Source organism: Amycolatopsis sp. NBC_01488 (genome assembly GCF_036227105.1).
Taxonomy (GTDB): Bacteria; Actinomycetota; Actinomycetes; order Mycobacteriales; family Pseudonocardiaceae; genus Amycolatopsis.
The window spans coordinates 5,780,009-5,836,525 of sequence record NZ_CP109434.1; the positions used below are offsets into that span (position 1 = coordinate 5,780,009).

55 protein-coding genes (2 of these 55 only partly in view) are annotated in these 56,517 nt (G+C 71.4%); 25 read left to right on the forward strand and 30 right to left on the reverse strand.

Annotated features, from left to right (window positions below; translation table 11 throughout):
* Positions 1–84, forward strand: the end of a protein-coding gene (locus OG738_RS27445; protein WP_329045155.1) for a type II toxin-antitoxin system VapB family antitoxin. 192 nt of this gene lie to the left of the window's left edge; 84 of the gene's 276 nt are visible here — the last part of the coding sequence; the start codon falls outside the window, past its left edge; its stop codon occupies positions 82–84.
* Positions 81–479, forward strand: coding sequence for a type II toxin-antitoxin system VapC family toxin (locus OG738_RS27450; RefSeq protein WP_329045157.1), 399 nt, complete (start codon positions 81–83; stop codon positions 477–479). The genes OG738_RS27445 and OG738_RS27450 overlap by 4 nt, the downstream gene beginning before the upstream one ends.
* A gap of 19 nt (positions 480–498) precedes the next feature.
* On the opposite strand, the gene OG738_RS27455 is transcribed toward OG738_RS27450, so the two are convergent.
* Together OG738_RS27455 and OG738_RS27460 are read right to left on the reverse strand one after the other, a co-directional pair.
* Positions 499–888 carry a VOC family protein gene (locus OG738_RS27455; RefSeq protein WP_329045159.1) on the reverse strand — a complete coding sequence of 130 codons (390 nt, stop codon included), beginning with the start codon at positions 886–888 and terminating at the stop codon, positions 499–501.
* Between the two features lie 60 nt (positions 889–948).
* Positions 949–2,343, reverse strand: a complete 1,395-nt coding sequence (locus OG738_RS27460) for a S28 family serine protease (RefSeq protein WP_329045161.1) — start codon at positions 2,341–2,343, stop codon at positions 949–951.
* Between the two features lie 226 nt (positions 2,344–2,569).
* On the opposite strand from OG738_RS27460, the gene OG738_RS27465 reads away from it, so the two are divergent.
* Positions 2,570–3,073 (forward strand): SRPBCC family protein, encoded by a 504-nt coding sequence (locus OG738_RS27465; RefSeq protein WP_329045163.1) that lies wholly within the window; start codon positions 2,570–2,572, stop codon positions 3,071–3,073.
* Here the strand turns inward: OG738_RS27465 and OG738_RS27470 are convergent.
* Genes OG738_RS27470 through OG738_RS27480 form a run of 3 tightly spaced genes read right to left on the reverse strand, consistent with a single transcriptional unit; the run spans position 3,070 to position 7,611 of the window.
* Complete coding sequence (locus OG738_RS27470) at positions 3,070–3,810, reverse strand: enoyl-CoA hydratase/isomerase family protein (protein ID WP_329045165.1); 741 nt, start codon at positions 3,808–3,810, stop codon at positions 3,070–3,072. The genes OG738_RS27465 and OG738_RS27470 overlap by 4 nt on opposite strands.
* A 19-nt stretch (positions 3,811–3,829) precedes the next feature.
* Positions 3,830–4,753: an ABC transporter permease gene (locus OG738_RS27475; RefSeq protein ID WP_329045166.1), complete on the reverse strand. Its 924-nt coding sequence runs from the start codon at positions 4,751–4,753 to the stop codon at positions 3,830–3,832.
* Entirely contained in the window at positions 4,750–7,611 is a 2,862-nt protein-coding gene (locus OG738_RS27480) for an alpha/beta fold hydrolase (RefSeq protein ID WP_329045168.1), read from the reverse strand. Before OG738_RS27480 ends, OG738_RS27475 begins: the two co-directional genes overlap by 4 nt.
* Before the next feature lie 302 nt (positions 7,612–7,913).
* Here OG738_RS27480 and OG738_RS27485 point away from each other — a divergent pair, with 302 nt between their 5' ends.
* Both OG738_RS27485 and OG738_RS27490 read left to right on the forward strand, forming a co-directional pair.
* Positions 7,914–8,876 (forward strand): TerC family protein, encoded by a 963-nt coding sequence (locus OG738_RS27485; protein WP_329045170.1) that lies wholly within the window; start codon positions 7,914–7,916, stop codon positions 8,874–8,876.
* A gap of 52 nt (positions 8,877–8,928) precedes the next feature.
* Positions 8,929–10,872, forward strand: a complete 1,944-nt coding sequence (locus tag OG738_RS27490) for a S9 family peptidase (RefSeq protein WP_329045172.1) — start codon at positions 8,929–8,931, stop codon at positions 10,870–10,872.
* A 42-nt stretch (positions 10,873–10,914) separates the two neighbouring features.
* Here the strand turns inward: OG738_RS27490 and OG738_RS27495 are convergent, their stop codons facing one another.
* From OG738_RS27495 to OG738_RS27510, 4 genes are all read right to left on the reverse strand, one after another.
* Positions 10,915–11,571 carry an RES family NAD+ phosphorylase gene (locus tag OG738_RS27495; protein ID WP_329045173.1) on the reverse strand — a complete coding sequence of 219 codons (657 nt, stop codon included), beginning with the start codon at positions 11,569–11,571 and terminating at the stop codon, positions 10,915–10,917.
* A gap of 52 nt (positions 11,572–11,623) precedes the next feature.
* Entirely contained in the window at positions 11,624–12,205 is a 582-nt protein-coding gene (locus OG738_RS27500; RefSeq protein WP_329045175.1) for a DNA-binding protein, read from the reverse strand.
* A 544-nt stretch (positions 12,206–12,749) separates the two neighbouring features.
* Positions 12,750–13,727: a LacI family DNA-binding transcriptional regulator gene (locus OG738_RS27505; RefSeq protein WP_329045177.1), complete on the reverse strand. Its 978-nt coding sequence runs from the start codon at positions 13,725–13,727 to the stop codon at positions 12,750–12,752.
* Between the two features lie 105 nt (positions 13,728–13,832).
* Complete coding sequence (locus tag OG738_RS27510) at positions 13,833–14,615, reverse strand: helix-turn-helix domain-containing protein (RefSeq protein WP_329045179.1); 783 nt, start codon at positions 14,613–14,615, stop codon at positions 13,833–13,835.
* Positions 14,616–14,624: 9 nt separating this feature from the next.
* Between OG738_RS27510 and OG738_RS27515 the strand changes: the two genes are divergently transcribed.
* The 3 genes from OG738_RS27515 (at position 14,625) to OG738_RS27525 (ending at position 16,401) form a co-directional block, all read left to right on the forward strand.
* Positions 14,625–15,062: an NUDIX hydrolase gene (locus OG738_RS27515; RefSeq protein ID WP_329045181.1), complete on the forward strand. Its 438-nt coding sequence runs from the start codon at positions 14,625–14,627 to the stop codon at positions 15,060–15,062.
* A 120-nt stretch (positions 15,063–15,182) separates the two neighbouring features.
* Positions 15,183–15,632, forward strand: a complete 450-nt coding sequence (locus OG738_RS27520; protein ID WP_329045183.1) for an MmpS family transport accessory protein — start codon at positions 15,183–15,185, stop codon at positions 15,630–15,632.
* Between the two features lie 22 nt (positions 15,633–15,654).
* Complete coding sequence (locus tag OG738_RS27525; RefSeq protein ID WP_329045185.1) at positions 15,655–16,401, forward strand: ABC transporter permease; 747 nt, start codon at positions 15,655–15,657, stop codon at positions 16,399–16,401.
* On the opposite strand, the gene OG738_RS27530 is transcribed toward OG738_RS27525, so the two are convergent.
* Positions 16,385–17,071, reverse strand: coding sequence for a histidine phosphatase family protein (locus tag OG738_RS27530; protein WP_329045186.1), 687 nt, complete (start codon positions 17,069–17,071; stop codon positions 16,385–16,387). The genes OG738_RS27525 and OG738_RS27530 overlap by 17 nt on opposite strands.
* A gap of 10 nt (positions 17,072–17,081) precedes the next feature.
* Complete coding sequence (locus OG738_RS27535; protein WP_329045188.1) at positions 17,082–18,965, reverse strand: Na+/H+ antiporter; 1,884 nt, start codon at positions 18,963–18,965, stop codon at positions 17,082–17,084.
* Positions 18,966–19,220: 255 nt separating this feature from the next.
* Here OG738_RS27535 and OG738_RS27540 point away from each other — a divergent pair, with 255 nt between their 5' ends.
* Positions 19,221–20,612, forward strand: a complete 1,392-nt coding sequence (locus OG738_RS27540) for a carboxylesterase/lipase family protein (RefSeq protein WP_329045190.1) — start codon at positions 19,221–19,223, stop codon at positions 20,610–20,612.
* Positions 20,613–20,665: 53 nt separating this feature from the next.
* On the opposite strand, the gene OG738_RS27545 is transcribed toward OG738_RS27540, so the two are convergent.
* The 5 genes from OG738_RS27545 to rnhA form a co-directional block, all read right to left on the reverse strand.
* Positions 20,666–23,737, reverse strand: coding sequence for a glycosyl hydrolase 2 galactose-binding domain-containing protein (locus OG738_RS27545; protein ID WP_329045192.1), 3,072 nt, complete (start codon positions 23,735–23,737; stop codon positions 20,666–20,668).
* A gap of 118 nt (positions 23,738–23,855) precedes the next feature.
* The gene (locus tag OG738_RS27550) at positions 23,856–24,062 is read right to left on the reverse strand and encodes a hypothetical protein (protein ID WP_329045193.1); all 207 of its coding nucleotides are present in this window, start codon (positions 24,060–24,062) and stop codon (positions 23,856–23,858) included.
* Between the two features lie 99 nt (positions 24,063–24,161).
* Positions 24,162–24,581: a hypothetical protein gene (locus OG738_RS27555; RefSeq protein WP_329045194.1), complete on the reverse strand. Its 420-nt coding sequence runs from the start codon at positions 24,579–24,581 to the stop codon at positions 24,162–24,164.
* Positions 24,581–24,961, reverse strand: a complete 381-nt coding sequence (locus tag OG738_RS27560; protein ID WP_329045196.1) for a YchJ family protein — start codon at positions 24,959–24,961, stop codon at positions 24,581–24,583. The genes OG738_RS27555 and OG738_RS27560 overlap by 1 nt, the downstream gene beginning before the upstream one ends.
* A 41-nt stretch (positions 24,962–25,002) precedes the next feature.
* Entirely contained in the window at positions 25,003–25,464 is a 462-nt protein-coding gene (gene rnhA, locus OG738_RS27565; RefSeq protein WP_329045197.1) for a ribonuclease HI, read from the reverse strand.
* A 74-nt stretch (positions 25,465–25,538) separates the two neighbouring features.
* Here rnhA and OG738_RS27570 point away from each other — a divergent pair, with 74 nt between their 5' ends.
* The 4 genes from OG738_RS27570 to OG738_RS27585 all read left to right on the forward strand — a co-directional run bounded on the left by OG738_RS27570 (position 25,539) and on the right by OG738_RS27585 (position 29,073).
* The gene (locus OG738_RS27570) at positions 25,539–26,246 is read left to right on the forward strand and encodes a Crp/Fnr family transcriptional regulator (RefSeq protein ID WP_329045198.1); all 708 of its coding nucleotides are present in this window, start codon (positions 25,539–25,541) and stop codon (positions 26,244–26,246) included.
* Between the two features lie 445 nt (positions 26,247–26,691).
* Positions 26,692–27,657 (forward strand): hypothetical protein, encoded by a 966-nt coding sequence (locus OG738_RS27575; RefSeq protein ID WP_329045199.1) that lies wholly within the window; start codon positions 26,692–26,694, stop codon positions 27,655–27,657.
* A gap of 7 nt (positions 27,658–27,664) precedes the next feature.
* Positions 27,665–28,270, forward strand: coding sequence for a hypothetical protein (locus OG738_RS27580; RefSeq protein ID WP_329045200.1), 606 nt, complete (start codon positions 27,665–27,667; stop codon positions 28,268–28,270).
* Between the two features lie 20 nt (positions 28,271–28,290).
* Positions 28,291–29,073: a DUF1684 domain-containing protein gene (locus tag OG738_RS27585; RefSeq protein ID WP_329045201.1), complete on the forward strand. Its 783-nt coding sequence runs from the start codon at positions 28,291–28,293 to the stop codon at positions 29,071–29,073.
* Positions 29,074–29,094: 21 nt separating this feature from the next.
* Here OG738_RS27585 and OG738_RS27590 read toward each other — a convergent pair whose 3' ends face one another.
* The gene (locus tag OG738_RS27590) at positions 29,095–29,580 is read right to left on the reverse strand and encodes an AMIN-like domain-containing (lipo)protein (protein ID WP_329045202.1); all 486 of its coding nucleotides are present in this window, start codon (positions 29,578–29,580) and stop codon (positions 29,095–29,097) included.
* A gap of 154 nt (positions 29,581–29,734) precedes the next feature.
* A complete protein-coding gene (locus OG738_RS27595; RefSeq protein ID WP_329045203.1) occupies positions 29,735–30,412 on the reverse strand; it encodes an MBL fold metallo-hydrolase in 678 nt (225 codons plus the stop codon).
* Between the two features lie 108 nt (positions 30,413–30,520).
* Here OG738_RS27595 and OG738_RS27600 point away from each other — a divergent pair, with 108 nt between their 5' ends.
* Together OG738_RS27600 and uvrA are read left to right on the forward strand one after the other, a co-directional pair.
* Entirely contained in the window at positions 30,521–31,726 is a 1,206-nt protein-coding gene (locus OG738_RS27600; protein ID WP_329045205.1) for an acyltransferase family protein, read from the forward strand.
* A gap of 75 nt (positions 31,727–31,801) precedes the next feature.
* Complete coding sequence (gene uvrA / locus OG738_RS27605) at positions 31,802–34,663, forward strand: excinuclease ABC subunit UvrA (RefSeq protein ID WP_329045206.1); 2,862 nt, start codon at positions 31,802–31,804, stop codon at positions 34,661–34,663.
* Between the two features lie 4 nt (positions 34,664–34,667).
* Here uvrA and OG738_RS27610 read toward each other — a convergent pair whose 3' ends face one another.
* On the reverse strand, positions 34,668–35,210 hold the full coding sequence (locus OG738_RS27610; protein WP_329045208.1) for a fibronectin type III domain-containing protein: 543 nt from the start codon (positions 35,208–35,210) through the stop codon (positions 34,668–34,670).
* Between the two features lie 221 nt (positions 35,211–35,431).
* Between OG738_RS27610 and OG738_RS27615 the strand changes: the two genes are divergently transcribed.
* The 4 genes from OG738_RS27615 to OG738_RS27630 all read left to right on the forward strand — a co-directional run bounded on the left by OG738_RS27615 (position 35,432) and on the right by OG738_RS27630 (position 37,790).
* Positions 35,432–35,938 (forward strand): COG4315 family predicted lipoprotein, encoded by a 507-nt coding sequence (locus OG738_RS27615; RefSeq protein ID WP_329045210.1) that lies wholly within the window; start codon positions 35,432–35,434, stop codon positions 35,936–35,938.
* 145 nt (positions 35,939–36,083) lie between these two features.
* A complete protein-coding gene (locus OG738_RS27620) occupies positions 36,084–36,635 on the forward strand; it encodes a sigma-70 family RNA polymerase sigma factor (protein ID WP_329056855.1) in 552 nt (183 codons plus the stop codon).
* The gene (locus OG738_RS27625; RefSeq protein WP_329045211.1) at positions 36,632–37,345 is read left to right on the forward strand and encodes an anti-sigma factor family protein; all 714 of its coding nucleotides are present in this window, start codon (positions 36,632–36,634) and stop codon (positions 37,343–37,345) included. Before OG738_RS27620 ends, OG738_RS27625 begins: the two co-directional genes overlap by 4 nt.
* A 1-nt stretch (position 37,346) precedes the next feature.
* Positions 37,347–37,790: an SRPBCC family protein gene (locus OG738_RS27630; RefSeq protein WP_329045212.1), complete on the forward strand. Its 444-nt coding sequence runs from the start codon at positions 37,347–37,349 to the stop codon at positions 37,788–37,790.
* Positions 37,791–37,906: 116 nt separating this feature from the next.
* Here OG738_RS27630 and OG738_RS27635 read toward each other — a convergent pair whose 3' ends face one another.
* Positions 37,907–39,316 (reverse strand): MFS transporter, encoded by a 1,410-nt coding sequence (locus OG738_RS27635; RefSeq protein WP_329045213.1) that lies wholly within the window; start codon positions 39,314–39,316, stop codon positions 37,907–37,909.
* A 104-nt stretch (positions 39,317–39,420) separates the two neighbouring features.
* On the opposite strand from OG738_RS27635, the gene OG738_RS27640 reads away from it, so the two are divergent.
* Positions 39,421–39,813: a winged helix-turn-helix transcriptional regulator gene (locus tag OG738_RS27640; RefSeq protein ID WP_329045214.1), complete on the forward strand. Its 393-nt coding sequence runs from the start codon at positions 39,421–39,423 to the stop codon at positions 39,811–39,813.
* A gap of 98 nt (positions 39,814–39,911) precedes the next feature.
* Here the strand turns inward: OG738_RS27640 and OG738_RS27645 are convergent, their stop codons facing one another.
* Positions 39,912–41,270 carry a cation:dicarboxylate symporter family transporter gene (locus tag OG738_RS27645; protein ID WP_329045215.1) on the reverse strand — a complete coding sequence of 453 codons (1,359 nt, stop codon included), beginning with the start codon at positions 41,268–41,270 and terminating at the stop codon, positions 39,912–39,914.
* A 146-nt stretch (positions 41,271–41,416) separates the two neighbouring features.
* Between OG738_RS27645 and OG738_RS27650 the strand changes: the two genes are divergently transcribed.
* Positions 41,417–43,000, forward strand: a complete 1,584-nt coding sequence (locus OG738_RS27650) for a sensor histidine kinase (RefSeq protein ID WP_329045216.1) — start codon at positions 41,417–41,419, stop codon at positions 42,998–43,000.
* On the forward strand, positions 42,997–43,665 hold the full coding sequence (locus tag OG738_RS27655; RefSeq protein ID WP_329045218.1) for a response regulator: 669 nt from the start codon (positions 42,997–42,999) through the stop codon (positions 43,663–43,665). Before OG738_RS27650 ends, OG738_RS27655 begins: the two co-directional genes overlap by 4 nt.
* Before the next feature lie 281 nt (positions 43,666–43,946).
* Here the strand turns inward: OG738_RS27655 and OG738_RS27660 are convergent, their stop codons facing one another.
* The 8 genes from OG738_RS27660 to OG738_RS27695 form a co-directional block, all read right to left on the reverse strand.
* Positions 43,947–45,317 (reverse strand): beta-N-acetylhexosaminidase, encoded by a 1,371-nt coding sequence (locus OG738_RS27660; protein WP_329045220.1) that lies wholly within the window; start codon positions 45,315–45,317, stop codon positions 43,947–43,949.
* Position 45,318: 1 nt separating this feature from the next.
* Positions 45,319–46,167: a carbohydrate ABC transporter permease gene (locus OG738_RS27665; protein ID WP_329045221.1), complete on the reverse strand. Its 849-nt coding sequence runs from the start codon at positions 46,165–46,167 to the stop codon at positions 45,319–45,321.
* The gene (locus OG738_RS27670) at positions 46,158–47,105 is read right to left on the reverse strand and encodes a carbohydrate ABC transporter permease (RefSeq protein WP_442875813.1); all 948 of its coding nucleotides are present in this window, start codon (positions 47,103–47,105) and stop codon (positions 46,158–46,160) included. The genes OG738_RS27665 and OG738_RS27670 overlap by 10 nt, the downstream gene beginning before the upstream one ends.
* Positions 47,105–48,388: an extracellular solute-binding protein gene (locus OG738_RS27675; protein ID WP_329045224.1), complete on the reverse strand. Its 1,284-nt coding sequence runs from the start codon at positions 48,386–48,388 to the stop codon at positions 47,105–47,107. Before OG738_RS27675 ends, OG738_RS27670 begins: the two co-directional genes overlap by 1 nt.
* 76 nt (positions 48,389–48,464) lie before the next feature.
* Complete coding sequence (locus OG738_RS27680; protein ID WP_442875814.1) at positions 48,465–49,598, reverse strand: lactonase family protein; 1,134 nt, start codon at positions 49,596–49,598, stop codon at positions 48,465–48,467.
* A 43-nt stretch (positions 49,599–49,641) separates the two neighbouring features.
* Positions 49,642–51,030, reverse strand: a complete 1,389-nt coding sequence (locus tag OG738_RS27685; RefSeq protein ID WP_329045227.1) for a GntP family permease — start codon at positions 51,028–51,030, stop codon at positions 49,642–49,644.
* A complete protein-coding gene (locus OG738_RS27690; protein ID WP_329045228.1) occupies positions 51,027–52,622 on the reverse strand; it encodes an N-acyl-D-amino-acid deacylase family protein in 1,596 nt (531 codons plus the stop codon). Before OG738_RS27690 ends, OG738_RS27685 begins: the two co-directional genes overlap by 4 nt.
* Positions 52,622–53,920 carry an amino acid deaminase gene (locus OG738_RS27695; protein ID WP_329045230.1) on the reverse strand — a complete coding sequence of 433 codons (1,299 nt, stop codon included), beginning with the start codon at positions 53,918–53,920 and terminating at the stop codon, positions 52,622–52,624. Before OG738_RS27695 ends, OG738_RS27690 begins: the two co-directional genes overlap by 1 nt.
* A 113-nt stretch (positions 53,921–54,033) precedes the next feature.
* On the opposite strand from OG738_RS27695, the gene OG738_RS27700 reads away from it, so the two are divergent.
* Genes OG738_RS27700 through OG738_RS27710 form a run of 3 tightly spaced genes read left to right on the forward strand, consistent with a single transcriptional unit; the run spans position 54,034 to position 56,146 of the window.
* A complete protein-coding gene (locus tag OG738_RS27700; protein WP_329045231.1) occupies positions 54,034–55,008 on the forward strand; it encodes a sugar kinase in 975 nt (324 codons plus the stop codon).
* The gene (locus OG738_RS27705) at positions 55,005–55,763 is read left to right on the forward strand and encodes an IclR family transcriptional regulator (protein WP_329045232.1); all 759 of its coding nucleotides are present in this window, start codon (positions 55,005–55,007) and stop codon (positions 55,761–55,763) included. The genes OG738_RS27700 and OG738_RS27705 overlap by 4 nt, the downstream gene beginning before the upstream one ends.
* Positions 55,763–56,146, forward strand: a complete 384-nt coding sequence (locus OG738_RS27710; protein ID WP_329045234.1) for a RidA family protein — start codon at positions 55,763–55,765, stop codon at positions 56,144–56,146. Before OG738_RS27705 ends, OG738_RS27710 begins: the two co-directional genes overlap by 1 nt.
* A gap of 36 nt (positions 56,147–56,182) precedes the next feature.
* Here the strand turns inward: OG738_RS27710 and OG738_RS27715 are convergent, their stop codons facing one another.
* Positions 56,183–56,517: the 3' end of a 1-aminocyclopropane-1-carboxylate deaminase gene (locus tag OG738_RS27715; protein ID WP_329045236.1), read on the reverse strand. Its footprint extends 661 nt past the window's final position; the window shows 335 of its 996 coding nt (coding positions 662–996); its start codon lies beyond the right edge, outside the window — the gene reads right to left on this strand; the stop codon is at positions 56,183–56,185.

Below are 56,517 nucleotides of genomic sequence, written 5' to 3' on the forward strand. Positions count from 1 at the left end.
CAGCTGCCGGCGGACCAGCTGGGAGTACCGATCACCAAGGAAGAGCAGGAAGAGATCCTCGGCTTTGGACCGGAGGGCGTGTGATCATCGATTCGTCGGCCATCATCGCGATGATCAACCATGAGCCGGAAAGCATGGCACTGGAGCGGGCACTGGTCGCGGACCTGGAGCCCAAGATCGGCGCACCGACCAGGGCGGAGGCGGGGATCGTCCTGCAGGCCAAGTTCGGGATGCTGGGCCGGAGTCTGTTCGAACGGTTCCTGCAGGAGTGGGAAGTGGTCACGATTCCGTTCGACCACCGCCATGCCGAAGTCGCCATCGAGGCGTTCCAGCGGTTCGGGAAGGGCAGGCACTCGGCGAAGCTGAACCTGGGTGACTGCCACTGCTATGCCACAGCCAAGCTCGCGCGTGAACCGTTGCTGTGCATCGGGAAAGACTTCCCGCAGACCGACCTCGATCTGGTGAAGCTCGAGTCGTGAACTCGAAGCGGCCCCCGACTCACTCCGGGGCCGGCGCGTTCTCGTCCGGTTGCAGCATGCCGAAGATGTTGCCTTCGGTGTCCTTGCAGTACGCCAGCCACCCGACGCCCGGCACCGGGTTCTTGGGGAAGGCCAGTGTCCCGCCGGCCCGGTTGACTTCGCCGAGGGCGTGGTCGAGGTCTGCGACGTCGATCGTGTTGACGAAGCCGTGGACGGGCGCGGACGCCTCGGGCGCCGGGCCCTGGCGGGGAACGAGCCCACCGTCGATCCCGTCGCCCTCGCCCGTGGAAATCACCCAGTAGGGCGCCTCACCCCAGCGTTCGAACTTCCAGCCGAACACCGTCGTGTAGAAGGCCGCCGCGCGTTCGGGGTCACCCGCGTGGATCTCGAAGTGGACGGGACGAGGCATGCGTGCCTCCTCAGGCCGGACCGTCAAGGTGCCGTGAGACTACGCCCAGCCCGGGGAATGTCACAGCCGTGGCCGCGCCGAAAGCGTCAGGTCCGCGTCGAAGTCCGGGAACCCGGCCGGGGCGCTGCGCGCCGTCAACGCGGCCGAAGCAGGCAGCCCCGCCCAGCGCCGGACCGTCGCGGTCGCCGCGGCGGCGTCGGCCGCGGGCAGCTGCGCGATCTTCGACCCGTGGTTGCCGCCCGGTACGTAGTAGCGGTACGAGTCGCGGCTGCCGAAGCCCAGCTCGAACGGCTCGGCGCCCCACGGGTCGTTCGAGCCGTACACGAACAGCAGCCGGCTGCCGCGCGACTTCACCCAGAAGTCGATGTCCGGCATCGCCAGGTAGTCGAACCGCGGCAGCCGGATCGACGAAGGCACGAACGTCTTCGGCTGGTCGGCGCCGGGGTAGCGCAGCAGGTCGCGCAGGTAGCTGTCGTACGCCTCGGGCGAGCCCAGCTGGACCGCCGCCTGGTAGTAGTACGGGATGAACGGCGCCAGGTCCTGGTCCGAGTAGGTGTTGAGGCTCTCGACCTTTTCGTACCAGGCGTAGACGTCGGCCGCGGGCGCTCCCGGGGCCGGCACGGTCGCGCAGTCCGCCTGCTTCTGGTACTGCCAGAAGGCGAAGTACGAGTCGATCACCGAGATCTCGAGGGACTTGTCGGCCGAGCCGACGATCGAGAACGTCAGCCCACGGCGAGCCGCGTCCGCCGCCGCGATCACGCCCAGCTCGGCACGCCGTTTGAGCGCGTCACGCTGGATCGCCTTCAGTGCGGCCCGGCAGCCCGGGTCGTCGCCGACGCGCGAAAGGAAGCGGTTGTAGACGTCGACCGGGTCGATCACGTCGTTGGGCGCGACGTACGGCACCGTCCCGTCGACGTCGTCGGGGAAGAAGCGCCGGAAGTACGTCGCGGTCATGCCGCCCTTGCTGCCGCCGGTGGCCAGCCACTTGCCCGGGTAGATCGCCTTGAACGCCTGCACCGCGCGGTGCTCGTCCGCCGCGGCCTGCCAGATCGTCAGCTGCTGCGCCCAGTTCTCCGGCTGGGGCCGTGACGGCGTGAAGTACCGGTACTCCATCGAAAGCTGGTTGCCGTCGACGATCTGCGTCGGCTCCGACCGGTTCGGCGCGGTGCTGACGTTGTAGCCGCTGGTGAAGGCGACCGTCGGCGCGGCGAAGTCGCGGTGCAGCAGGGTGAACCGCTGCTGGAACGTGCCCGCGCCCGGGTGGCGGTGGTCGGCGGGCTGGGTGAAGGTCAGCTCGAAGAACCGGAAGCCGGCCGGCGCCGGGGCCTCCTTGACGATCGTCAGGCCGGGGATCGTCCGCAGGGCGGCCTCGATGTCGGTCGCCGCGCCCGCCGTGGGCGCGAGCCCCACCAGGGCCAGCAGAGCCGCCGCGACGGCGGTGAACAGTCTGCGCATGGAAGCACCCTCCCCGGCTTCGGAACCCACCGTGGGACCTTCACAGAACCGGCCGCGGTCGGCAATCGGCTGTCCGGGCGCAGAATCGGTCAGGTTCCGACTTTCGGCGGGTGGCGCGCGCGTCCTCCGCCGTGCGCACCCGCGGGCATTGTGCGAGTTGTCCGGGTGATCAGCGCCACGTTACCGTCCGAAGCCGTAGGCACCGGCATCGAGCGAGGGGTCCGCCATGAAGGTTTCCGACTGCCCTACGACGCAGGTCGAAGTCCGCATCGCCGCGCGGCCGGCCGAGGTCTGGTCCTGGCTGCTGGACGTCGACCTGCCGGCCCGGTTCTCGACCGAGTTCCAGGGCGGCGGCTGGGTCGACGGGACCGAGCCCGGCCTGGGCGCGCGGTTCCGCGGCCGCAACTCCCACCCGGTCGCCGGGGAGTGGGAGACGGTCTCGACCGTGACCGGCTACGAGCCGGAGCGGCTGTTCGCGTGGGCCGTGATGGACGTGACGAACCCGGCCGCGTCGTGGCGCTTCGAGCTCGTCCCCGACGGCGACGGCACGATCCTGCGCCAGTGGGCCCAGATCGGCCCGGGCCCGTCCAACCTGACGACGATCATCGGCTCGATGCCCGAGCACGAGGAGGAGATCGTCGCGATGCGGCTCGGCGAGCTGCAGGGCAACATGCAGAAGACGGTCGAAGGCATCAAGGCCCTCGCCGAAAGCGGCGTCCACGCCGCCTAGCGGAGTACCTCGTCCACATAGGACTTGACGGCGGCGAGCGCCGCGGGGGACCGCCACAGACGTTCGACCTCCGGGTCGTCGGTGTGGCGGTGCTCGGCGATCCGCTCGTGGAACGGCTGGCGGATCTGGGCTTTCGTGTGCGCGAACGGCTCGGCGGGCAGCTCGGCGAGCCGGGTCGCGGCGGCCAGCGCGTGTTCGAACACCTCGGCCGGCGGCGCCAGTTCGTCGACCAGACCGCGGGCGAGGGCCTCCTCACCGCCGTACGTCGAACCCGAGTAGGTGAGCGATGGCAGCGGCGTCGTGCCGTACGCGCAGCGCAGGATCTCCAGCGCCGACAGCGGGAACGGCACCCCGACCAGCAGCTCGGTCACGCCGAGGGTGCCCGCCCCCAGCACGCGGTGGTCGCACGCGGCGGCGAGCACGGCGCCACCGGCGATGGCGTGCCCGTTCAGCGCGGCGACCACCGGACGCGGGAAGCCGAACACGGCCAGCAGCGCGTCCGAGAGCAGCGGCAGGAACTCCGACACGTAGGCCGCGCCGCCGTCGTGGATCCGCTTGAGGTCGACGCCCGCGGAGAAGATGCGCCCGGTGCCGGTGAGCACCACCGCGCGGGCGTCCGCGACCTCCTCGAGCCGGATTACCAGTTCGCGGCAGGAATCGGTGTCCAGCGTGTTGCCGCGGCCGTGGTCGATCCGCAGCACGGCGATGTCGTGGTGGCTTTCCAGCGTGATCGGCACGCGCCCGACCGTACCGGGTTCAGCTGGTGATGTCCTTGCGTGCGAACCGCCGCCCGGCGTAGAGGAAGAACACCGTGCCGTAGATGACCGCCGAGAGCAGGCCACTGGCCAGGTTCGTCCAGTCCACGTCCGTCGAGATCAGGTCCATCCACGAGAACGCGTAGTGCGTCGGCAGGTAGTTGCGGAGGCCCTCCAGCGCCGTGATCTGGTCCAGGATCTGCGACAGGATCGCCACCAGCACCGCGCCGCCGACCGCGCCGAGCGGGGCGTCGGTCGACACGCTCAGCGCGAGCGCCAGCCCGGCCACCCAGGCCAGCTGCAGGATGATGTACACAGTGGACAGTGCGATGGCCAGCATGCTGTCGCCGAAGGACACCGCGTCGCCCGTCGGGCTGATCGCGTCGCCCGCGCCGTACCAGATCAGCCCGACGACCAGCGACATCACCGGCAGCAGGACGAGTGCGAAAGCCGACAGCAGCCCGGAGACGATCGCCTTCTGCCGCAGCACCCGCTGCCGCGGCACCGGGACCGCCAGCAGGTACTTCAGGCTCGACCACGACGCCTCGCTCGCGATCGTGTCGCCGAAGAACAGCGCGACGATCATCGGCAGCAGGAACGTCCCGGACACGAACAGCGCCAGCACGACGAAGTTCGGCGCGGACGCCGTCGCCAGGTCGACGAACCCGCCGCTGCGCCGGTTCGGGTTGGACTGACCCAGCTCGAACGCGATCACCAGGATGAACGGCAGGATCGCGACGAACCCGAGCAGGAACTGCGTGCGCCGCCGCTTGAGCTGGCGCCGCAGCTCGACGCCGAGCCGCAGCGTCCGCCGGGCGCTGTAGCCCTCGACGGCGCCGTCCGGCCCGACGCCGGCGTGCTCGTGCGACGCGACGTCGCTCAGCTCGTCGAGCGCGTGCGGATCGGTGTGGACACCCTCACTCACGACTCTTCTCCGACCAGTTGCAGGAACGCGTCTTCCAGCCGGCGCCGAGGCCCGGCCTGCTCGACCGCGACGCCGGCGCGGACCAGGGCCGCGACCGCCTCGGCGCGCGGCAGCCCGTCGAGGCTGGCGTGCACGAGGTCGCCGTCGACGTCGACCGCGGTGACCCCGCCGACGGCCTTCAGCGCCGCCGCGGCCGCCGCCGGGTCGTCGACCCGGAACGTCGCCTCGCCGCCCGCCGCGGCCAGCTCGCCGACTTCGCCCGAGGCGACCAGCGAGCCGCGGTGCATGACCACGACGTGCGTGCAGGTCTGCTCGACCTCGGCCAGCAGGTGGCTGGACACCACCACCGTGCGGCCGGTCGCGGCGTACCGCTTCAGCACCTCGCGCATCTGGTGGATCTGCGGCGGGTCGAGCCCGTTGGTCGGTTCGTCGAGCACCATCAGCTCCGGGAGGCCGAGCATCGCCTGCGCGATCGCCAGCCGCTGCCGCATGCCCTGGCTGTAGGTCCGCACGCGCCGATCGATCGCCGTGCCGAGCCCGGCGATCTCCAGCGCCTCCGCGAAGTGCGCCTTCTCGGCCGGACGCCCGGTCGCGGCCCAGTACAGCTCGAGGTTCGCCCGGCCGGACAGGTGCGGCAGGAACCCGGACCCCTCGACGAACGAGCCGATCCGCGAGAGCACCGGAGCGCCGGGGGTGATCTTGTGGCCGAAGACCCGGATGGTGCCTTCGGTCGGGGTGATCAGGCCCATCAGCATCCGGAGCGTGGTCGTCTTGCCCGCGCCGTTCGGCCCGAGCAGGCCGAGCACCTGGCCCGGCTCGACGCGGAAGGAGAGGTCCTTCACCGCGACGAAGCCGCCCGGGTACTGCTTGCGCAGCCCCTCGATGACCAGCGGCGTGGGGCCCAGCTCCGGGTCGACGTCGGTGGCGCGGCGGCGCCGCAGCGCCGCGAACAGCACCGCCACGATGCCGATCGCCAGCGTCACGCCGATGCCGACCAGCTGCCCGACCGGGGCCGGCGAGCCGACGGAGGTCCCGGGTACGACCGGCACGGCCAAAGCTGTGCCGCCGGCCAGCGCGACCCGGAACACCGCGGGCGCGGCCGGCGTCGCGAACGCCTGGTCGGTGGTGCCGACGACCAGCCGCAGCGAGTGGCCGCCCTCGATCGGCCGGACGATGCCGGGCAGCGTCACGGTGACCTCGACCGGCGTGCCGTCGGCGGGCAACCCGCTCACGCGGAACGGCGCGATCGCGTTGGCCGGCAGCACCCGGGAGCCGTCCTGGCCGACGTCGTAGAGCTTCGCGAACAGGACCGCGTCCGGCTGCGGGTGCGCCGGGTCCGCGGCGACCTGCAGCCGCACGGTCGAAGCGCCGCTGACGACGACCTGCGCGTCCACCGGCGCGGTGGTGAACTGCGCGGCCTGGCCCGGCGGGTCGTTGCTGAACAGCGCGCCCAGCCGCGACGTGCTGCTCGCGACGCCGTTGAGGCCGGGGATCCCGCTCACCGCCGAGGGGTTCGCGCCCGCCGGGCGGACGATCGCCTGCGCGGGACCGCTCATCGCGAGCAGCCGCCGTTCGGTGGCCGGGCCGGTGAGCCCGGGGTAGGCGGCCGCGGTGACCGTGCGGACCGAGGGCGTCCCGTTGGCGCGCAACGTGCCCTGGACGTCGTAGCTGAACCCGGTGCCCGGGTCGCCGCCGTCGACCGCCGTCCAGAGGAAGTCGGCGATCTTCGCGCGCAGCTGCGGTCCCGGCTTGCCGCCGTCGTGGCCGCCGGTGTACCAGATCGTCCGCACCTTGCCGCCCGCCGCGGTGATCTGCCGCGCGGTGGCGTCGGACTGGTCGAGGCTGAAGAGGGTGTCGCTTTCGCCCTGGACGAGCAGGGTCGGCACGGTGATCTTGCTCGTCACCGACACGGGGGAGACGCGGCGCAGCAGGTCGACGCTCGCCTGGCTCGCCTGCCCGGTGGTGCCCAGCTCGGTGTAGGCGCGGCAGACGGCGGCGGTGAACCGGCCGCACGGGTCGGCCGGCCCGCTCTGGCGGCCACCACCGGCGCCCTGCGGTGTGGGAACGGCTGCCGCCGCACCCCCGGTGGCGCCGGCGGACCCCGCGTCCGTCTCCTGCCCGGCTTCCGGCGCCTCGGCCGACGGCGAGCCGCTCGCCGCGGCGCCCGACCCGGCCGAGAAGAAGATGCCGGCCCAGCTCTTCTTGAACACGCCGTCGGTCGCGAAGGCCCCGGCGGCCGGTGTGCCGGAGGCCTGCAGGCCGGGCGTGGCCGCGTTCGGGACCAGGCCCTGCGCGAGGTCGTTGTAGGTGATCACCGGCGCGACCGCGTCGACGCGCTTGTCCGTGCCGGCCAGCAGCAGCGAGAGCGCGCCGCCGTAGGAGGCGCCGGTGACGGCGACCTTCGGGTCGCCCTTGGCGTCGGTCGTCACCTGGTGCTGCGCGACGAGCCGGTCGATCAGGCGGCTCGCGTCGGCGACCTCGCCGTCCGGGTCGTTGAGCCCGATCTTGCCGGTGCTCTTGCCGAACCCGCGCGCGGACCACGTCATGACGACGAAGCCCTTCCGCGCGAGCTCCCGGGCGTCGTCGGCGACGCTGGTCTTGTCGCCGCCGAAGCCGTGCGCGAGCAGCACCGCGGGGGCGGGCACGGTGGCGGGCAGGTAGGTGGTCGTGTCGATCTGGACCTGCTGCGCCGAGCCGGGGGCGGCGGGCATGGCGATCATCGCGTCCTGCGTGGACACCGGCGCGGGCGCGGCGGGCCGGGTGATCCAGAAGACCGCGCCGGCGGCCAGGACCACGACGACGGCAGTGAGCGCGGTGAGGCGGGCTCCGCGGGTGCGCGGGAGCGGGAGTCGGGGCACGAGACGAACCTATTTGAGGCTTGCTGAGAATGCCGCCCGGGCCTCACAGCGATCACACCCCAGAGACCACCTGGTGGACCGAGGTGACCGAAATTACAGGACCAACCCGGTGACGTGGGCGATTCCGGCTGGCGCTCGGCCGGGGAGAACCGGCAAACTGGACGCGCTGTGAGGGGAGTATTCCTTCGCGGCGGTGTCGTCAGCACGGGGTCAGCGCCCCCGGCACCGTCGGCCGGTGGTGCCACCGGCGGAAGAGACCTCCGGTTAGTTGCTCATGCGCACTATCCGGAGGTTCTGGTTCCATGACTGTCCCCCTGTGGCTGTGGATCGCCACGATCGGTGGCCTGCTCGCGCTCATCGCGCTGGATCTGGTCATCGTCGACCGCAAGCCGCACGAAGTGACCACGGGGGAAGCCGCCCGCTGGGTGATCTTCTACGTCTCGTGCGCGGTGCTCTTCGGCGCCGGCGTGTGGTTCTTCGCCGGGCACGACCCGGGCGTCGAGTTCTTCACCGGGTACATCACCGAGTACTCGCTGAGCGTCGACAACCTGTTCATCTTCATGATCGTCATGACGTCGTTCAAGGTGCCCGCCATCCACCAGCACCGGGTGCTGCTCGTCGGCATCCTGCTCGCACTGGCCATGCGCAGCGTCTTCATCGCGGTCGGCGCCGCGCTCATCGAGCAGTTCGTCTGGGTGTTCTTCCTCTTCGGCGCGGTGCTCGTGTGGACCGCGATCAGCATGCTGCGCGGCAAGGGCGGCGACGAGGAGTACCACGAGAACGCCCTCACCCGGCAGGTCCGGAAGGTCGCCCCGGTGACCGACGACTACCACGGACACCACTACACGGTGAAGCTGAACGGCAAGCGGATGATCACGCCGATGCTGCTGGTGATCGTGGCCATCGGCTCGGCGGACCTGCTCTTCGCGGTCGACTCGATCCCGGCGATCTTCGGCATCACGCAGGAGGCGTTCCTCGTCTTCACCGCCAACGCGTTCGCGCTGATGGGCCTGCGGCAGCTGTATTTCCTGCTCGGCGGGCTGGTGACGAAGCTGGTCTACCTCACCTACGGCCTCGCGGTGATCCTCGCCTTCATCGGCGCGAAGCTGTTCCTGCACGCGCTGCACGAGTACCACGTCGTGCCGGACTGGCTGGACATCTGCAACTGGATCTCCCTGGGCGTGATCGTCGTCGTGCTGACCATCACCACGGTGGCCAGCCTGGCGAAGGCGCGGCGCGACGAGCGCAAGCGGGTCGCGGCGTGAGTTCCGCCGAAGGTCGTTCGCAGGGCTAAGGATTTCCGGTACCGTCGAGGACGTGCGTCCTGCCGACATCGAAGCCCTCGTCGTCCCCGGCCGTCCCGCGTTGCGCGGGAACCTGCTGCTCACCGCGCTGAAGAAGCCTGACCTGGAGACGAACGCCGCGCACTGTTCGCTGCGGCGCGTCTCGCTCGAGGGCGGCGAGAGCGCGTGGACGCACGGTCCGCGCGACTCGGCGCCCGCGATCTCCCCGGACGGGCGCTGGGTCGCGTTCCTCCGCGCCGGGGACGGCAAGGGCGCCGACGGCAGCCCGCAGCTGCACGTCATGCCGGCCGACGGCGGTGAGGCGCGCCGGCTGACGTCGCTGCACCTCGGCGCCGGCGAGCCGGTGTGGGCGCCGGACTCCCGGCGGATCGCCTTCACCGCGCGCGTCCCCGACGCCGGCCGGTACGGCACGCCGGACGCCGACGACGAGACGCCGGAGCCGGCCGCGGAGGCCCCGCGCCGGATCACGCGCATGGACTACCGGATCGACGAAATCGGGTTCCTGCGCGACCGGATGCAGCGGCTGTTCGTCGTCGACGCCCTCGAGGAAAGCCCTTCCGAGCCCGAGCCACTGACCGGCGACGGCTTCGACGCGACGCACCCGGTCTGGACGCCGGACGGCACCCGCGTGGTCTTCACCGCGCCGCCGGACTGGGGCGCGGCCGAGAGCGACCACCGCGACGTCTGCGCGATCTCCGCCGAGGGCGGCGAACCCGAGGTCCTCGTGCGGGGCGAGGGCTTCTGCGAGCGTCCGGCGTTCGCCGCCGACGGCACGTTGTTCTACTTCGGACAGTCCTTCGCCGAGCACCGCGAAGCCGCGATGACCGGCCTGTACGCGGCGATGCCCGAGTTCGGCGCCGGCCCGGTGAAGGCGCGCCGCCTCACCGACATCGAAACCGTGGACTGCGAGGCGTCGGCGGGCCCGCCGGCCCCGCGCGGCGGCGACGTGCTCGTGGCCGTCCGCAACCGCGGCGCGGTGGAGCTGCGTGCGGTCGCCGTCGACGCCGCGGACGCCCCGCTCGCCGACCTGCCGGTGGTCTACGCGGACCGCGCGGCGCTCCGGTCGTTCACGCTGGACGGCTCGGTGCTGGCCGCGGTGATCGCCACGCCGTCCAGCTCGGGCGACGTCGTGGTGCTCGACGGCGGCGGCGCGCGGGAGCTGACGGACTACTCGAAGCCGTTGCGGGACAAGGGCATCCGGCCGATGGTCGAGCTGGAGACCACGGCCCCGGACGGCTACCCGGTGCACGGCTGGCTGGTGCTGCCCGAGGGCGACGGCCCGCACCCGGTGCTGCGCGTGGTGCACGGCGGTCCGTTCACCCAGCAGGACTGGGCGGTGTTCGACGAGGCGCAGGTGTACGCCGCGGCGGGCTACGCGGTGGTGCTCGGCAACCCGCGCGGGTCGGCGGGCTACGGCCAGACCCACGGCCACGCGATCACCGAGGCCTTCGGCACGGTCGACGTCGACGACGTCCTGGCGCTGCTGGACAAGGCGCTGGAGCGGCCGGACCTCGACGCCTCGCGCGTCGGCATCATGGGCGGGTCGTACGGCGGGTTCATGACGAGCTGGCTGGCGGCCCACCACGGCGACCGGTTCAAGGCGGCGTGGAGCGAGCGCGCGGTCAACGCGTGGGACTCGATGGTCGGCAGCTCCGACATCGGCTACTTCTTCGTCGACGCCTACATCGGCTCGTCGCCGGAGGTGCAGCGCGATCGTTCGCCGCTCACGTATGCGGCGCAGATCAAGATCCCGTTCGCGGTGGTGCATTCGGAGCAGGATTGGCGCTGTCCGCTGGAGCAGGCGCAGCGGATGTTCGTCGCGCTGCGGCGGGCGGGCGCGCCGGCGGAGTTCCTGCTGTTTCCCGGCGAGGGGCACGAGCTGTCCCGCTCGGGCCGCCCGCGGCACCGCGTCCAGCGCTTCGAAGCGATCCTCGAATGGTGGGGGCGGCACCTGTAGCTCGCTTCGCCGCGGGGCGCCCGCACCCACCCGTCCTGAGGCTCAGTTCAGCAGCGTGTAGTTCAGCTCTTCGCACACGCGGCCCAGCGGGACGTCCAGGCCCGGGTGGTCCAGCGGCAGCAGCACGTCCGGCGCGATCGGCAGCGCCGCGCCCGCCGGCGGGTCCCACAGGCAGATCGCCGGGTCACCCGAGTCCATCGAGGAGCGGTACCAGAGGCCGTCGAGGTCGCTGAACGCGCCGCGGATCGCGCGGGCCCACGCCTGCGTCAGCTTCTTCGGCCCGCTCGAGATCTCCTGCGACGCCCCCACCCGCGTCGGCCACAGGCCGGTCAGGTCGAGCAGGCGCAGCGTGCGCGTCGGGCGGACGACGACCAGGCGCGGCCCACGCGTGCGGCGGTCGACCGACGAGCTGGTCTGGAAGACCTCGGCGATCGACGTGCGCACCGTGAGGCCGAAGTAGAGGACCCCGTTCGCGGGGTCGGTGACCGGCGCGCCGCCGCGGCCGGGCGACTGCTGGTCGAACCGGCCGTGCGGGAGCGGGCCGGTGTAGCGGAACGAGTTCCACTGCTGGGGGTGGTTGCCGTGCGCGGTGAAGATCCGGACGAGCCTGGTCGCGGGCTGGACCGTCACCACGTCGCTGGCGCGGTTCAGCTGCCGGACCAGGACGGATCGGGCGGGCGGCAGCGGGAGCCGGGCCATGGGTCGGGGGTGGTCCGTCCTTGTCGGTGATCTTGCTCGGGGACGCTCCAGCCTAGAACGGCGAGCCGAGCGTGGCGATGAGGCGGGCGATGTGGTCCGGGTCACCCCCGGACAGGAGCCACTGCCGCGGAGTCGCGGGGTGCTCGTTGATGACCAGGTCGGCCTGCGGCGTGCTCATGAACGCGGCGACGACCAGCGCGGGCTGGTCGTCGGGCAGGGCCTTGAGCACGACTTCGAGGCCGGGTAGCACGCCCGAGCCGGCGAACTGCCACGCCGGGAGCCGCCAGCCGCCGTCCTTCCAGCCGGTCAGCCTGCCTTCCTTGAGGCGGTGGCGGATCCGGCTGTCGTCGACCCCGAGGGCCTTGGCCGCCTCGTTGACGCTGAGCGCGCCCTCCGCGAGGACGGCGTGGGCGGCGACGGTCCGCGCCCGGAAGTCCGGCTCACCCTCTTGCCGAGGGGAGAGATCGAGGCCGACGTCGGTGAGCGCGGCGCGCTGGTCGGCGGAGAAGTAGTGCGAGGGATCGGGGTTCGGTGGCGACAGTCTGCGCGCCGCGTCTTCGACGAGCGTGAGGAACTCGTTCGCGTCGACCTTCAGGCCCGCCTTGGCGAGGATGTTCTCCAGCGCTACAGACATGAGGCTCAGGTTAACCCGAAACAGCGCGCGTGTGCGGGTTCGTGCGGTTTCTTGCCCTGACTGTGGGTGAATTCACCAGAGATCGACACTTACCGCACATCACTCAACACGTTGAGTAGGCAACTTCCGCTAAGTTTCCCCGCATCGGACGAGGTTGTCCAGGCTTGACAGTGCGCTTCCCCGGCTTTACGTTCCGGGAGAGTAAACGATTTCCGCTCCGTGCTCACAGGATCCGGCGGGTTGGCGCCGGCCATGGGGGACACAGGGGGTGGGGCGTGCCTGGGGGCCTGGCACGAGCCGGCCCCCCAGGCACGTCGCTCCGCTCGAGTCGACCCTCCGGATACGCGATCCGACCCTCCCGGTACCCGAGCCGACCCTTCGGACACGCGAGTTGACTTTCCCGGTACGTGAGTCGACCCCTTTGAGCACGCGAGTCGACCTTTCAGTCACGCGAGCCGACCCTTTGAGCACGCGAGTCGACCTTTCCAGCACGTGTCGACCTTCCGATCGCGCGAGTCGACCCTCCAGTCAAGCGTGCGGACCGTCAGCGGCGGGAGCTTTTCCGCTCGATCAGCCGGGCTTCCAACGTCGTGGTCGTCGCTTCGCGGGTGCTGTCGGAAATGCGGGCCAGCAGGAGCTGCGCCGCCACACGGCCGACCTCGTACGCCGGCTGGGCGACCACCGTCAGGGGCGGCTCGATGAGCGTCGTCCACGGGGCGTCGTCGAACGAGACGATGCCGACGTCGCGGCCCGAGCGCAGGCCGCGCGACGACAGCGCCTCCAGCACGCCGATCGCCATCGTGCTGTTCGCGACCAGCAGCGCGTCCGGTGGCGACGGCTCGTCCAGCAGCTCCAGTGCGGCCAGCCGTGCGCCCTCGGCGCGGTATTCCGCCCGCCGGGACACGACGTTCGCTTCGCCGACGACGTCGGCGTATCCGGCCAGGCGGTCGTCGGCGGTGCGGACCCCGGCGGGTCCGGTCAGGCAGCAGATCCGGCGGTAGCCGCCCGCCAGCAGATGCCGCGTGGCTTCGGCGGCCGCGTGGCGCGTGTCGACCAGGACCTGGTCGCCTGCGTCGGCGGGCAATGGGCGGTCCACCGCCACCAGCGGCGTGCCCTGGCGGCGCAGGCCCTCGACGTTCGTCGACCGCCCGGTCGGCGACAGCACCACCCCGGCGACCCGCTCCTGCAGCGCGACTTCGATGTAGCGGCGCTCCTTGTCCTCGTTCTCGTCGGAATTGCAGAGCACCACCGAGTAACCCGACCGCTGCGCGAGGTCCTCGACGCCGCGCGCGATGGCCGTGAAGAACGGGTTTTCGACGTCGGAGATGATGAGCGCGAGTACCGCGGTCTCCTGGCGGCGCAGGTTCCGCGCCAGCCCGTTCGGGTGATAGCCGAGCTCGGTGGCGGCCTCCTGGACGCGCGCGGCGAGCATCGGGTCCACTGTGGACTTGCCGTTGAGCGCGCGCGACACGGTCGCCGTGGAGACGCCGGCCCTCGCCGCGACGTCGCTGATGGTGGCCACACGCCCTCCCTGATCACTCGTCGAAGGGAGGATAGCGCTCCTGGTAGTCGTTTACCGTCCGCTTACCCTGCCGGGGGATGACCCACTTCCGGTTGCCCGCAGGGGTTACGCCGAACGGAGTCGATCACGCACCGTCTCGTCCACAGTGGAGGGTCCGCGGAAGTAGGCACGCGGGGTGAGCCCGGTGAGGGCCCGGCAGTCCCGGCTGAGGTGCGCCTGGTCGGCGTACCCGGCGGCGGCGGCCAGCGCGGCCAGCCCGGGGACCCGCGGAGCCAGGGCGACGGCCCGCTGGAAACGGGTGACACGCAGGTAGGTGGCCGGCCCGTACCCGACGGCTTGCACGAACCGCCGCCGCAGCCGCCGCTCGCTCACCGCGAAGAGATCCTCGACCCGCGCGGCGGCGACCCCCGGCGCGGCCCGGGACGCACCCGGCCGTGTCACCGCCTCGGCGACCCGCGCCGCCCCTGCGTCCAGTCTTGCGATCAACGCCGCCACCGCCGGATCCGGGGGCGGTGCCTCCGCGAGCCGGGACGCAACCGCTTGCGCCGGCGACAGCTCGCCCGACAGCAGCCGCTCCGCCAGCTCCTCCCCGGGCCGCCCCCACAGCTCACGCAACGACACCCGGCGATCGCGCAGCTCGTCGGCCGCCAGCCCGAGCACCGCCGGTGCTCGGCCCGGCGCGAACCGGACACCTCGCAGCTCGACTCCCGGCCGGGTCGCCGACGACCACGCCGCCGTGTCCGGGCCCGCGACGAACACCCCGCCGTCGCCGACCACCAGGTCGAGGCAGCCGTCGGGGACGATGCGCTTCGGTCCTTCCGACGCCGACCGCCACACGCAGCGCGCCACGCCCGCCAGTGGCCCGGGTGGTGCCGCCTCTTCGTACATACTCCGATCATGCACCCGGGGTCCGACAAAACCGCCGAGAAAGCCGCCGACGCAACCATCGACTCGCTCGCCTGGATCCACGTCCGCGACCGCCGCCTGCTGTCCGTGCGCACCACCGGGAAGACGAAGTTCTACCTCCCCGGTGGCAAGCGCGAGCTGGGCGAAGGCGACGTCGCCGGGCTGTGCCGGGAGATCCGCGAGGAGCTCGGGGTCGAGCTCGACCCGCTCAGCTTCCGCTTCTTCGCCGCCCTCGAAGAGCAGGCCGACGGGTTCGCCGACGGCCGGCTCGTGCGGATGACCTGCTACACCGCCGGTCACCGGGGCGAGCCGGTGCCGTCGCGGGAGATCGCGGAGGCCGCGTGGCTCACCTCGGCCGAGGCGGCGGCCTGCCCACCCGCCGGCCGGCGGGTGCTGCGGATGCTCGCCGAAGCCGGGCTCGTCGACTGAGGCACCCGTTTGGGTGAAAGTTGGACATCTCGCGAATCACGGCTAACGCGCAGTGAGGTCACGGCGAGATAGAGGTCGACGCACTCGGCGGAAGTGCGCGCGACGAGAGAAGACCTCTCCATGGGTGTTCCCCCCGCGATCCGGGCCAGGTCGGCCGGCAGCTTCGTGGTCGTCCTGGGCGTGCTCGCCGCCGCCTTCGTGGTGACGTCGCTCGTCGTGCCGCGGTCCACGCGCGGTCCGGCCAAGGACCAGCCGGTCGCCGCGCCCGTCGTTCCGGCCGCGGTCGCCACCGCCAGCCACGCCGTCGTCTACGAGCTGCTCGGCGCCCACGGCGCCCAGGACGTCACCTACTCCGCCGCGGGCTCGGCGCTCATCCAGCGCGCCGAGGTGACGACGCCGTGGTCGGCGGCGTTCACCCGGGTCGGCCCGGCCGGGCGCACCGAGTTCTACAGCATCGCCGCCCGCAACCCCGGGCCCGGCGAGCTGCGCTGCCGGATCGTCGTGGACGGCGTCGTCGTCGCCGACAAGACCGTCGCCGAGCCGGGGCGCCAGTTCAGCTGCGCCGTCTGAGTTCTGCGGCAGGATCGGCGGCGTGAGCAACTCCGCGATCACCTTCGGGCCCGCCCTCGTGGCGGTGCTGGTCCTGCTGGCCGTCCTCGGCGCCGCGGTCGTCCAGGCGGGCGGGCTCGGCCGCGGCCGCGACGTGCTGATCGCCGCCGTCCGGGCGGTCGCGCAGCTGGCCCTCGTGTCGCTGGTGATCACCGCCGTCCTGCGCTCGGCCCCGCTCACCGGGCTGTTCGTGCTGCTCATGTTCGGCATCGCCGCGGTGACGTCGGCGCGGCGCGCGGGCACCTGGTCGAACCTGCCGTGGACGGCGCTGGCGATCGCGGCCGGCGTCGCGCCGGTGCTCGCGCTGGTCCTGGGCACCGGCGTGGTCCCGCTCGTGCCGATCGCGGTCGTGCCGATCGCCGGCATCGTCATCGGCGGCGCGATGACCGCGACGTCGCAGGCCGCCCGCCGGGCGCTCGACGAGCTGAAGGCCCGCCACGGCGAGTACGAAGCCGCCCTCGCCCTGGGGTTCATGCCGCGGCCGGCCGCGCTGGAGATCTGCCGTCCGTCGGCTGGGCACGCGCTGATCCCGGCGCTGGACCAGACCCGCACCGTCGGCCTGGTGACGCTCCCGGGCGCCTACGTCGGCGTGCTGCTGGGCGGCGCCGGGCCGCTCCAAGCCGGGATGACGCAGGTGCTGGTGCTGATCGGGCTGCTCGCCGCCGAAGCCGTCTCGATCCTGGTGACCGTGCAGTTCGTCGCGATCGGGAAGCTCAGCCGAGCGGCGTAGCCAGGTGCCCGGTGTCGTTGAAGCGCCGGATGATCCAGTGATCGCCGTGCAGCACCAGGTGCGAGATCGAGCCGTTGTCGGCGCCGAGGAACGCGAACCGCTCGACCGACCGCCCGGCCTGGGCGAACACCTCGCCGATCACGCCGCCGTGGGTGAACACGGCGACCCGCTGGTCCGGGTGGGCGGCGGCGATCCGCTTCAGCGCGGCGCGCAGCCGGGCGCCGAACCGCTCGTCGGACTCCGCGCCGGGGATGACGTCCCAGCGCTGCTCGCTCCACAGCCGCTCGACGATCGGGTGGCCTTCGGCCGTGTACTTCCGGAAGAGGCCGTTCTCCCAGTCGCCGAGGTGGATCTCGCGCAGGTCCGGCTCGACGACCGGGGTCAGCCCGAGCTTCTCCGCCAGTGGCGCGGCGGTCTGCGCCGTGCGCCGCAGGGTCGTCACGTAGATCGCGTCGATCCGCTCGCCCGCCAGCCGGACGCCGACGCGCTGGGCGTGGTCGCGGCCCTCCGGCGCGAGGTCGGGGTCGGCCTGGCCGTCGACCAGGACGAAGGGGTTGTCCCCGCGGGCCGGGGCCGATTCGCCGTGCCGGACCAGGAAGATCTCGGTCGCACCCGGTGGCGGGCTGAAGCGGTGCTGGCGGTACTCGATCTCCTGCTCGGGCGTGCTCATGGCCCCGAGATTAGCCGAGTTGCTTGTCCACGAAACACCATCGCCAGGTCTCGCCCGGCTCGAAGCTGCGCATCACCGGGTGGCGCGACTCGTGGAAGTGCCGGGTGGCGTGCCGGCGCGGCGACGAGTCGCAGCACGCGACGTTGCCGCACTTCAGGCACATCCGCAGGTGCACCCACGTCGTCCCTTCCTCGATGCAGGCGGCGCAGGTGTCCTTCGAGCTGGGCTCCTTCTCGGTCCACTCGTGGGCCAGGTGCTTGCACGAACCCGCCGTCGCCGCCGGCGTGCGCAGTTCGCGGCCTTCGATGCCGGGTTCTTCCTCGTCCCGGTCCAGCATGGACTCTTCGATGTCGAGCCGCTCCAGGACCTTGCGCAGGACGTCGTCGTCGGCGCTGCCGGTGTCGCGGGCCTTGAGGAACTGGCGGCGCTCGACGTCGAGCAGCTCGAGCCGCAGGCGGCGATAGGCGTCGCTCGGCGTCTCGGCCAGCGCGCTCTGCCTGCCGAGCCGCTCCCACGCCGAGTCGGCGCGGTGCTGCAGCCGCTCGCGCAGGCGCTGGATGATCTCCGGCGGGTCGTCGGGCTGCCGGATCTCCTCGAGCTTGGCCAGCGCCGCGCGGGTCATGTCGTGCAGGACGGCCGCCTCCTGCAGCGCGTCCTCCGCCGGGTCCGGCCGCGGCAGGCGCAGGCGCCGGATCAGCGGGGGCAGCGTCATGCCCTGCACGGCCAGCGTGCCGGCCACGACGACGAACGCCGCGAGCACCAGCACGGCCCGCTGCGGGGTGTCCGCGGGCAGCACGAACGCCGCGGCGAGCGTGACCACCCCGCGCATGCCGGCCCAGGAGATCACCGCCGAGTAGCGCCACGGCCAGATCTTCTTCCGGGGCTTCGACGGCCGCAGACGCCGCTTCAGGCGCTTCACCGTGCCGATCCCGATCATCCACAGCACGCGGGTGAGGATCGTCGCGGCGAGCACGGCGACGCAGATCCAGGCGAGCATCGGCAGCGACACGCCGCTCTCGCCGACTTCGGCGAGGATCCGCCGCAACTGCAGGCCGATCAGCAGGAAGACCATGTTCTCCAGCAGGAACTGGATGGTCTGCCAGTTCAGCCTCGACGCCAGGCGCGTGGAGCCGGAGAGGATCTGCGGGGCCTTGTGCCCGAGGATGAGCCCGGCGATGACGACCGCGAGCACGCCGGAGCCGTGGATCGCCTCGGCCGGGATGTAGGCGATGAACGGCACGGCGAACGACAGCGCGGTGTCGAGCACCGGCTCGTTCAGCCGGGCACGGACGAACGCGGCGGCGAACCCGACGACGAGCCCGACCACGGCCCCGCCGATGGCCGCGCGGAAGAAGTCGGCGCCGACCTGCCACAGGCTGACCGACCCGGCCAGCGCCGCGATGGCCGTGCGCAGGGCGACCAGCGCGGCGGCGTCGTTGAACAGGCTCTCGCCTTCGAGCAGCCGGATCAGCTTGCGCGGCATGCCGACCCGGCGGGCGACGACGCTGGCGGCGACGGCGTCCGGCGGCGCGACGACGGCGCCGAGCGCGAGGCCGCCGGCCAGCGGGAGGCCCGGGATCACGGCCCACGCGACCAAGCCGACGCCGAGCGTGGTGAACACCACCAGTCCGACCGACATCAGCCCGATCGCCCCGCGGTTCTTCCGGAAGTCGACCAGCGACGTCTGGATGGCCGCCGAGTACAGCAGCGGTGGGAGCAGGCCGAGCAGCACGACCTCGGGGTCGAGGTGGTATTCCGGCACGCCGGGGACGTACGACGCGCCGACGCCGACGACGATCAGGCACAGCGGGGCGGGCCAGTCCAGCCGCCGCGCCACGGCGCTGACGACGAGGACCGTCACGACCAGCGCCACTATCTCTGCCGCTATGTGCACGGGGTAATCATTACCCGTCCGCCGCCGCGCGTGTCACCTGGCCGCCTCGGCGAGCACCTCGGCGACCAGGTACTCGGTGATCTCGCGGATCCGGCCGTCTTCGACGCGGAAGACGAAGCAGTACCGGTTGTCGTAGCGTGCCCCGGCCTTCGTGGCGACGCTGCCCCGCGTCTCGACCGCCCGAGCAGGTCGCGGCGGACCGAGTCCTTGCCGCGGAAGCTGCCGGACTTTCGGACGCGCTCCTAGGCTGGGTTCGTGACGACGGTGGAGACCGCGGCCGGCGCCCTGCGCGGGTCCGAACGCGACGGAGTCCGGACGTTCCTGGGCGTGCCCTACGCCGAACCGCCGGTGGGGGAGCTGCGGTTCCGCGCGCCCCGCCCGGCGCCGCCGTGGTCCGGCGTGCGCGACGCGACGAGGTGGGCGGCCCGGGCGCCGCAGCCGGAGCTGACCGGCCGCGGCTTCACCGGCGACGAGGACTGCCTCTACCTGAACGTGTACGCCCCGGCCACGCCCGGCTCGTACCCCGTGCTGGTCTGGATCCACGGCGGGGGCGGCGTGCTGGGCGCGCCGCACCAGTTCGACGCGTCGGCGTACGCCCGGCGAGGCGTCGTCGTGGTGGCCGTCGCCTACCGGCTCGGCGTGCTCGGCATGCTGCACCTGCCCGGCGTCGCCGACTCCAACCTGTCCCTGCGCGACCAGGTCGCCGCGCTGGAGTGGGTGCGGGACAACGCCGCCGCGTTCGGCGGCGACCCGGGCCGCGTGACGCTGGCCGGGCAGTCCAACGGCGGCCGCACGGTCGGGACGCTGCTGGCCGTGCCCGCCACGCGTGGGCTCGTCCACCAGGCGATCGTGCAGAGCGGCACCGGCGTCGGCTCGGTCGTGCACACCCCGGCCGAGGGTTCGGCGATCGCTTCGGCGGTCCTTTCCGAACTGGACGCTGCCCCGAGTGACCTCGCCACCCTGCCGGTGAAGAAGATTCTTCAAGCGCAGCAACGGGTTTCGGCGGTCTCCGGGACCAAGGTGACTTATCGCGTGGTCGTCGGCGACGAGCTGCTGCCGTCGCGCCCGCTGGACAGCGTCCGTGACGTGCCGCTGCTCATCGGGACTACGGCCGACGAGGAAGACCTGTTCAGCTGGCTGCAGTCGGGCGGCGCGAAGCTCCTCGGCGTCGGTTCGACGATGCTGGACGCGTCCGCGGTGGACAAAGCCGTCGCGGCCTACGCCGAGCTGCTGCCGGACTGGCCGGAGGACCAGGTTCGCAACCGGGCGCTGACCGCGGGGGACTGGTGGATCCCGGCGATCCGCTTCGCCGAGAGGCAGCCGGACGCCTGGATGTACCGGCTGGACTGGCGGATCGCCCCGCGCGGCACGGGCCTGGGTGCCCCGCACGGGCTCGACCTGCCGCTGGTGTTCGACGACATCCGCAACAAGAACTGGCGGTTCCTCTTCGCCGGGCGGACGTTCCCGGCCGAGCGGCTGCAGTCGGTCGCGACGGAGATGATCGGCGCGTGGGTCCGCTTCATCGCGACCGGCGACCCGGGCTGGCCGCGCTACACGACGGCCGACCGCGTCACGCGGATCTTCGACGACGTCTCCACGACCGTCTCGGATCCGGACCGCGCCCAGCGCCTCCTCTGGATGTCATGAGGGGCACCTTCATGGCTGTCAAAGCCATGAAGGTGCCCCCTCGTGGACTTGGGCTAGACGGTGATCTTGTCGACGTTCGGGCCGCCGTTGGCGGTCGTCGCGGTCGCCTTGATCCGGTTCGCCCCGGCGGTCAGGGTCACCGGGATCGTGACCGTCTGCCAGGTGTCCCAGCTCCCCGTGCCGCCGAACGCCACCGCGGACGCCACCTTCGTGCCGTTCACCGTGATGTCCATCGGCCGGTTCACCGTGGTGCCGTTGGCGAACCGCAGGACGACGTTCGCCGGGCCCGCGGCCGCCGCGGGCACGGTCCACTCCACCGCGCTGCCGGTCGCGTTCGTGTAGTCCACGAACCCGGTGCCGGTGAACCCGGCGTGGTTCGACGCCGTGGCCGCGTTCGTCAGCGCCGCGTCCTCGGCCTGGTAGTCGGCCGGGGCACCCGGGCCGGTAGTGCCGTCCGCCGGGATCGTCTTCGTCCCGGTGTTCCAGCCCGCGACCCGCACGGACGGCTTGGCGCCCTTGAGGTCCGCGGTCCGGTACGTCGCCGTCAGCGTCGTCGACTCGCCCGGCCAGAGGGTGACCTGGTTGTCGGTCCACTGGACCGGCAGCACCGGCGCGCCCGCCGCGCCGAGCACGTGCGCGTCGACGAAGAACGCCGGCACCTTGTTCGCCGAGCCGTTCGTCAGCGTCACCTTGGTCGTCGTGGTGCCGTCGCCGTTCGTGGTCGAGTTCGCGGTCGAGCCGAGCGTCACCTGAGCCAGGCTGTTGAGCCCGGACAGGTCGGCGTACGACGTCGTCGGCGTGTAGTACCAGTCGCTGTTGCCCCAGTCGAGCGTGTCGGCCTTGGTGGACAGCCAGTAGACGTTGCGGCTGACCTCCTTGCCCGACGCGTCGCTCAGGACCAGCTTCGCCAGGTACGTCGTCGACAGCCCGCTCACCGAGCCAATGGTCAGCGCGGTCGTCTTCGCGCCGTCACCGCCCATCGAAACGGTCTTGGACTGGTCGAACTTCGAAGTGCCGTCGAGGTTGAACAGCTGCACGCGGGCGGTGAGGTTCGACGCCGCGTCGTGGTTGTGGTTGACCACCACCACGGACTTGGTGTCGTACGAGTACTGGATGTGCAGCGGCTCGTTCGCCTTCTTGGCCCCGAAGTACGAGCCGTTCTGGTCGAGGTAGGTGTCGAACAGCTGCCAGTGCAGCGACGTCCAGCCGCTGTTGAGCATCCAGTAGATGATCCCGGTCGACGGGTTCGAGCTGTCGCTGAAGTTCCGCGAGTGCGACTCGAACTCGGCGCGGACGTTCTCGTACTGCGCCAGCTGCGCCTTGCGGACGAAGTCGTCGAGGCTCGCCGGCTTGCCGTAGCGGCCGGCCAGCGCGTCGCCGAAGAGCTTCAGGTTGGCGAACGTCGAGGACGACGACCGGTGGTACTGCGCGGTCGACGGGCTCTTCCACAGCGTGTCCAGCTCGCTCGAGGACATCATCCGCTTCAGCGTGTCCATCGTCGGGATGTCCGGCCCGGCGCTGGTCTCGGAGTTGAAGCCCCACGCGCCGCCGAGGTCGCTGTGCGCCTTGTCGTACCAGTAGTTCGGCGGGACGTAGTCGTACGGGCCGTTCATCTTCATGCCGGACGCCCCGAGCTGCGGCGACGACTTCGCCGACGCGGCCGGAACCACCGGGGTGGACCAGTCCGCGGCCTTGAGCGCGTCGAGGTAGTTCTTCTCGATCGTCGCGTCGGGCGCGAAGTCGCTGCCGATGAGGAAGGAGATGACGCTCGGGTGGTCGCGCAGCCGCTCGGCCTCCGCGGTCATCGACGCCTTCGCGATCGGATAGTCCGCGGCCGTCCACGAGTCGCCCGGCTCGCTGCCGTTGACCTGGCCCTCCCATTTGTCGCAGCACTCCCAGCCGGGCAGCGTCAGCACGCCCATCCGGTCGGCGAGGTCGAAGAACTCGTCCGGCTCGAGGTGCCCCTCCAGGCGCACGGTGTTGAGGCCGAGGTCCTTGACGTAGGCGAGCTTGTCCGCCGCGTACTGCTCGTTCCAGCGCAGGAACAGGTCCGGCGAGTAGCCGCCGCCCTTGATCAGCAGCGGGCGCCCGTTGATCGTGTAGGATCGGCCGCCGCTGGAGTTGACCGGCGCCTTGACCTCGCGCACGCCGAAGGTGGAGTGCGAGGTGTCCGACGCCGTCCCGCCGGCGCTCGCGGTCAGGTCGAGGTCGTAGAGCGGCTGCCCGCCCATCCCGGCCGGCCACCAGACCTGCGGGTCGTCGATCCCGACGACCGGGAACGTGACGGTCTTCTTCTCCTTCGCGGCCAGGGAAACGGTCTGGCTGATCGGCCTGCCGGCGACCGTGCCGGAGACCGTCGCCGAGACCGCCGCCGCCGAGTCGTTGCGGACGTCGGCCTTCACGGTCAGGTCGGCGTGGGTGAGGCCGGTCAGCTTCGTGACGACGTGCCCGCCGCGCAGCGCCACCGGGCCGCTGCGCCGCACGAGGACGTCCCGCACGATGCCCATGTTCTGGTCCGGCGGGGTCTGGGCCCAGTCGATCCAGCCCATCGACAGGTCCTTGTTCGGGTCGTTGGGGTAGACCTTGAACGCGACGCTGTTGGTGCCCGCCTTGACCTGTGCGGTGATGTCCAGGTCCTGGCGCTGGTAGGCGCCGTTGACCTGCGTCTTGTCCGCGATCTTCGTGCCGTTGACCCAGACGTCGGCCTTGGACAGCACGCCGCTGAAGTCGAGGTAGGTGCGCTGGGTGGGGTCGGCGACGGTGACGTCGGTCCGGTACCACCACGGGACCTTGAAGTCCGCGGTCGGCACGTTCTTCATGTTCGTCGAATAGAAGGGGTCGGCGTACTTGCCGTTGGCCAGCAGGCCGGCGTAGACGGTCGAGCGCGGGCCGACCGGGTACCAGCCGGCGGTGTCGTAGCCGGGCTTCGACACCGCCGAATCGTCGCTGACCTGCGCCGACGTCTGGATCAGGAAGCCGGGGACGGCGGTGGCCGGGCCCGCGGCCACGACCGTTGCGCTGGCCGGTTCCTGCCCGGTGGCCGCCGGGACGGTCACTCCGGTCACCGCGACGGCCACCGCGGCCGCCGCGAGGAGGATCCGGGTTCTTCTTTGCCGATAGCTCACTAGCGCGCCTCCTAGGCACCACGGCGGCGGGGGGACAGCGGACCATCGTTAGGGAACTTTCCTAACAATTGCGGACGATCGTAGCGGTCCGGTCACCGGGAGAACAGGGGCGTTCCGGTCAGACCTCCGCGGCCTGCCACGCCGCGGCGGCGCGCAGGGCCAGCAAGAGCGGCAGCGAACCGTCCTCCCAGATCCGCGGGGGAAGTGCTTCGCTCAGCGGGACGCCGCCGGTCAGCGCGGCCCCGATCGCGGGGACGTCGACGTCGAAGAGTGTCAGCCCGGCGCTGTAGAGGCGTTCCCCGCTGACCGGGCGGCGCGCGGCCACTCCCGCGCGCCGAGGAAGCCGAGGTAGTCCGCCTTCGCGCGGGCGCGGCGCGTCGGTTTTCCCATCGCCGCACTGTCTTAGCACGGGCGAGAGGGCTCGTTACGCCGTTATTCCGAGATCGGCTTTGAAGAGCGCGAGCACCTCCAGCCGCTGCCGGTCGACGGCGGCGACGGCGGTCCCCTCGGCTCCCTCGCCGGACGCGATCTTCGAGTGCGTCTCGATCACCGTGTTCGCGAGATCCCGGGCGGGCCCGGCGACCTCCCGGCCTGCCAGCACTTCGATCTCGGCCGTGGCGGCGTGCAGGCGGGCGTCCTCGGTGCGGGTCCGCGCGCCGGCCATCGCCTGGCCGTAGCTCGCGCTGATCGAGCGCAGGTACTCGGCGTACACGGCCTGCTTGAGCTTGCCGAGCGCGTCTTCCCGCTGCCACCGCCGGCTGCGCGCGGCGAGCAGGTGCTGGAGGAAGCCGCCGACCAGGACACCGAGGAGGGCGCCCGCGACGCCGACGACGGCGGTGCCCATCAGGCTTCCGCGTCGAGGTAGGCCCACTGGCCGTCGGCGCGGCGGAAGCGGCTGTTCTCCTCCTGGAAGCCGTCTTGCCCGCGGCGGCGGTAGTGGGCGCGGAACTCGACCGTGCCTTCGGCGTGCAGCAGCCCGCCGCCGGTGCGGCCGAGGATCTCCAGCCGCGTCCACTCCTGGCGCGGGTCGAGGCTCAGGTGGCGCGGGCGGGTGTCCGGGTGCCAGGTGCGCAGCAGGTAGGCGGTGTCCCCGACGGCGAACGCGCTGAACCGCGAGCGCATCAGCAGCTCGGCCGTGGGCGCCGCGAGGGAGCCGTCGTGGAACCGGCCGCAGCAGGCGGCGTAGGACTCGGTCAGGCCGCACGGGCACGAAGCGGGAGGCATCCGGGAATTGTGCCACGGGCGGTCCGAACGTCCATTGAGGACTATTCGGCGTTGACCGGCTTCCCGCTCTCCCGCGCTTCCTGCGCCCCGCGCACGGCGAGCCGGTCCGCTCGCTCGTTCTCCGGGTGCCCCGCGTGGCCCTTGACCCACAGCCACTCGACCTCGTGACCGCCGACCGCCGCGTCCAGGCGCTGCCACAGGTCCGCGTTCTTCACCGGTGCGCGCGCCGCCGTCTGCCAGCCGTTCTTCTTCCAGCGCGGCAGCCACTGCATGATCCCGTTGCGGACGTACGTGCTGTCCGTGTACACGCGGACCTGCGACGGCCGGGTCAGGCTCTCCAGCGCGCGGATCGGCGCGGTCAGCTCCATCCGGTTGTTCGTCGTCGGGGTGGCTTCGCCGCCGTACAGCTCGCGCTCGTGCCGCCCGTAGCGGAGCACCGCGCCCCAGCCACCCGGTCCCGGGTTCCCGCTGCACGCGCCGTCGGTGTAGATCTCCACGTCCACGCGGCGACCCTACCGGTCGCGGCCCTCGCCGAGAGTCGCCACGCCGGGTTACGGTGAACCTCCGGAGGGGAACGATGAGCGGGCACGACGACACGGGCGAGGGCGCACTTCTGGCTTACCTCGCCGACGCCGACCGCGAGTACCTGCTCGGCCGGGGCACCCGCCGCCGGTTCCGGGCCAACGACGTCGTGCTCATGGAGGGCGACCCGTCCGACCACGTCCACGTGCTGGTTTCCGGCTGGGTGCGCGTTTCCACGATCGTCGAAGACGGCCGCGAGGTGCTCTTCGGCCTGCGCGGCCCCGGCGAGGTGCTCGGCGATCTCGCCGCCGTGACCGGGCGGCCGCGATCGGCGTCGGTGCGCGCGATCGAGCCCTGCACCGTCTTCCAGCTGACCGGCGCGGAGTTCGTCGACGTCCTGCACACCCGGCCGGAGATCGCCATCGCGACGATCAAGACGGTCGCGGCGCGCCTGCGCAACGCCGAATCGGCCCGGGTCGACTCCGCCGCCTTCGACGTCAGCCGCCGCGTCGCGGTGGTCCTGGTCCGGCTGGCCGAGGAGCACGGCAGGCGCGTCCCGGAAGGCGTGCTCATCGAGGCCGCGTTCTCGCAGGAGGACATCGGCGCACAGATCGGGGCGGCCCGGCGTACCGTCGCCCGGGCGTTGCGCGTGCTGCGGGAGCGGGGGATCGTCGAGACCGGCCGCCGCCGGATCCTCATCCGCGAGCCGCGCGTCCTGCGGGCCTTCGCCCGTTCTGAGCCAAACGGCACACACCGCCCGTGACAACGGGCCTCTGAGCGGACCCCGCTCCCGCGCGATCCTGGGTCCGGCCGGAAAAAGAAACAGATGCCGACCGGCCGGATTCTCATTTCGAGCGAGATCGGGAGTGCTTTGCCCGTGAAATCGGCCTTCGCCGCGTTCATGGCCGGTGCCCTGCCGGATTTCCGGCGGCCACCGCAAACGCGGAGAGGCCGGGGCACGCGGCTTCACCTCGTACCCCGCTTCGGCCTGGGCGCAGCGATGAGGAGGTGTGTGTGATGGAGAGCCATTCGATCTGGGCGCTGATCTTCGGCGCGAACTGACCCGCGGCGGCCCGGCCGGCCGGCACGTGGGGGGCCGGCCGGCCGGGTATTCCGTGAATGCCGGTGTCCGGGATCTGTCATACCTCGGGGGAACCGTTCTTGGTAATGTGGCCGGCATTTCCGCCGCGGCTCCGGAAGGGGGTGGGATGCGGCCCGGGAACTCCTTCCCGTTCGTGCGGGAGCTGAACGAGCTGCGCCGCGGCCGCGGGCTCGACGCGGCCGATCTGCACCAGCGGATCGGCCCCTGCCTGCGTGAGGCGTGCGGGATCACCGGCGCCGACCAGCCCGTGCCCGCCCGCGAGAAGCTCGTGCTGCGGCTCACCGAGTTGTGCGGCCGGCTGCCCGACGACCTGCGGCTGGCCGCGCTCGCGGCGTTCGGCCTGCACGAAGAGGCCGCGGGGGAGTTCCTCGACCGGCGGATCTCGTGGCTGGCCAGCGTCCTGGACCGCGACCCGCGCACCGCGCGCCGCCGGATCGACCTCGCGTTCCGCCGGCTCGACGAGCTGCTCGGCGCGCCCCCGGCCGAAGGGGACCGGCACCCGCTGGCCGGCTGGTACGTCGAGTCGATGAAGGCGATGCTCCACCTCGACCGCGACCCGCCGGACCTGCAGGAGGAACGCCGGATCGTCGCGGAGGTCGACGAGCTCGACGAGCTCGTGCTCTCCTTCAGCGTCCCGGCCGAGCCCGGCAGCGATCCGGTCCCGGACATCACCGCCGAGGTCCTGTTCGGCGGCGAGATCGTCGAAGCGCGCCAGGTTTCGGCGAGCCACGCGCAGTTCGTCATGCGGCTCCCCAGCCCGTTGCGGCTCGGCCAGCGGCACGAGTACGGGATCCGCTTCGCGCCCCGGCGCACGTCGCTGCGGCCGTACTACGTGATGACGCCGCTGCGGCGCTGCGAGCAGTTCTCGGTGCGCGTCCGGTTCGACCGCGCGGGCCCGCCGTCCCGCGTCTGGCGCCTCAACGGCGTGCCGAGCCGGGTGATCGACGACGGCGTCGACTCGGGGGACGCGCTGACGGTGGACCGGGTCGGCGAGGTGGGCCTCGAGTTCCACGAGCTGCACCAGGGGCTGAGCTACGGCCTGCAGTGGTCCTTCGACCCCCGGGAGGACTGAGGAGGTCATGCGCACCGTCCCGGTGGCCGCGACCGTCGTCCGGATCGGGATCGCCGTCCCGAGCCGCGGCGGCACCGCACGCGCGGTGCACCTCGGCGCCACCCTCGACGGCGTGCTGGACGAGGCGTTCGACCACGTCCCGGTGCCGTACCGCACGCCGACCTGGTACCGGCGGCAGGACGGGGACAGCACGACGCTCGTCATCCCGCCGTCCGTGCCGCTCCGGTGGGTCGCGACGGAGTTCGCCGGCGGGCTGGCCGAGGCGCTGCGGCGGCGCAACCGCCACCTCAACGACTTCGGCAGGCTGCGCCTGAGGCTCGCCGCCGACCACGGCGACGTCGTGCTGCGCCCGCCCTACTTCGGCGGTGCCGCGATCGCGCGGGCGGTCTGGCTGTGCGAAGCCGAGGTGCTGAAGGCGGCGCTGGCCGCGGCGCCGGAACTGGACCAGCTGCTGATCGTCTCCGACCGGTTCCACGCGGCGGCCGCGCTATCGGGCGGATTTCGCCGCGTCGTCGTCCCGGCTGGTGGCGAGCGGGAAATCGCGTGGCTGCGGACGGGTCCGGATACTGGGACGCGGAATACCGGCCCGGGTGGCGGGTTGGCACCTTCGTAGCCGATGGGAAGGGGCCCGCGATGAGCACGTTCACGAGCGAGTGGCAGGACTGGAAGACGCAGCGCGAGGAGGACCTCGCGGCACCCCACGGCTGGCTGGCGCTGGTGTCGCTCGACTGGCTGACCGACGCCCCGCGCGAGTACCCGGGCATCCCCGGCCGCTGGTGGCAGGACGCGGACGCGGCGTACGTCGACCCGGCCGGCGCGTCGCTGACGCACGAGGGTTCGCCGATCACGGAGACCCGCCGGTTCGAGCTGGTCAACAGCGGCGCGGGCACGCGGGTGCTGGCCGGCGACGTCGAGATCGAGGTCGCCCGCCGCTCGGGGTACCTGATCCGCGTGCACGACCCGAAGGCCGAGGTGCTGCGCGCGTTCCACGGCGTCCCGGCGTACGAGCCTTCGCCGTCGTGGGTGGTCTCGGGGCGCTTCGAGCCGTTCGACTCGCCGCGGCCGACGACCGTGGGCGCGGTGGTGGAGGGCCTGAGCCACGTCTACACGGCGCCGGGCGTGGTCCACTTTTCGCATGGCGGCTCGTCCCACACGTTGACGGCGTTCAACGGCAAGGACGGCGGCTTCAGCATCCTGTTCACGGACGGGACGAGCGGCGTCACGACGTACGCGGCGAACCGGTCGCTGCCGGTCGGGGCGCCGGCGCCCGACGGATCGGTGACGTTGGACTTCAACCGGGCAGTGAACCTGCCGTGCGCGTTCACGGACTTCGCGACGTGCCCGCTGCCGCCGGCGGGCAACCACCTGCCGTTCGCGGTGGAGGCGGGGGAGAAGATCCCGTACGAGCGCGGGTGACTCCCCCGCCCACAGGTGGGCTCAGTGGGCGACGTCGATGACGACGCGGTTGGGCGCGGTGAGCGTGAAGACGTTCACCGCGGTCCGCGACCGCACCCCGAGCCCGATCGAGAGGTGCCCCTCGAAGTCCCCGGTGACGGCGACGGCCATGACGTTGGCCAGGTTCCGCGTCCGGAACTTCTGCGGCCCGGTGTAGGTGGGATTCCCGTTGACATCGTGCGCGGCGGCGAGTGTCGCGCCGACGTTGACGAAGTACTGCCCGGTGAGCCAGACGACCTCGCCGCTCGGGTCCGCGGTGAGCTCGTCGGTCAGCTGGTAGCCGACCGTGGGCGCGGGCCCGGCGGTGAGGTCGAGCACGACCCGGTCGAAGCCGGTGTTGTTCCCGGTCCGGATGTTCGTCATGGCCGGGATGGTGGGAGCGGCCGCTTGCGCCGACGCGGCGGTCGCGAGAGTGCCGGCGAGCAGCAGGGTGACAGCGACGAGTGCGCGTCGCACGGGTCTGGACATGGTGGGCCTCCTGGCGGAAAGAACCGGTGGAAGTCCCAGCGCTGGGTTCTTGGGGGACGCCCGGTTCGTCCGGTGAGTTGCCCGGAAGTGGGGGTTTGACGGTCGAAGCGTTACCCCGGCCGCTCCGACCGTGCCGGGACGTCGGCCGGAGCACTCACCAGCCGCGCTCGCGCCACTCCTTCAGCTTCGGCCGCTCCGCTCCCAGCGTCGAGTCGTCCCCGTGGCCCGGGTAGAACCACGTCTCGTCCGGCAGCTCGTCGAAGATCCGCGAAGACACATCGTCCAACAACGACGCGAAGTCCTCCGGCGATGTCGTTCGCCCCACCCCACCCGGAAACAGCGAGTCGCCGGTGAACAGGTGCGGATACCCCGAAGGATCCCGGTACAGCAGCGCGATCGACCCCGGCGTGTGCCCCCGCAGGTGGATCACCGAAAGAGTGACCTGCCCCACCGAAAGCGTGTCCCCGTGCTCCACCAGGAAGTCCGGCGGCACCGGCAACGGCGAGGCGTCCAGCGGATGGGCGGCCGTGTTGGCGCCGTTCGCCCCCGCCACCGCGCCGAGGGCCTGCCAGTGGTCTTGGTGCTGGTGGGTCGTCACGACCGTGCGAAGAGCCGGGCGGTCGGGGCCGTGGCCGATCAGGTCCGAGATGCGCTCCGGGTCGCTGGCCGCGTCGATCAGGAGGGCCTCCTGCGTTGCGCGGCACACCAGGAGGTACGTGTTGTTGTCCATCGGGCCGACGGACAGCTTGGTGATGGTCAGCGCGTCCAGGGTCCGCCGGGTGGCGTCGCCGCCCGGGTCGACGTGCCCGGTGTAGGTCTCCACGATGTTCACCGTGCACACGGTAGTCGTTTCGCTCCAAGCGGTTCCACCCGCACAAGCACGCGCGGGGGAGTCCACGTAGGCTCACCGCAGCCCCGCCAAGCCGACCTCAGGACGACCGTGCCCACCTCCCCGACGCCGCGCCGGATCAGCTGGGACCTCCTCCGCGTCGTCGCCGTCTTCGCGGTGATCCTCGGGCACGTCACCCACCAGGGTGCCCTCCTCCACCCGGAACTCACGGGCTACCCCGTGCGGGTGACAGCGCAGTTCGGCGCCGCGATCCTGCTGGTGATCTCCGCCTTCTTCGTTTGCGCGAGCCTGCGCAAGGGCGATCCGCGCCGGTGGCTGTGGAACCGGGTCGCGCGCCTCGTGCCCGCCTACCTCGTCGCCGTGCTGGTGACCTACGTCGTGACGCGGTGGGCGGCCATCTCCTTCAGCGGCCTGCCCTACCCGCCGGGTGTCACCGGGTTCCTCTTCGGCGTGCCGCAGGGGCCGCCGGCGAACCCGTCGCCGTGGTACATCCCGACCGGGCTGGACCTGGTCACCAACCTCGGCATGGTGCAGGAGTGGGGCGTCCGCTCGGGCACGTTCTACTACCTCGACGGCTCCTACTGGACGCTGCCGGTGCAGCTGCTGGCCTTCACCGGCGCCGCCCTGCTGTGGCCGCGGTCGTGGCGCACCCACCGGCTCACCGTCGCGCTGCTGTGGGCGCTGATCCTCGTCCCGCTCGTGCTCCGCTTCGTGGTCTTCGACCCGGAGACGGTGCGCCCGGTCGTCGACAGCTGCTATTACGGGCTGGGCCTGCACCGCCTGCACGTGTTCGCCATCGGCGTCGCGCTGTGGCTCTGGTCGCGGCACCGCCTGAAGACGTGGCACGCCGCCCTGTTCGTGGTCGCCGCCGTCGCGGCGCAGGACCTGCAGGTGTTCCCGCTGCACCGGGCGCTGCCGCAGGACGCCGAGCGCTGGCCGTCCACGATCGGGTTCGCCGTGCTCCTGCTGCTGGTCTGCCTCGCCGCCCGCGGCCCGGACTGGCGGTTCCCCGGGCTGGCGAGGATCGCCCCGGCCGTCACCTGGCTCGCGGGCATCTCGTATGGTCTCTACTTGGTGCACCAGGAACTGGGTTACGTCCTGGCCCGCGCCCTGCTCGATGCCGGTCTCCCCGGCTGGCTGCGGCTCCCCGTGGTCGTCGGCGCCGCCGTGCTGGCCGGCTGGGCGGTCACCGCGGGGGTCGAACGGCCGGTCCACCGGTGGCTCACCACTCGGCGAAAGCCGGAAGAACCGCAGGTCCAGGCCGCGGATCCGGTTTCTGTCGGTGGTGGCTCGTAGCATGGAGAGGCCGCCCGTGCAGCCTCCTCCCGGGCCGGCGACCGCAGCATTGAATGACACTGAAGGGACCCTGGCGTGGCTGATCGCCTCGTTGTTCGCGGTGCCCGCGAGCACAACCTCCGCGGCGTGGATCTCGACCTGCCCCGCGACAGCCTGATCGTGTTCACCGGCCTGTCCGGGTCCGGGAAGTCGAGCCTCGCCTTCGACACCATCTTCGCCGAGGGGCAGCGCCGCTACGTCGAGTCGCTCTCGGCGTACGCCCGCCAGTTCCTGGGCCAGATGGACAAGCCGGACGTCGACTTCATCGAGGGCCTCTCGCCCGCGGTGTCGATCGACCAGAAGTCCACTTCGCGCAACCCGCGCTCGACCGTGGGCACGATCACCGAGGTCTACGACTACCTGCGCCTGCTCTACGCGCGCGCCGGCAAGGCGCACTGCCCGACCTGCGGCGAGCCGATCAGCAAGCAGACGCCGCAGCAGATCGTCGACCAGGTGCTGGAGATGGACGAGGGCGTCCGCTTCCAGGTGCTCGCGCCGGTGGTGCGCGGGCGCAAGGGCGAGTACGTCGACCTGTTCGAGAACCTGCAGCAGCAGGGCTACGCGCGCGTGGTCGTCGACGGCACGGTCCACGCGCTCACCGACCCGCCGAAGCTGAAGAAGCAGGAAAAGCACCAGATCGGCGTGGTGATCGACCGGCTGAGCGTGAAGTCGAGTTCGCGGCAGCGGCTCACCGACTCGGTCGAGACGGCGCTGCGCCTGGCCGACGGGCTGATCGAGCTGGAGTTCGTCGACCTGCCGGAGCACGACCCGCACCGCATCCGGGGCTTCTCCGAGAACCTGGCCTGCCCCAACGGCCACCCGCTGGCCATCGAGGACCTCGAGCCCCGCTCGTTCTCCTTCAACTCGCCCTACGGCGCCTGCCCCGAGTGCACCGGCATCGGCATCCGCAAGGAGGTCGACCCGGAGCTGGTGGTGCCGGACGACGAGCTGTCACTGGCCGAGGGCGCGATCGCGCCGTGGTCGGGCGGGCAGAGCGCGGACTACTTCATCCGGCTGCTCGAGTCGCTGTCGGAGACCATCGGCTTCCGGATGGACACGCCGTGGCGCAAGCTGCCCGCGCGCGCCCAGAAGGCGGTGCTGCACGGCGTCGACGAGCAGGTGCACGTCCGGTACAAGAACCGCTACGGCCGCCAGCGCTCGTACTACGCGAACTTCGAGGGCGTCATCCCGTTCCTCGAGCGGCGCCAGGAGCAGACCGAGTCCGAGTACATGCGCGAGCGGTACGAGGGCTACATGCGCGAGGTGCCGTGCCCGGCCTGCCAGGGCACCCGGCTCAAGCCGGAGATCCTCGCCGTCACGCTGCAGCACCAGACCCGCGGCGACATGTCCATCGCCGAGGTCTGCGGGCTGTCCATCGCGGAGGCGTCGCAGTTCCTCGACGAGCTGGAGCTGGGGCAGCGCGAGTCGATGATCGCCGGCGCCGTGCTCAAGGAGATCCAGGCGCGGCTGCGCTTCCTGCTCGACGTCGGCCTGACGTACCTATCGCTCGACCGCGCGTCGGCAACGCTGTCGGGTGGCGAGGCGCAGCGCATCCGGCTCGCGACGCAGATCGGCTCGGGCCTCGTGGGCGTGCTGTACGTGCTCGACGAGCCGTCGATCGGCCTGCACCAGCGCGACAATCACCGCCTGATCGAGACGCTGACCCGGCTGCGGAACCTGGGCAACACGCTGATCGTCGTCGAGCACGACGAAGACACGATCCGCTCCAGCGACTGGGTGGTCGACATCGGCCCGGGCGCGGGCGAGCACGGTGGCCACATCGTCCACAGTGGACCGTACAAGAAGCTGCTCAAGAGCAAGGACTCGCTCACCGGGCAGTACCTGTCCGGGCGGCGCAGGATCGAGGTCCCGGCGATCCGCCGTCCGATCGACAAGAAGCGGCAGCTGACCGTCGTCGGCGCGCGCGAGCACAACCTGCGCGGGCTGGACGTCTCGTTCCCGCTCGGCTGCCTGGTTTCGGTCACCGGCGTCTCCGGCTCCGGCAAGTCGACGCTGGTGAACGACATCCTCGCGACGGTGCTGGCGAACAAGCTCAACGGCGCCCGCCAGGTGCCGGGCCGGCACACCCGCGTCAACGGCCTCGGCAACGTCGACAAGCTCGTGCGCGTCGACCAGTCGCCGATCGGGCGGACCCCGCGGTCCAACCCGGCCACCTACACGGGTGTCTGGGACCATGTCCGCAAGCTGTTCGCGGCGACCACCGAGGCGAAGGTCCGGGGCTACCAACAGGGCCGGTTCTCGTTCAACGTCAAGGGCGGCCGCTGCGAGGCGTGCGCGGGCGACGGCACGATCAAGATCGAGATGAACTTCCTGCCGGACGTCTACGTCCCGTGCGAGGTCTGCAAGGGCGCGCGGTACAACCGGGAAACCCTCGAGGTGCACTACAAGGGCAAGACCGTCTCGGACGTGCTCGACATGCCCATCGAGGAGGCGGCGGAGTTCTTCGAGCCGATCAAGGCCATCCACCGCCACCTGCAGACGCTGGTGGACGTCGGCCTCGGCTACGTCCGGCTCGGCCAGCCCGCGCCGACGCTTTCGGGCGGTGAGGCGCAGCGCGTCAAGCTGGCCAGCGAGCTGCAGAAGCGCTCGACCGGCAAGACGGTGTACATCCTCGACGAGCCGACGACCGGCCTGCACTTCGAGGACATCAACAAGCTGATCGGCGTGATCAACGGCCTGGTCGACAAGGGCAACTCGGTGATCGTGATCGAGCACAACCTCGACGTGATCAAGACCTCCGACTGGATCATCGACATGGGCCCCGAAGGCGGCAACGGCGGCGGCACGATCGTCGCCGAGGGCACGCCGGAGCACATCGCGAGCGTCGAGGAGAGCTACACGGGCGAGTTCCTGCGGCACGTCCTGACGGCCGAGTAGCGCCTCACCGCTGCTCGCCGGTGGTCTGGTGGACCACCGGCGAGAGCGGGCCGTAGTGCAGAGCCCGGACCCGGAACGCCGAACCTGCCTCGCCGGGCAGCAGCGACAGCGCGCACGTCGTCGTGTCCGGGTCGGTCACCTCGACCGGGTCGAACTCCGGCGCGCCCGGCCGGCGGATCTCCAGCAGGAAGCCGGCCTCGTCGCTCGACCGGTCGGCCCAGGTGAAGGTCATCGTGTCGCCGGACGTCACCGCGTGCAGGCCGGTCGAGACCGAGCCGGTGAACGGCTGCTCCCGGTAGTAGAACGGCGTCTCCGGGAGCAGGTCCGGGTGGTGGTAGCTCGTCACGTGCGGAGGCAGGAACCGCAGCGTCGTCCACGGCCCGGCGGGGTCGTTCGCGTAGTCGACGCGGTGGCCGTCGGCGTCGTCCGGCCAGCTGAGGACCACGTCCGTCGGCGAAGTCAGCGTGGCGGTGAACGAGGGTGCCGGGGCGGCCGTCGAGCAGCCCGCGGCCAGCAGCGCCAGGCAGACGAGGGGTTTCACGGACACGGCGGCTCCCGGGACGAGCGGGGGCGGCGGTGCGGACGTGATCAGCTTAGGAACCCGTCCGCACGGCGACAAGGCGGTGCCGATCACCGGAACACACCAATCCGGCCGCGAACCGGCACCGAACCGGGGAATCACCGCTGAACCGTTTTCGCGGCGCGTCCGTGTCTCCTGTGTCGAGGTCCGCCGGACGGCGGTGCCGCCCTCACCGAGGAGAGAACGTCATGAACCGTATCCGGACGGCCGTCGTCTGCGCCGCCGCGTTCGCCGTCGTCGCACCGCTGTCGGCCTGCGGCGACATGGCCTCCGCCGGGGCTGGGAACCCGGAGCACGGGCAGCCCGGACACGTGATGCTGGCCGCTACCGAGGTGGCGGGCGTCGGGACGGTCGTCACCGACGCCGCCGGCAAGACGCTTTACCGGTTCGACAAGGACATGGCCACGCCGCCGACGTCCACTTGCGACGGCGAGTGCGCGACCACCTGGCCGCCCGCGCTGGCCGGGGCGGGCATGCCGATGCTCCAGGGCATTCAGGACAGCCAGGTCGGCACGCTGGCCCGCAAGGACGGCAGCAAGCAGCTCACGCTCAACGGCTGGGCGCTGTACGAGTTCTCGGGCGACAAGGCTCCCGGGCAGATGAACGGCCAGGGCGCCAACGGCACCTGGTTCGCCGTCGGGCCCGACGGCAGCAAGATCACCGCGAAGCCGGCGGCCGGCGGCTCCGGTTACTGAACACCGACGGATTCCGGGCAGAACGAGGAAGGACGGGCAGCCGATGAACACCATGGTCGCGCTGCGCTCGACGCACGCACCGCCGGTGGAGCTGAGGGTTGCACTACTGTCCTCGACGACTCAGAACACCGTCGGGAGGACGAGGGTGGCCATAGGAGGCAGGCGGCCTAAGAAGGCCAAGGGCGAGGACCTGATTCGGCAGCTGTACGCCGAACACGGCCGGAGCCTGCTGGCCTACGCGACGAGGCTGACCGGTGATCGGGCGGCAGCCGAGGACGTGGTCCAGGAGACGCTGGTCCGCGCGTGGAAACACGCCGACGACCTGCAGAACGACGGGAAGGGCTCGGTGCGCGGCTGGTTGCTGACCGTCGCGCGCAACCTGGTCACCGACCGGGCACGCGCCCGGGCGGCCCGGCCACAGGAGGTGGCCGAACCGGCCGATGGCGCGCCGACGCCGGCCGTCGAGCGCGATCACGCCCAGGGCGTGGTCGACTCGATGACGGTGCTCGGCGCGATGGACGGCCTGTCCAACGAGCACCGAGAGGTCCTGGTGGAGATCTACTACCGGGGACGGACGGTGGCCGAAGCGGCGAGAACACTCGGCGTCGCGCCGGGTACCGTGAAATCAAGGTCCTACTACGCACTGAGAGCACTGAGAGCAGCGATGATTTCGAGCGGAACGGAGGTGGCGCGATGAACTCGGTCGACGAGAGTCACACGCAGCTCGGCGCGTACGCCCTCGGCGCGCTCGATCCCGGCGAGGCGGCCGACTTCGAGCGGCGGCACCTGCAGACCTGCGCGCAGTGCCGGTTCGACCTGAACGAGCTCGTGGCCCTGCGGGAGTCACTCGACGAGGTACCGCCCGAGGCGTTCCTCGACGGGCCGCCCGAAGGCGGGGACCTGCTGCTGCAGAAGACCCTGCGGCGGGTGCGCGACGAAGAAGAGGCGGCGCCGGTCCGCTCGACGTCACGGCGGGGCCTGGCCCTGGTCGCGGCGGCGGTGCTGGTGGTGGCCGCGCTAGGCGGCGGGATCCTGGTGGGCCGGCAGACCGGTTCGGACAGCGGGCCCATCGCGATCCCCGCGCAGCCGACCGAAGTCCCGGGTACCAAGAGCGCCGAAGGACGAGACCCGACGACCGGCGTGCAGCTGGCCGCGTCGGTGGCCCCGTTCCAGGGCTGGGTCCGGGTCAACGTCGCCGTGAAGGGCGTCAAGGCCGGGGAGCAGTGCCTGCTGCAGGTCGTCACGAAGGAAGGCCAGGCGGTCACCGCCGGCAGCTGGAAGGTGTCCGAGAAGTGGGAGAGCCAGGGCTTCTCGCTCGACGGCTCCGCGCTGGTGGCCCCGGACGACGTGAAGTCGGTCGACATCGTCACGGTGGACGGCCGGAAGCTGGTCTCGGCCCAGGTGTGACGTGACGGGCGCGCGCTACCGGTTCAGCAGCAGGTGGCTGCTGCCCGGTACCGCGCCCGAGCGGGTGTTCGGCGCGGTCACCGACCTCGCCGGCTACCCGCGGTGGTGGTCGGACGTCCGCGCGGTGCGCCGGGTGGACGACGACACCGCCGAGCTGGTCTGCCGGTCCCGGCTCCCGTTCCGCTTGGTGGTCCGCATGCATCGCGACCACCAGGACGAACGCGCGGGCCTGATGCAGGTCCGGTTGAGCGGCGACCTGGACGGGGTGTTGGCCGGAGCGGTCCGCGCGGCGGGCGCGGGCACGCTCCTGGAGATCACCCAGGACGTCCAGGCTCGCAAGGAGCTGCTGCGGCGGCTCGACACGGTGGCCCGGCCGCTCTTCCGCGCGAACCACGCGCTGATGATGCGGCGGGGCCACCGTGGCCTTTCGGCCTACCTGGCGTGATCGAGGCCGTGAGTCACGTGATCGAGGCCGGAACTCGCGTGATTGAAGCCGTAACTCGCGAGTTCCGGCTCTGATCACGCGAGTCACGGCTCTGATCACGCGAACTACGGGCCGGGTCACGCGGGATCGGCGACGCAGATCTCGGGTTCCGGGGCCGCCGCGGTCCGGCGCGCGAGGACCAGGCCGCCCAGCGCCACCGCGGTGATCAGGAAGCCCGCGCTGACGCCGTACGCGAGCCGGAAGCCCGATGCCAGCGCCTCGCGGTGGTCCACACTGCCCAGGCTCGCCGTGCGGGACGCGGCCACGGAAGCCAGTACCGCCGTGCCCATCGCCGCACCCACCTGCTGGGTCGTGGTGATCAGTCCCGATGCGACGCCGGCGTCCGACGGCGCCACGTCGGACATCGCCAGCCCCATCAGCGCCGGGATCGCCGCACCGGCGCCGAGGCCCATCACCAGCAGCGGCGGCAGCACGTCGGTGAAGTACGAACCCGACACCCGCGTGAGCAGCAGCAGGCCCACGATCACCAGGCCGAGGCCGGACAGCAGCACCGCTCGCGGCCCGAACCGCGACGCCAGCTTTTCCGCGAAACCCAGCGACGCCACCGCGATCACCAGCGGCACGGGCAGGAACGCGACGCCGGTCCGCAGCGCGTCGAAGCCCAGGACCTGCTGCAGGTACAACGCCGTGACGAACTGGAAGCCCAGCATCCCGGCGACCATCAGCACCATCACGACGTTCGCGCCGGTGACCCCGCGGATCCGGAACAGTCGCAGCGGCAGCAGCGGCGTGCGCGCCTTCGCCTGCCGCACCACGAATCCGGCCAGCAGGACGGCGGCCGCGGTCAGCGCACCCCAGGCGGAGGACGAAATCCCGTACACGCCCAGCATCACCGCGGCGGTGACCAGGACCGCGCCGAGGACGTCCAGGCCGGCCCGCAGCCCGGTGCCGCGGTCGGCCTCGACCACGCGGACCGCCAGCAGCAGCGCGACCACGCCGATCGGCAGGTTGACGTAGAACGTCCAGTGCCAGCTCAGCGCCTGCGTCAGCGCGCCGCCCGCGATGAGCCCGATCGACGCGCCCGCGGCCTGCGTGAAGCTGTACACGCCGATCGCGCGCGCCCGGGCCCGCGGCTCGGGGTACATCGTGACGATCATGCCGAGCACGACGGCCGACGCGAGCGCCCCGCCGACGCCCTGCGCGAACCGGGAGACGACCAGCACGCCGGCGTCCTCCGAAAGCCCGGCGACCAGGGACGCGGCGGTGAACAGCGTCAGCCCGCCGAGGAAGACGCGGCGGCGGCCGAGCAGGTCGCCGAGGCGGCCGGAGATCAGCAGCAGGCCGCCGAACGCGACCAGGTACGCCGTGACGACCCAGGCGAGCCCGGCGGGCGTGAAGCCGAGGTCGGCCTGGATCGCCGGCAGCGCCACCGCGACGATACTGCTGTCGAGCACGACCATCAGCGACGCGGCGCACAGCACCGCCAGCGCGAAGCCGCGGGAGCGGGTGGGGTGGTTCTCGGCCATGCCAGGCCCTCCAGTCGAGCGTTCCCCCTGGTCGGTGCCAGGGCACTTCTTGTAACAGTGCCCATCATGTGTGACCATGGGTGCGCCGGGAAGGAGGCACTTTCATGTCCCAGGGGAACATCGGTGTACCTGTCCAGGTCACCGAGATCGATCCGGAGAAACTCGATGTCTGCACGGTGCTGGAGGTCATCAACCGGATCAGCGGCAAGTGGGCGATCGGCATCCTCCTGGAGGCCATCCGCGGCCCGGTGCGCTTCACCGAGCTGGAACGCTCGGTCGAGGGGATCAGCCGCCGGATGCTGACGCTGACCCTGCGCAACCTCGAGCGCGACGGCCTGCTGAAGCGCACGATCTACCCCACGGTCCCGCCGCGGGTGGAGTACGAGGCCACGGCGATGGCCAAGGAGCTGTACCAGTCGCTGAGCGGTCTGCTCTGCTGGGCCGAGCAGCACCGTGAGGACATCGCGGCGGCGCGCGTCGCCTACGACGCCGTCTGAAAACGTGGAAACGGGCCGCTGCGCGAGGTCGGGGAGACTCGCACAGCGGCCCGCTGTGGCTCGTGCTCAGCGGGGGCGTGAGCACGAACGTCGTGGGGTCAGGCCGGGATCTTTTCGCCCTCCGGCTCGGGTTCCGCGCTGTGGGCGTCGTCGTCGAGCATCGTGGCTTCGTCGAACGGTTCCTGGCCGGCGAAGACGCGTTGCGCCTTCTCCCGGTCGAACTCCTTCGTCCAGTTTCCGATGAGGACGGTCGCGACGGCGTTGCCCGCGAAGTTCGTCAGCGCGCGGGCCTCCGACATGAACCGGTCGATGCCGAGGATGAAGCCGACGCCGTTGACCAGCTCCGGCCGGTGCGACTGCAGGCCGCTCGCCAGGGTCGCGATGCCGGAGCCGCTGACGCCGGCGGCGCCCTTCGATGCGATGATCATGAACGCCAGCAACCCGATCTGCGAGCCGAGCGACAGCGGCTCGTCCTGCGCCGCGGCGATGAACAGCGTCGCCATGGTCAGGTAGATCGCGGTGCCGTCCAGGTTGAACGAGTACCCGGTCGGGACCGTGATGCCGACGACCGACTTGCTCACACCGACGTGCTCCATCTTCGCGATCAGCCGCGGCAGCGCCGACTCCGAAGACGACGTCGAGAGGATCAGCAGGAACTCGCGGCCGAGGTAGCGCAGCAGGTTCAGGATGCTCACGCGGGCGCCGAGCCACAGCACGATCCCGAGGACCACGAACACGAACACCAGGCAGGTCGCGTAGAAGCCGAGCATGATGACCGCGAGGCTCTTCAACGCCGCCCAGCCGGTCGCGCCGACCACCGCGGCGATCGCGCCGAACGCGCCGATCGGGGCCGCCCACATGATCATCGCCAGGATGCGGAAGACCAGGCGCTGGAGGTGCTCGACGCCACGCAGGATCGGCGCGCCCTTCGGGCCGAGCTTCTGCAGCGCGAACCCGACGAGCAGCGCGACCAGCAGGGCCTGCAGGACCTCGCCTTCGGTGAACGCGGAGACGAACGTCTTCGGGATGATGCCGAGCAGGAAGTCGACCGGGCCTTCGGCGCCGGTGGCGGACTTCTGGACGCTCTTCACGTCGGCGGGGTTCAGGTGCAGCCCGGTGCCCGGGTGCAGGATGTTGCCGACGACGAGCCCGATCGCCAAGGCGAAGGTCGACATGACGATGAAGTAGACCAACGCCATCACCCCGACCTTGCCGACCTTGGCCGCCTTCGCGACCGAGCCGACGCCGATGACGATGGTGCAGAAGATGATCGGCGTGATCATCATCTTGATCAGGTTGACGAAGCCGTCGCCGAGGGGCTTGAGGCCCTTGGCGAAGCCGGGGAAGAGGAAACCCACCAGGATCCCGAGCGCGACCGCGACGATCACGGCCAGGTACAGGTAGTGGGTCTTGTCCCGCTTGCGCGGGGTCTCCTCGGTCGTCGGTGGGGTCGGCACCGTTGCCTCCAGCTCAGGGGTGTTCCAGGTTGCGGCACACTGTAGGCGCAGACCCGTGACCCGGCTCACTTGTGTTCATTGAGTTCGCGCGATGATGGCACCGTCCCCTTCGGACACCCGGGACGCCGGTGTGCTGGTATGAGGAGGTGTCCCCGACGTCGACCCGCTGGAGCCTCGCCCGGCAGCTGCTCGTGCTGCAGCTGGCGGTGCTCTGCGTGCTCGCGGGCGCCGGGATCACCTTCGCCTACCTCGACGCGCAGCGCGCCGTGAACGAGAACGCGCGCGACCAGGTCCGCGCGATCGCCGAGGCGGTGGCCGACGCGCCGACCGTCGCGGCCGCCGCGGCGACGGCGAACCCGAGCGCGCCGCTGCAGCCGTTCGCGCTCCAGGTACAGGCCGATACCCGCGTCGACTTCATCACGATCATGAGCCCGGCCGGGATCCGCTACACCCACCCGAACCCGGCGCTGATCGGCCAGCACTACCTCGGGACGATCGCGCAGGCGCAGCACGGGCAGGAGTACACCGAGACCTACACCGGCTCGCTCGGCCCGTCGGTGCGCACGGTCGTCCCGGTGTTCGGCCCGGGGCAGCGGGTGGTCGCGTTGGTCGCCGTCGGGATCACCGTCGCGGCGATCAGCGCGGAGCTGCGTGAACGGCTCTGGCCGCTGTTCGGCGTCGCCGGCGCGGTGCTGGTGGTCGGAGCGCTCGGCGGGTGGCTGATCAGCGCGCGGCTGCGGCGCCAGACCCGCGGGGTCGCGCCGGACGAGCTGAGCAACCTCTTCGAGTACCACGAAGCCGTGCTGCACTCGGTCCGCGAAGGGGTGCTGCTCGTCGGCCGGGACGGGCGCATCGGGCTGTGCAACGACGGCGCCCGCGCGCTCCTCGGCCTCGACGCCGACCCGGTCGGGCGCGAACTGGCGTCGCTGGGCCTGCCGGACGGGCTGGCGGAAGCGTTCACGTCGGCGGAGAACCGGGCCGAGGAACTGCACCTGACCGACGCCCGCGTGCTGCTCGTCAGCACGACCGCGGTCCGCTCGGGCGGCCGCTCGCAGGGCACCGTCGTCGTCCTGCGCGACCACACGGAACTGCAGACGCTGACCGGCGAGCTGACCACCGCCCGCGGCCTCGCGGAAGCTCTGCGGTCCCAGGCGCACGAGGCAGCGAATCGGTTGCACACCGTCGTTTCCCTGGTGGAGATCGGCCGGCCCGAGCAGGCCGTCGAGTTCGCGACGGCCGAGCTCGCCCTCGCCCAGCAGCTGACCGACCGCGTCGTCGGCGCGGTCGCCGAGCCGGTGCTCGCCGCGCTGCTGCTGGGCAAGGCCGCCGAGGCCAGCGAGCGCGGGGTGGAGCTGACGATCACGCCGGACACGGTGATCGACGACGTCTCGCTCGGCATCGCGGCCCGCGACCTGGTCACCATCCTCGGCAACCTGATCGACAACGGCGTCGACGCGGCCGTGCGCGGCACCGGCAAGCCCGCGGTGGTCGTGACGGCCCGCTCGGGCCCGGAGGAGCTGCTGCTGCGCGTCGCCGACACCGGCCCCGGCGTCCCCGAGGACGCGGACGTCTTCCGCCGCGGCTGGTCGACGAAGGCCGAGGACGGCCACGGGCTGGGCCTGGCGCTGGTCGGGCAGGCGGTGCGCCGCTACGGCGGCACGGTCGACGTCGGCCAGGACGGCGGCGCGGTGTTCACCGTGCGCCTGCCGCGGCAGGAGGCGAACCGGTGATCCGGGTGCTGGTGGTCGAGGACGAGCCGGTGGCGGCCGAGGCGCACCGCGTCTACGTCGAGCGGCTGCCCGGGTTTTCGGTGGCCGGCGTCGTCCACTCCGGCGGCGAGGCACTGCGGTTCTGCGAACGCGAGCCGGTCGACCTGGTACTGCTGGACTTCTACCTGCCCGACACGCACGGCCTGGCGGTGTGCCGCTCGCTGCGCGCGGCCGGGCTGCCGATCGACGTCATCGCGGTGACGTCGGCGCGCGACCTCGGCCTGGTGAAGGCGGCGGTGTCGGTCGGCGTGGTCCAGTACCTGCTCAAGCCCTTCACATTCGCCACCCTGCGCGAAAAGCTGGAGCGCTACCGCGAGTTCCGCGACGCGTCGGGCGAGGTGACCGGCCAGGCGGAGATCGACCGGGCGCTCGGCGCCCTGCGCACGACCGAGCAGCCCCCGCTGCCGAAGGGGATGAGCGTCCAGACCTTGGAGGCGATCACGGACGCGCTGTCGGGCGCGGCCGAAGGACTGTCGGCGGGCGCGGCGGCTTCGGCGATCGGCGCGTCGCGGGTGACGGCGCGGCGATACCTCGAGTACTTGGCGGACAACGGGATGGCGCACCGGGAACCGCACTACGGCCAGGTCGGCCGGCCCGAGGTCTGGTACCGGCTCACCCGCGTATAACGCCCTATACCGCGGATCTCCGACTTCCGGCGGTTCCGGTGGTTTTTCCCGTGCGGTAGACCGGAATCAGCCGAGGAAGGGGAGAGCCGCCATGCGGAACTGGGCCGGTTTCGTCGCCGCGCTCGGCCTGTGTACGGCAACCTCGGCTCCGGCGGGCTGACGGTGTCGCCGTTCGCGACGCGCACCCGGGCTACGGCCGCCACCGCATCGAGTACCGCTCGATCGACGCGGCGGGCAACATCGGCCCGACACGGTCGGCCGTGGTGACGCTGCTGCCGTGATCAGCGGGGCCGGCCCGGCACGCCCGGCCGGGTCTGCCACGGGTGCGGCCCGTCCAGCGGCCGGTACTCCACGCCGAGCGCGTCCAGCCGCGGCAGGTGGTGGTCCCGCAGCCGCGGCAGGAACTCGGCGTAGTCCCGCACCCCGCTGCTCCAAGCCACCTCCGCGAACGCCGACAGCCGCGGGAAGGCCATGTAGTCCACGCGCCGTACGTCGTCCAGGTGCTCGCTCCACACCTGGGCCTGCACCCCGCGCAGCCGCGGCCCGGCCAACGCCGGTTCGTACGCGTAGACGTCCTCCAGCGTGTGGACCCAGCCGACCGGGATCGGCTCGTCCGGCTCCGGAGACTGGCGGTGGTCCAGGTAGACGTGCTGCTCCGGGCACATCACCACCTCGTGTCCGGACGAAGCCGCGCGGACGCCCGCTTCTTCGTTCTGCCACGAACCGATCACCATCGGGGGCAGGTCCGGGATGTCGAGGACCTCGTCCCAGCCCATCGGCGTCCGGCCGCGCGCGAGCAGGTGCTCGGCCAGCAGCCGGACGAACGTGCGGTGCTCGTCGGTCGCGCCAGGGGTCTCGTCGCCGCCCAAGGCGATCACCGGAGACGGGAAGATCTCCAGCAGGTGGTCGAACACCGTCCGGAAGAAGTCCAAAGTGGACTCGGAAGGCGCGAGCAGGGAAGTGCTGATACCCCAGGCGGTCCAGACTTCGTAGGACGGTTCAGCGCCCAGCGACGGGTAGGCCGCCAGCGCCGCGCGGGCGTGCCCCGGGATGTCGATCTCCGGCACGACGGTGATCGCGCGTGCCGACGCGTAAGCCACGATCTCCCGCAGGTCGTCCCCGGTGTAGAAGCCGCCGTGCGGACGACCGTCCTGCGCGCCCCCGCTGCCCACCATCGACGACGGCCGCCACCCGCCGACGGACGTCAAGCGGCGGAAGGCGGGGACCTCGAACCGCCAGCCCTGGTCGTCGGTCAGGTGCAGGTTCAGCACGTTCAGCTTGTGCGCGGCCAGCAGGTCGACGAACCGCAGCACCTCCGCCTTGGTCCGGAAATGCCGGGCGACGTCGAGCAGGCACCCGCGCCAGCCGAACCGCGGGTGGTCCTCGACCACCCCGCACGGCACGGACAACGGACCACCGATGGAAGCCGCGCGGAACGCCGACGGCCCCGCCAACTGACGCAGGGTCTGCCGTCCGTAGAACTCGCCGGCCGGATCACCGCAAGACAAGACCACGCCCGAAGCAGTGATCTCCAACCGGTACCCCTCAGCCGGAAGCGAAGCGGCCCGAACGTCCACAGGGGACGGCCACGGGCAGGAACCCGGTGCCGGCGTCACGGAAACCGGGCGAGGGAGCAAGGTGTCGAAAGCCATGTCAGCCCTTCACGGCGCCGGCCATCCCGGACACCAGCCGTCGTTGCACGAGGACGAAGAACACGAGCACCGGGATCGTCATCAGGGTCGAGGACGCCATCACCGCACCCCAGTCGGTGTCCTCCGGCTTGAAGAACACCAGGATCGCCTGGGGCAGCGTCTGGTTCTCGGTCTTGGAGATGATGAACGTCTTGGCGAAGAGGAAGTCGTTCCAGGCGTGGATGAACGCGAGCACGCTCACGGCCACGAGCCCGGGCGCCACCAGCGGGAACAGGATCTGCCAGGTGAACCGCATCCGCGACGCGCCGTCGAGCTTCGCCGCTTCTTCGAGTTCGACCGGCACCGCGGCGACGAACCCGCGCAGCATCCAGATCGCGAACGGCAGGCTGAACGCCAGGTGCACCAGCACCAGCGAGCCCAGCTCGTTCAGCCCGAACGCGGGTGCGACGCCGCCGATCTGGCGCATCAGGAAGAACAGCGGGATGGTCAGCGCCTCCACCGGCACCATCTGGGCGACCAGGATCAGCACCAGCAGCACGGTCCGGCCCTTGAACGAGAACCGCGTCAGCGCGACCGCCGAGAGGAACGACAGCAGCAGCGACAACACCACGACGACCAGCGCCACCACCAGGCTGTTCACGAAGTACCGCCCGAAGCCGGACACGGTGAGCACGCGCGTGAAGCTGTCGAACGACGGGCTGAACGTCCACGGCTTCGGGTTCGCCGACTGGATCTCGCCCGGCGGCTTGACCGCCGAGAGCAGCATCCAGTACAGCGGGAACGCGACGATTCCCGCGATCACGACCGTCACGACTTCGGCGACCAGCCGCCCGGGACGTCTCACAGCCATGCCGCGCTCCGGCGCTGCGACCGGACGTACAGCCCGGTGACCGACAGCAGCAACAGCGTCATGACGACTCCGATCGCCGAGCCGAGGCCGTATTCCTGCCCGGCGAAAGCCTGTTGGTACGCATAGACGTTGAGGACCAGGTTGCGCCCGGCGACACCGCCGCCGTTGGTCATCACGTAGATCTGGGTGAACACCTTGAAGTCCCAGATGATCGACTGCACGGTCGCGATCATCAGCAGCGGGCGCACCATCGGCAGCACGATCGACCAGGTCGTCCGCCACACCGACGCGCCGTCGAGCGACGCGGCTTCGAGCACCTCGTCCGGTACGCCCTTGATCCCCGCGTACATCGTGACCAGCACGAACGGGAACGAGCACCAGATCACCTCGGCGGCGACCAGCCCGAACGCGCCGAGCGTGCCGAAGGTCCACGAGTGATGCTCGAACGGCAGTCCGATTCCCGACAGGACCTCGTTGACCAGGCCGAAGTCGGTGTCGAAGAGGAACAGCCAGACGTAGGAGCCCGCGATCGCCGGGGTCGACCACGCGCCGAGCGCGGCGAGGAACAGCAGCGTCCGGGGGAGGGAACGCACCCGGCTCGCCAGCACCGCGAGCCCGGTGCCGACGACGAGCGAACCGACGACGCAGGCCGCGGCGAAGCCGACCGTCTTGCCGAGCACGCTCCAGAACTGCGCCTGGGACAGCAGGTCGGTGTAGTTCGCGAAGCCGAGGAACACCAACGGCGCGTTGCCCGCGGCCTGCGGCTGGCCGTAGTCGTAGAACGAGATCAGGACCAGCTGGTAGATCGGGTACGCCAGCATCGCCGCGAGCAGGATGCCCGCCGGGGCGAGGTAGAGCGCGGCGGCCCGGCCGTCCCCCTTCCGCCGCGGCCTCCGCGCGGGGGCCGTGACGGAAGGGACTTCCTGGACGGTCACCACTAGCCGAAGGCCTTGTCCATCGCCGCAGCCGCGTCGGCCAGCGCCGCCGCCGGGTCCTTGCCACCGGTCGCGATCTGCTGGACGGCCGTCGGCAGCACGTTCTGGCTGTCGATCTTCGACCACGCCGGGGTCGCCGGGACGAACTTCGTGCCCGCCTTCAGCGTGTCGACGAACGGCTTGAGGAACGGGTCGTTCGCGGCGAGCTTCTGCTGCACGCTGCTCAAGGTCGGCAGGTTCCCCATCGCCGTGTACATCTTCTCCTGGTACTTCGCGCCGCCGAGCAGCTCGATGAACTCGAGTGCGAGGCCGCGGTGCTTGCCGGCGTTGAAGACGCCCAGGAGGTTGCCGCCGGCGAACGCGGGGGCGATGCTGCCCGCGGTCGTGCCCGGAATCGGGACGACGGCGTACTTGCCCTTCACCGTGCCCTGCTCGACGGCCTTGCGGTTGAAGTCGCCGCCGATCGTCATCCCGGCCTTGCCGCCGGCGAACGCCGTGACGCTCTGCGTGCCGGTCAGGTTCGCGCACTGCGCAGGCGGGCAGATGTCGTCCTTGAGCAGGTTCGCGTACTGCGTCACGCCCGCCTTGGCCTGCTCGCCGGTGACCGTGGACTGCCACTTGCCGCCGCTCTCCTGCGCCAGCTCGCCGCCGTTGGCCCAGAGGAACGGCAGCATCGCGTAGGTGTACTTGCCGCCGACGGCGATGCCGTAGAGGTCCGGCTTCGCGGCGCGGATCTTGCGGGCGTCGTCGGTCAGCTCCGAAAGCGTCGTGGGCGGCTTGAGACCCAGCTCGGTGAAGACGTCGGTGCGGTAGTAGAGCGCGCGGATGCCGGTGTACCAGGGCAGGCCGTAGTTCTTGCCGCCGGACTTCGCGGTGTCCAGCACGGTCGGGATGAGGTCCTTGCCCTCGCTCCACGACGCGAGGTCGCCGGTCAGGTCGGCGAGCGCGCCGGTGGCGGCGTAGCTGGAGACGTCGGTGTTGCCGAACTCGGCGACGTCCGGCGCGTTGGCCGGGTCGTTGAAGGCGCCGGAGAACTTGTCGGCGCGGCCTTCGACCGGCACCCACTGGACGTCCACCTCGACGCCCTGGTGGGCGGCCTTGAACTCGGTGATGGCGTCCTTGACCGCCGCCTCCTTCGGCGCGCGGTTGGCCTCGTCGAACAGCCAGACGCGGACGGTGCCGGTCTTGTCGTCCCCGCCGGAGCCGGCGGGCGCCGACTGGGTGGGCGCGCAGCCGGCCAGCAGGGCCAGTCCCGCGACGACGGGAAGGGTGCGGCGCAGTCTCATGGGAATCCTCCAGTGGGTGCCGTCGTGAGTGCGTAACAGTGTTAGAACACCGTTACGCACTCACGAGGCTTTGTGCTCAGGCGAAGTAGACGGAGTTGACGTCGGGGACGGCCAGGCTGCCGGCGACCGCGCCGGGCAGGCCGGTGGCCGGGTCGCGCGGCAGCCAGGTGACGGTGCCGGAGCGCTGGTTCGAGACGTAGAACCAGTTCTCTCCCGGGTCGAGGGCCACGTGCCGCGGCCAGTTGCCGCCAGTGGACACAGTGGACACCAGCTTCAGCGAGGCACCGGCGACGGCGAACGTCGCCAGGGTGTTGGGACCACGGACGGTGGCGTAGGCGAACTTCCCGTCCTTCGACAGGGCGATCTCGCCCGGGAAGAGGTCCCCGGTGCTGCCCGGCGGCACGGCCGGGACGACGGAAAGCGCCTTCAGCGTCCCGGTGGCCGCGTCCCAGCTCGCGACGGTCACCTCCGGCCGCAGCTCCTGCAGGATGTAGGCGAACGTCCCGGTCCGGTCGAACGCGAGGTGCCGCGGCCCGGCTCCGGCCGGCAGCTTGAGCTGCTGGTGCAGCGCGAGCTTCCCGGTGGCGACGTCCAACGAGTAGACGTACACCGAATCGGCGCCGAGGTCGACCGACAGCACCCAGCGCCCGCTGGGGTCGTTGACGACCTGGTGGGCGTGGGCCTGCCCGGAGTCGGCCTGGTGCGTCACCAGGTCGGTCGCCGCGCCGAGCTTGCCGCCGGCCAGGATCGGCAGCACGACGACGCTGCCCGAGCTGTAGTTCGCCGCCAGCACGTACCTCCGGCTCGAGTGCACGCTCAGGTGCGTCGGCGCGCCGCCCTTGGACGGAACCTTGTTGAGCAGCTGGGGTTTCGTGGCGTCGGCGATGTTCAGCGCCGAGACGTACCCGTTCGGGTCGCCTTCGTTGGTGACGTACAACGTCTTGCCGTCGGCACTGCGGTCGAACCACGACGTGTCGGTGATGCCCGGTACCGTCCGGACCGGGCCCAGCGTGGCGCCCGACCGGCTCGAGACGTCGAGGCCGTGGCCGCTCGCCCCGCTGGTGTAGCTGCCGATGTACACGGTTCCTCCGGCGATGCAGCCCTTCGATGTGGTGGCCGCGGTGGCGAATTGCGCACCGAGAACGGTCGCAGCACTCGCCCCCGCGGCGGCGCCGAGGAACGTGCGACGGGAAAGTCCGGTCATCGTCATTGTCTCCCAACGGGTTCGGGTGGCGGCTTCCCTCCAGTATGGTCTAGACCACAGCCATGAGCAATGCCGAAACCGCGAATCCGGAAACGGAAAGCACGGTTTCGAGTGCGGTCCACGACTTCAGCGTCTGGACCACGCTCATGTTGAAGTACCGCGAAACGATCCAGAAGCCACCGTCGTTGACGTGCGAGGCGATGATCGACCCGGCGGAGATCGCCATGACCAGCAAGGCCAGCTGCACCTGCGAATACCCGAGCTGCGCCACGGTCGGCGCGATGATCCCGCTCGTGGTCACGATCGCGACGGTCGCCGAACCCTGCGCGATCCGCATGCCGCAGCTGATGACGTACGCCGCGAGCAGCACCGGCAGTCCCGCGTCGTGCAGCGAGTCGGCGACGGCCTTGCCGATGCCGGTGGCCGAGAGCACCGCGCCGAAGAACGCGCCCGCGCCGACGACGAGCAGGATCATCGCGACCGGCCGCAGCGACTTCGCGGCCAGTTCGTTGAGGTCCTTGCCGGTGAACCCGCGCCGCAGCCCGAGCAGCCAGGACGCGAGCAGCACGGCGACGGTGAGCGCGACGGCGGGCGTGCCGACGAACGCGGCGACGCCCGACAGCGCGGAGCCCTTCGGCAGCCAGATGCTCCCGAAGGTGCCGGCCAGGATCAGCACCAGCGGCACCGCGATGATCGAGCCGACCAGCGCCAGCGACGGCACATCTTCCTCTTGTTCGCCTTCTTCCTCGGCGACGATCATCTCCTGGGGCACCTCGACGTCGATGCGCTTGCCGATCCAGGTCGCGTAGAGCACGCCGCCGACGAGGAACGCGGGGATGCCGCAGGCCAGGCCCATCAGGATGATCCAGCCCAGTTCGACGTGCAGCAGCCCGGCCGCCGCGACCGGGCCGGGGTGGGGCGGCAGGAAGGCGTGCGTGATCGACAGGCCCGCGATCAGCGGCATCGCGTAGAGCACCAGCGAGCGCTTTCCCTGCTTCGCGGCGACGTACACCAGCGGCGCCAGCACGAAGATGCCGATGTCGAAGAACACCGGGATGCCGAAGATGAACCCGGCGACCCCCATGGCCAGCGGCGCCCGCTTCTCGCCGAAGCCCCGCAGCAAGGCCCCGGTGAGCACCTTCGCGCCGCCGGAGCGTTCCAGGATCGACCCGAGCAACGTGCCGAGCCCGATGATCGCCGTGATGTGCCCGAGGATGCTGCCGAACCCCTTCTCCAGCAAGGAGTCCGACGACTTCTGCGCGGTGCCGACGATCGTGCCGACCGGCAGCCCCGCCGCCAGCGCGGTGAGCAGCCCGACCACGATCAGGGCGATGAACGGCTCGATCTTGAGCTTGACGATCAGCAGCAGCAGGACGGCGATCGAGACGGCGGCGAGCGTGAGCAGCCCGCCCGTGGTGTGTTGCAGCCAGTGGATCATCGGGCTCTCCGGGGGTTGCGCAGGGAGTGTCCGGCGAGGGCGCCGGTCGGACGGCCGTCGTCGAGCGCGGCGACGCCGTTGACGAAGACGTGCGTGATGCCCGCGGCGGGCTGCCGCGGGTCGTCGAAGGTGGCGGTGTCGGCGACCGTGTCCGGGTCGAACAGCACCAGGTCGGCGGCGTACCCGGCGCGGACCAGCCCGCGGTCGGTCAGCCGCAGCCGGCGTGCGGCCCGCCCGGTGAGGTGGGCGACGCACTCGGCGAGGTCCAGCACGCCCAGTTCGCGGACGTAGCGGGCCAGGTAGCGGGGGAACGTGCCCCACGCGCGCGGGTGCGGCCGCGCACCGACGAGCAGGCCGTCGCTGCCGCCGGTGTGCGTGCGGTGCCGCATGATGGCCTGGACGTTCTCCTCGTGGCCGACGTGCATCAGGCACGACGTGCCGAGCTTCTCGTCGAGCAGCGTGTCGAAGTAGAGCTCCGCCGGGGTGGTTCCGGTGGTGCGGGCCGACGCGGCGACGCTGTGCCCCACCAGGTGGGCGTTGTGGTCGTGGCGGACGCCGTTGATTTCGATGGCGTCCCAGTCGATCGGGACGCCGTGCGCACCGTCCGAACCGGACTCCTCGATCGCGGCGCGAATCCGCTCCCGTTCGTCCACATCGGACAGCCGGGCGAGCGTCGCGTCGAGGCCGCCTTCGGTGGCCCAGCTCGGCAGCAGCGCCGAGAGGTAGGTCGCGCCCGGCAGGTAGGGGTAGGTGTCGAGGCTGATGTCGCAGCCGTCGTCGAGCGCTTCGTCCAGCAGCTTCAGCAGGTCGGGTGCTTTTCCTTTGTTCACCGAGAAGTTCATCGTCGCGTGCGCCAGGTGCAGGGGACAGCCGGATTGTCTGCTCACCTCGATCATCTCGGCGAACGCTTCGAGCGCGCCCTTGCCGTAGCTGCGGTGGTGCGGGCTGTAGAACCCGCCGCCTTCGGCGACCACATGGCACAGCTCGACCAGCTCGCTCGTCTCGGCGTACATCCCCGGCGTGTAGGTGAGCCCCGACGACATCCCCATCGCGCCTTCGGCCAGGCCGGTGGCGACGAGGTCCTTCATCCGGGTCAGCTCGGCATCGGTGGCGGGGCGGTCGTCCCAGCCGACGGCGAGCATCCGGACGGTGCCCTGCGGCACGAGGTACGCCGCGTTGACGGCGATGCCCTGGTCGAGCCGGTCGAGGTACTCGCCGACCGAGCGCCAGTTCCAGGCGAACCCGGCCGGGTCGTCGTTCCAGCCGGCGAGCTGCTGCCGCAGCGCCTCCAGGACGGCGTCGTCGACCGGCGCGTACGACAGCCCGTCCTGGCCGAGCACCTCGGTCGTGACGCCCTGGGTGATCTTGGCCGGGTGCTCCGGATTGGCCAGCAGCTGCAGGTCGGAGTGCGAATGCATGTCGATGAACCCGGGCGCGAGCACCAGCCCGCCGGCGTCGATCGTGCGGCGGCCGGTGAGCGAGCCCGCGTCGGCGACCTCCGCGATCCGGCCGCCGGTGATGCCGACGTCGTGGCGCGTCATCGCGTCGCCGGTGCCGTCGGCGACCAGCGCGTTCTGGACGACGACGTCCATCAGAACCACGTCCGGACCAGGTCGACGACGGTTTCGCCGTCGGCCGCGGTCACCGGCAGCAGCGGCCACTTGTCGAACACCGTGCACGGGTGGGACAGGCCGAGCCCGATCCAGTCGCCGACCTCGACCGGCGACCCGGCGGGCAGGGTGAGGAACGCGTGCTGGTCGTTCATCTTCGCGACGACGTGGCCTTCGAGCGGCTCGGCGGGGCCGTTCGGGGTACGGCGCAGCTGCGGCTCGGGCATGCCCTCGTCGAAGGACGCGTCGCGCTTGCCGATGGTCAGCAGCGCCAGTTCGTCCGACGGCTTCGACGTCACCTGCGCCCAGGCCCGGAGCGCGGGCCGGAACGACTCGACGCCGTCGATACGCGGGTGGTCGCCGAGCGGGGAGATCTGGCGGTAGAAGCCGTCGTCGTGGGTGACGTACGCGCCGCTGCGCAGCACCGGCAGCACGTCGAGACCGTCAGGCCACGGCTTCGTCAGCTCGTTCGCGACCTGGTCGAAGTACGCGCTCCCGCCGGCGGTGACGATGATCTGGCCGTCGAGCATGCCCTTGTCCGCGAACGTGATCGCGAGGTCGCGTAAACCGTCCACATAGGAACTGATCTTGGCGAGCGCGGCTTCGTCGGTGTCGTGCGAGAGCGCGCCCTCATAGCCGCCGGTGCCGCGCAGCCGCAACGCCGGGCTCGCGTGGACCGCTTCGGCCACGGCCAGGGCGGTCGGGGTGTCCCGGACGCCCGTGCGGCCGCCGTCGGCGCCCAGCTCGAGGAGGACGTCCACCGGACGCTCGGTGCCGGCGAGGGCCTCGGTCATCAGCTCGACGCCGCGGACCGAGTCGACCCAGCAGACGAACTCGAAGTCCGGGTCGGCCGCCAGCTCGGCGGCCAGCCAGCGCAGGCCCGAGGGGTCCAGGAGCTGGTTGGCCAGCAGGATCCGGGAGACGCCGAACGCGCGGTAGATCCGGAGGTGGCCGGCGTTCGCGCAGGTGATGCCCCACGCGCCGTGCTCGATCTGGCGAGCGAACAGCTGCGGGGCCATGGTGGTCTTGCCGTGCGGGGCGAGCACGACGCCGCGGGCGGCGCACCACGCGGCCATCGTGCGCAGGTTGTGCTCGAGAGCGTCGTCGTCGAGGACGACGAAGGGCGCGAAGAACCCGTCGGTGAACAGGTTCAGCCGCCGGTCCGCGGCTTCGGTGAGCGTGAGCCCGGTCAGGGCGGGGGCGGCCGAGCGGAAGCGCCAGTCGATCCGCTCGTCGCGGAGGGCGGCGAGCGCGGCGGGGTCCATCAGGCAAGGGTTCATCGGCGGCGACCTCGGTTGCGTATGTTGCAACGACTGTTGCGCATTTTGAGTGCCATAGGTGTAGCATCCGGGTCGCCACAGGTCAACGGGGTGACGGACAGGGGAGACGGAAAGTGACGAGCGGGCCCGAGGTGCTCTGTGTCGGCGAGTCGATGGCGCTGTTCGTGCCCGCCGAACCCGGCCCGCCGGACGAGGTGAAGCGGTGGACGCGCACGATCGGCGGCGCCGAGTCGAACGTCGCCTGCCACCTGCCGGCGCTGGGCGTGCCGAGCGGCTGGGTGAGCGCGGTCGGGGACGACCCGTTCGGGCGCGCGATGCTGCGCGAAATCTCCGCGGCCGGCGTCGACGTCAGCGCGTGCTTCGTCGACCCGCTGCGCCCGACCGGCCTCTACATCAAGGAAAGCGGCGCCGGCGGCAGCCCGGTGCGCTACTACCGGGCGGGCTCGGCGGCGTCCGGGATGGGCCCTTCGCTGCTGGACCGGCTCGATCTCGACGGCGTCCGCGTGCTGCACCTGTCCGGCATCACCCCCGCGCTGTCCGAGAGCTGCCTCGCGCTGGTGCGCGCCCTGCTGGAGCTGCCCCGCGGCGACCGGCTGATCTCGTTCGACGTCAACCTGCGGCCCGCGCTGTGGGCGGGCCGCGACCCGCACCTGCTCGCCGAACTGGCCGGGCAGGCCGACATCGTCCTGACCGGCGACGACGAGGCCCGGCACGTCTGGGGGACCGGCGACCCGGCCGAGCTGCGGGCGCTGCTGCCCGGGCCGCGCACGCTCGTCGTCAAGCACGGCGAACGCGGCGCGACGCTGGTCGAAGGGGAGCCGCTGTTCGCGCCCGCGTTGCGGGTGGACGTCTTCGAGCCGGTCGGCGCCGGGGACGCGTTCGCCGCGGGCTTCCTCGCCGCCACCCTGCGCGGCGCCGAGCCACTGGCCCGGCTGCGGCAGGGCCATCTGCAGGCGGCCGCGACCCTGCTCACCCACGACGACGTCGGGGTGCCGCTGCCGCGCACGGTCGTGGATAGCCTGCTCACCGCGGACCCGGACGAGTGGCGTTCGGCCCGGCTGACCGGAGAGGGCGTGGTGCTCACGTGAGCCAGAGTCTCGACCGCGCGTTGACCCTGCTGAACTCGATCGCGAAGGACGCTCGCACGCTCGACGACCTCGCCGACGAGATCGGCGTGCACAAGTCGACCGTGCTGCGCCTGCTGCGCACCCTCGAGCAGCACCACTTCGTCCGGCGCGAAGGCACGCGGTACTACCGGCTCGGCAGCGCCATGTTCGACCTCGCCAACCAGGCCCTCGACTCGATCGACGTCCGCCGCAGCGCCCAGCCCGCGCTGGCCGCGCTCAACGCGCGCACCGGGCACACCGTGCACCTGGCCAGCTACGACGACGGCGAAGTCGTCTACATCGACAAGTACGAGGGCCGGCATTCGGTGCGGATGTACTCCCGCGTCGGCAAGCGGGCGCCGCTGCACTGCACGGCGGTCGGCAAGGTGCTGGTCGCGGCGATGCCCCCGGCGCGCCGCGAGGAGATCGCGCACTCGATCGAGTACCCGGTCCTGACGTCGAACACGATCACCACGCCCGAGGCGTACCTCGCCGAGCTGGAGCGCGTGGGCCGGCTCGGGTACGCCGTCGACAACGCCGAGCACGAGGACTTCATCCACTGCATCGCGGCGCCGGTCCGCGGCGCGGACGGCGAAGTCCTGGCCGCCGCGTCGATGTCGGTGCCGAAGGTCCTGCTCGACTACGAAGGCCTGCTGGCACTGGTCCCGGACCTGCGCGCCGCGACCACGGAAGCTTCCGTCCACAGTGGATGGACGGAGAACGGAAAGGGGCACTGATGAGCAAGACGGCAGTTTCCACCGAGAACGCGCCGAAGCCGCCGGCGAAGTTCTCGCAGGCCGTCCGCAAGGGGAACCTGCTGCAGGTCGCCGGCCAGGTCGGCTTCGACCCGGCGACCGGCGCCGTCGTCGGCGAGGACGTCGTGGGCCAGACCCGCCAGACGTTCAAGAACATCGAAGCCGTGCTGGCCGAGGCGGGTTCGAGCCTGGCCGACGCGATCATGGTGCGGGTGTACCTGACCGACACGGCGCACTTCGCGCCGTTCAACGAGGTCTACGACGAGCTGATCGGCGACGCGCCGCACGCCGCCCGCACGACGGTGTACGTCGGCCTCCCGGGCGAGCTCCTCGTCGAGATCGACGTGCTCTGCGTGCTGGACTGAGGCTTTCCCGGGGCCGGTTTCCCGGCCCCGGGGTGCTCAGCCGAGGACGCTCGTGTAGCCGTTGAGCGCGGGCTGCCCGCCGAGGTGGGCGTAGAGGACGTTCGAGTCTTTGCCGATTTCCCCGCGGCCGACCAGGTCGATGAGGCCCGCCATGGACTTGCCCTCGTACACGGGATCGGTGATCATCCCTTCCAGTCGCGCGCACGTCTCGATGGCGTCCACAGTGGACTTGTCCGGGATGCCGTAGATCCCCGCGTGGTAACGGTCGTCCAGCTCGACGTCCGCGATCTCCCCGGCGCCGATCAGTTCGGCGGTGGTGCGCGCGATCCGCGTGACCTGCTCGCGGGTTTCTTCGGGCTTCGCGGAGGCGT

Coding starts and splice junctions, on each gene's coding strand:
- OG738_RS27485 (WP_329045170.1), top strand. CDS start 7,914: ATGACTGTCCCCCTGTGGCTGTGGATCGCCACGATCGGTGGCCTGCTC.
- OG738_RS27570 (WP_329045198.1), top strand. CDS start 25,539: ATGAGCGGGCACGACGACACGGGCGAGGGCGCACTTCTGGCTTACCTC.
- OG738_RS27520 (WP_329045183.1), top strand. CDS start 15,183: ATGGGTGTTCCCCCCGCGATCCGGGCCAGGTCGGCCGGCAGCTTCGTG.
- OG738_RS27560 (WP_329045196.1), bottom strand. CDS start 24,961: ATGCCTCCCGCTTCGTGCCCGTGCGGCCTGACCGAGTCCTACGCCGCC.
- OG738_RS27615 (WP_329045210.1), top strand. CDS start 35,432: ATGAACCGTATCCGGACGGCCGTCGTCTGCGCCGCCGCGTTCGCCGTC.
- OG738_RS27690 (WP_329045228.1), bottom strand. CDS start 52,622: ATGGACGTCGTCGTCCAGAACGCGCTGGTCGCCGACGGCACCGGCGAC.
- OG738_RS27710 (WP_329045234.1), top strand. CDS start 55,763: ATGAGCAAGACGGCAGTTTCCACCGAGAACGCGCCGAAGCCGCCGGCG.
- OG738_RS27555 (WP_329045194.1), bottom strand. CDS start 24,581: ATGGGCACCGCCGTCGTCGGCGTCGCGGGCGCCCTCCTCGGTGTCCTG.
- OG738_RS27665 (WP_329045221.1), bottom strand. CDS start 46,167: ATGGCTGTGAGACGTCCCGGGCGGCTGGTCGCCGAAGTCGTGACGGTC.
- OG738_RS27530 (WP_329045186.1), bottom strand. CDS start 17,071: ATGAGCACGCCCGAGCAGGAGATCGAGTACCGCCAGCACCGCTTCAGC.
- OG738_RS27580 (WP_329045200.1), top strand. CDS start 27,665: ATGCGCACCGTCCCGGTGGCCGCGACCGTCGTCCGGATCGGGATCGCC.
- OG738_RS27510 (WP_329045179.1), bottom strand. CDS start 14,615: ATGTACGAAGAGGCGGCACCACCCGGGCCACTGGCGGGCGTGGCGCGC.
- OG738_RS27500 (WP_329045175.1), bottom strand. CDS start 12,205: ATGTCTGTAGCGCTGGAGAACATCCTCGCCAAGGCGGGCCTGAAGGTC.
- OG738_RS27640 (WP_329045214.1), top strand. CDS start 39,421: ATGTCCCAGGGGAACATCGGTGTACCTGTCCAGGTCACCGAGATCGAT.
- OG738_RS27590 (WP_329045202.1), bottom strand. CDS start 29,580: ATGTCCAGACCCGTGCGACGCGCACTCGTCGCTGTCACCCTGCTGCTC.
- OG738_RS27585 (WP_329045201.1), top strand. CDS start 28,291: ATGAGCACGTTCACGAGCGAGTGGCAGGACTGGAAGACGCAGCGCGAG.
- OG738_RS27695 (WP_329045230.1), bottom strand. CDS start 53,920: ATGAACCCTTGCCTGATGGACCCCGCCGCGCTCGCCGCCCTCCGCGAC.
- OG738_RS27685 (WP_329045227.1), bottom strand. CDS start 51,030: ATGATCCACTGGCTGCAACACACCACGGGCGGGCTGCTCACGCTCGCC.
- OG738_RS27465 (WP_329045163.1), top strand. CDS start 2,570: ATGAAGGTTTCCGACTGCCCTACGACGCAGGTCGAAGTCCGCATCGCC.
- OG738_RS27635 (WP_329045213.1), bottom strand. CDS start 39,316: ATGGCCGAGAACCACCCCACCCGCTCCCGCGGCTTCGCGCTGGCGGTG.
- OG738_RS27625 (WP_329045211.1), top strand. CDS start 36,632: ATGAACTCGGTCGACGAGAGTCACACGCAGCTCGGCGCGTACGCCCTC.
- OG738_RS27455 (WP_329045159.1), bottom strand. CDS start 888: ATGCCTCGTCCCGTCCACTTCGAGATCCACGCGGGTGACCCCGAACGC.
- OG738_RS27515 (WP_329045181.1), top strand. CDS start 14,625: ATGCACCCGGGGTCCGACAAAACCGCCGAGAAAGCCGCCGACGCAACC.
- OG738_RS27675 (WP_329045224.1), bottom strand. CDS start 48,388: ATGAGACTGCGCCGCACCCTTCCCGTCGTCGCGGGACTGGCCCTGCTG.
- OG738_RS27460 (WP_329045161.1), bottom strand. CDS start 2,343: ATGCGCAGACTGTTCACCGCCGTCGCGGCGGCTCTGCTGGCCCTGGTG.
- OG738_RS27660 (WP_329045220.1), bottom strand. CDS start 45,317: ATGGCTTTCGACACCTTGCTCCCTCGCCCGGTTTCCGTGACGCCGGCA.
- OG738_RS27495 (WP_329045173.1), bottom strand. CDS start 11,571: ATGGCCCGGCTCCCGCTGCCGCCCGCCCGATCCGTCCTGGTCCGGCAG.
- OG738_RS27680 (WP_442875814.1), bottom strand. CDS start 49,598: ATGACGATGACCGGACTTTCCCGTCGCACGTTCCTCGGCGCCGCCGCG.
- OG738_RS27575 (WP_329045199.1), top strand. CDS start 26,692: ATGCGGCCCGGGAACTCCTTCCCGTTCGTGCGGGAGCTGAACGAGCTG.